A 45,015-nucleotide genomic window follows, 5' to 3' on the forward strand; every position below is an offset into this window, starting at 1 on the left:
CTCCTCGGAGGCCGTCCGTCGGAGGATGGTCAACCGACAGCAGCGCCCCCGCAACGTACCGGGCCGCCCCGCGGAATCGGAGCCCGCTGCCTCGGCACCCGTCATCAGCATCCCGCGCCAGCGCCGGCCCCCGGCCCGGCCGGGCGGCGCCACGCCCTTCCGGGCGAGGGAGCCGAACCAGCACCCCGCGGGGCCGGCCGCGGTCCTCGCCCGCGCCCTGTCCCAGCTTCAGCGCGTCAGCGCCAAGTCCTTCCGCCGGCTCGCCGAGGACACCCACATATCCGCCTCCTACGTCTCCCGGGTCCTCAGCGGCGAGCGGTGCCCTTCCTGGAAGGTCACGCGTGCGCTCACGCTCGCCTGTGGGGGAGACCCGGCGGAGATCCAGCCCCTGTGGGCGGCCGCCCGCGGACAGACGCCGAGCCAGCGCGGCAGCCTGCACGAGGCGCTGCGCGGACTGCACCTGTCCGCCGCGCGACCCGCCACGGCCGACCTCGGCGCGCGCAGCGGCCTGAGTCCTCGAGCCGTAACCGGCATGCTCAGCGGCAGCACGCTGCCCGCCTGGGAGGACGTCGAGGAACTGGCCCATGCCCTGGGCGCCGAGGCCCCGCCCCTACGGCCGTTGTGGAACGCCGCACGCGCCGCGGCGGCCGGGCCCCCCGAACCGCCGCCCGCCGACCTGCTCGCCCTCCGTTCACTCGCCGAGGTCCTCGGATGACTCCACACACCACCCTCAGGCAACCCGTCCGCACCCTCGCGGCCCGTTCCCGACTGTCGTATCCGTCGTCGCGCGCACGTGTCGTCCCGCCCTGCCGGCAGGCTTCGCTCACTCCCGCGCTGCCCCCCGCGTTCGAGGCGTTCTGCGCGCTGCACCGCGTCCGCTACCTCGACTACGCACGCGTCCATCTGCCGGACGACGAGGCGCACAGCTTCGTCCGCGGCGTCCTGGGAGAACTGGCGGTCCGCTGGCCGTATGTCGTCAGTCAGCCCAATCCCTCCGCGCGGGCCTGGACCCTGCTCAGCGCCCGGATCCGGGCCCGGCGACCCCTGCCCGCCCCCCTCGACACCTGTCCGGCGTCGCAGTACGACGCCCTCGTGCTGCACTGCCTGCTGGAGTACAGCAGTACGGCCGCGGCCGAGACCATGGGCGTGGAGCCGAGCAAGATCCGTTACCTGGTCTGCTCCGCGTCCCCCGCCTCCCGCAGGGCCGCCCGCCTGCTGCGCCCCGATCCACCCTCAGGACCTGTGGCGGGATGCCGGGCCTGAACTCGGCTCGCCGGAGCCTGAACTGACGGCCGGGGTCGGTCGGCGTCGAGGGTGTCGTCGTACATCCAGGAACCGTGGATCACGGCCGGAACCCTCGGGACGGAGGTGTTCCGGGGACTACCATGTCCGTTATGCGCGCAATTACCGTCAATCGCTATGGTGGTCCGGAGACCCTGGAACTGACGGAGGCCGACGACCCCAAGGTCGGTCCCGACTCGGTGCTCGTGCGGGTGAAGGCCGCCGGGGTCAACCCGGTCGACTGGAAGATCGTCGCCGGATACCTCGACTCGATCATGTACATCCACTTCCCTCTCGTCCCCGGCTGGGACGTCGCGGGCGTCGTCGAGGCGGTCGGTCAGGACGCCTCCGAGTTCTCGGTCGGCGACGAGGTCTTCGGCTATGTCCGCAAGGACGAGGTGCAGCACGGCACTTACGCGGAACTCGTCGCCGCGCCCGTACGCACCCTCGCACGCAAGCCCGCGTCGCTGACCTGGCAGCAGGCGGCCGGGGTGCCGCTGGCAGGGCTCACCGCCCGGCAGTCGCTGGCCCGGGTGGGGGTGGCCTCGGGCGACACGGTCCTGGTCCATGCGGCGGCCGGCGGCGTCGGGGCCTTCGCCGTGCAGATCGCGGTGGCGAAGGGGGCCCGGGTGATCGGTACGGCGAGCGAACGCAACCACGACTTCCTTCGCTCCCTGGGCGCCGAACCGGTGAGCTACGGTGACGGCCTGGCCGATCGGGTGCGGTGGCTCGCGCCGGAGGGAGTCGACGCGGCAGTGGACTACGTGGGCGGGGACGCGGTGGCCGTGTCCCAGGAACTGCTGAAGGACCGCTCTCGCATCGCATCGATCGTCAACCCCGAGGTCACCGAGCGCGGCGGTCACCATGTGTGGGTCCGTCCGGACTCCGCGGACCTCGCGGAACTGGCCCGCCTCGCCGACGCCGGCAAGCTCGACGTCCATGTCGAGCAGGCCCTGCCGCTGGCCGAGGCCGCCGAGGCGTTCGACCGCAGCAAGAGCGGGCGGACCCGCGGCAAGATCGTGCTCGAGGTCGGACACGTCGACTGACGCCAGGCCGGCCCGTTGCCGAGGGCCGGTGGGGGAGACCCGGCGCCTGTCGATCGGGCGCCGCTCCGCCGGCCGCCGGGCGTCAACCAAGTGGACTACGGGGCCTGCGTGATCGTATGTTGCGCATGCCGCGCGTGAGATTCCGGGGAGGAACGGCGTCCGGCGTTTCGACCACACCTCGGGGGATGCTCCACCATGATCTGTTACCGCTGCCATCATCTCGCCGCTGCAGCGGGCGGCACCCTGTGCGCCCAGTGCGCCGCCACTCCGGCACCGACGGCCCCGCCGGTCGCGGCCGTGCCAGGGGCCTTCCTGCGCTCGCCCGTCGGGCTGGGCCGAGCGACGGCCGTACTGCTCGGACTGGTCGCCGTCGCCGATCTGTTCGCAATCGGGGCGGACGTCGTCATGTACAACGTGTCGGGCGATCTGGTCGACGGCGCCGTCGGAGACGCCGTGAGCCGCCGGGCCGACCGCGCGGACGCGCTCTACTCCGCAGCCGGCATCGCCCAGACCGCCGCGATGCTGGCCTGCATGGTCGTGTACCTGTGCTGGTTCTACCGAGTACGGGTCAACGCCGAGGTGTTCGAGCCGTACGGGCACCAGAAGAAGCGTGGCTGGGCGATCGGCGGCTGGTTCACGCCGGTCGTGAACCTGTGGTTCCCGCGCCGGATCACACTGGACATCTGGGACGCGAGCGGCCCGCCGGGTGCGCGCCGGTCGCACGGCCTCGTCAACGCCTGGTGGGCGCTGTGGATCATTTCGATCCTGGCCGAGCGGTCCGGCTTCTCCGCCTACCGTCGAGCCGACACCGCTCAGGAGCTGTACAGCGCGGTCCCGCAGGTGCTCTTCGCGGACGTCACCGACATGGCCGCCGCGCTGCTCGCGATCCTCGTCGTACTGCGGCTCACGCGGATGCAGCACGAGAAGGCGCTGCGGGGCGCGGTGCCTCCGGCGGTCGCGGTCTGACGCCCCGCGTCGTCAAGTCGCCGAGCCACCGGGTCGTCGAGTCATCCAGTGACCAAGTCGCCAAGTGACCAAGTGACCAAGTCGCCAGGTCCATGGGCGGTCGATGTCGTCCGAACCGTTGTCACCGGCCGCTTCTTCCTGGTTGGGTGTCCCGCCGGCACGTGACGGACGTGGCGGGGCCCGGCGGATGAGCGCGACCGGCGCGGCGCGCCGATGAGGGAGTGGGTGCGATGGCGGCGGAGACACGGTCGGTGGACGACGGGAAGACCCTGCCCGACGGGCTCGGACAGGCGATCCGTGAGACGGCCGCGGACATCGCGAGGCTGTTGCGAGCGGCGGCCGACACGACGGTCCCCGTGCCCGACTCGGAGTGGACCGTGGGCGAGGCGGCGGCCCATCTGGCGGTGGCCAACGAGCTGATGGCCGACCTCGCGGCCGGCCGCGAACGCCCTTACGGGGACGGCACGCCGCAGAGCCTGGCCGCGGCCAACGCGCGGTCCCTGGCCGCTTTCGAGGAGCGCGGGGCAGAGCCGCTGGCGGTGATGATCGAGGCACAGGCGGACGGCTTCCTCGACGCCGTCGCCCGGGCCACGGCGGACGGCACCGCGGACCGGACGCTCCTCACACCGCTGGGCCCCATGGACCGGTCCGTGCTCGCCTCGTATCTGCTGACCCACATGCTGGGCCACGGCTACGACCTCGCCCGCGCGCTCGGCCGACCGCACATGATCGACCGCGCTCGGGTCGGACTGTGCCTGCCGTTCCTGCTGACCGCCATGCCGCACGTCGCCGTCGCCGGTGCCGGGGTCACGGCCCGCTACCGGCTCCGGGTGTGGGGCGGGGCGGAGTTCGGTGTCACCTTCACCGACGGTGCCGTGGACGTGACGTCCGCGGCACCGGACCCGCCGGACTGCACGATCCTCACGGAGCCGGTGACGTTCCTGCTCATCGCCCTGGGCCGCTGCAATCCGTGGCGGGCCATGGCGAGCGGCCGGGTGCTCGCCTGGGGGCGCAGGCCCTGGCTCGCGGCGCGCTTTCCGACGCTGTTCATGGCGCCCTGAACCGTGTCGTGGACCTGCGCGGGGGAGGTCGTCCGCTCGGCGGCCCGACCCGCGTGGCGGTTCCGCGCCGGGGCTGGGCGTCCGTCTCCGTCTCAGCAACCGATGTCGGCCGCGTCGAAGAAGTGATCGAGGGGCGCTCGGTACGCCGCGGGATGGAAGCCCAGCTCCCATTGGGGATGACCGGCCCACTCCATGAAGGCGACCCAGCGCAGCAACCACCCGAGTGCGTTCGTGGTGGCGTCCTGCTCGCAGCCGCCTTCGCCGCCCGCCACCTCACGCAGGGCCAGCCACTCCCGGAACAGGTCCGTGATATCGGCCGCGGTCCGGCGTTCGGCCGCGCTGCCGCACAGTTCGGCATCGGCGAGCCGTCCCCCGAAGAACCGGGCGAACCGCTGGTCACGTGCGTAGGCCCATCGATCGTCCGCTGCCTCGGCCGCGCCACCCGGCTGGGCGCGGTACGGAAAGGCGGGTTCGGGCTGGGGGGCGGTCACGGCAGGCTCGAAACGCGAGACGGTGCCACTGCGGCCAGGGGCTCGGGTCTATGGGCCGCGTGGGTGGCGCGCCGGGGAGGGAGAAACGCAGGGACGGCCGTCACGTAGTCCTCCGACAAGGAGCGAGGTGGGGGCGTAAGAGCTCCGTACACAGGGGGCGCCCGGCTCGCGACGGCGTCTGGTGCCGACCGGGCTCCCACTGTGTTCGGAGCTTCAGGCCCCGGAAGCGTGGCTGGTTGCGCCGTCTCGCCACGCCGTGACCGGCCGGGAAGCGATGAGCGAAGCCCAGGGCTGTCGGCCGGTGTCGCGGGCAGGGAAGGCGGAGCGACGGGTCATCTGTACCGCGGGCGTCTGGAGGCCGCAGCCGGGACGACTGGTGCGGGGAGAGCGGGCGGCACCGTCTGACGTCCACGGTTCTGGCCTCCCAACGTCCGAGTGCCCAGGTGGTCCGCGTCGGCCCGCCGACCGCCCGCCACCCGGCTCGTACCGTCGGCACGTCGTGTCCGTGCCCGTCGAGGCAAGGCCTCCGAGGCACACCTCTGCACCCTTCAACCGTGCGTGGGGGAGGCCCGGACCGGTGCACGCCGACGCGAACGCAGGCGCGACCGCATTCCGCAATCACGGAGCGAACGCGACTGAGTCCGCCGGGTGCTGACTGACAGCCAGTCACCTGGTGATGCTGCAATCCAAGAGTATGTGATGTCAACTGTTGTATCCATCCTTGGCAATTGGAGTATCGCTGACCTGGTTGCTTGGCCGGGGAGCGGTTATCGTCTCGTCATCAATGCGCAGTCCGCGCCGCCACCGGACGTGAGGAGATGCGTCGGTGAGAGATCCGCGCCAATCGCTCGCCGAGACCCTCAGGGACATCGACTCTCTACTGAGCGACGGGAAGAGCCGTGACGACGTCCTCGACGTGCAGCAGTTGTCCGTCAACTGCGGCGTTCCGCAGGACGTCGTGGAGATGCTGCTGCACGGCAGACACGCGCCCGCGGAGAACATCACCGACCGGATCATCCGCCGCATCGCTCATCTGCGGGAGACGCGACGGCGCCCCGACGGCTCGCGCCACTCCTACGACGAGATCGCCTCGTCGTTCGGGGCCACCCGGGCCTCACTGTCCAACCTCGTCAACGGCCGCAGAAGCCCCAGGGAGACCGTGCAGCCGGCCCGGGACGTACGACGGCGCACGTCCCGCTCCGGCGGCCCACTGGCCTCCACCCAGGCAGGCGTCGAGCGCTTCTTCTTCGGGGAGCCGAACGGATGGCTCAGCGCCGAGCCGGAGTCGGCCCTCAACGAGGCGCTCCAGCCCGTACTCGAAGGGCTGCGCGCGGCGGTCGACAGCGACTGCGGCGGCAGCCGCGCCACGGCGCTGCGCACGGCCGCGGCCCTGCCGGACGACGAGTGGGAACTGGTCGAGCGATTCATCAACACCCTGGTGCGCCAGGTCCGGGAGGAACGCGGTCAGCACGGCTGACCCTGGCTCGAACACGCCCCCCACAGGCCGCCGTCAGGATGCGCCGCACCAGGAACACACCTGCGACGCGTCCGCGATAGCCTGCCACAGCGACTGCGCCCAGCAACGCTCCCGGAGGCCGTGCCCATCCCATGAACGGCGACTCACCACCACTGGACGGCGACTTACCCTTCTACGTCTCCAGCGGACTGATGCTCCTGGCCTGTCTGCTGAAGCTGCCGGCACTGGTGCGTGCCCGAGGCCGGGACTGGCTGCTGTCCTCCATCTGCGCCCTGCTCTTCCTCGGCGCGGGAGTCCTGTTCACCACCGCCCAGACCACGATCGCCCTCGTCAACCGCGGCACCGGCGTGCCCAATATCGCCGCCCCGATCGTCTACATGCTGCTGGTCGCCTTCTCCGGGGCCTCGATCGTGCTGGTCCTGAACTGGCGCGGCGAAACCGAGACGGCCCAGCCCCGTCGCCTCTCCCGTGTCACGCTCGCCGCGTACGGCGTGGCGGTCCTCCTCATCGGGGTCCTCTTCTCCCTGGGCGACGCGCCGGTCGAGCAACGGACCCGGTTCGACCTCTACTACGCGACCACGCCCTTCATCAGGGAGATGGTCCTTCTCTGTCTCACCGCGCACGCCGTGGCCTCCCTGACCGTCGGCCATCTCTGCCGACGCTGGTCAGGGGAGGTGCACGGAATGCTGCGCACCGGTCTGCGCGTGCTGGCCACCGCGTATCTGATGCACTTCGTCGGCTACGACCTCATGACGGCCGCGGCGGTGATCGGCCGCTGGACCGGCCACACCTGGGACACGTTCATCGTGATCGCGCGCACGACGATCGCGCCCAGCGCGGTCCTGGGGGCGGCGGGTTTCGTTCTCCCTCTGATCGGCGGGAGCACCACGGTCCGCTACTGGCAGCTGGCACCGCTGGCCCGCACGGTGCGCCCCGTGCGAGGCGCTCTAGGGCCCACACCCCTGCCCCTGCCGTGGTGGAAGCTCAGCGTGCATCTTCGGCTGACGAGACGTCAGACCTATATCTCGGACCGTATCTTGGCCTGCCGTGACCACTCCGACCCGGGGATCCGGGACGAGGCACACCGGCTGGCCCTGGCCCGCAACGCCACCGGGGAGGAGGCCGCCGCCATCGCCGAGGCCGCGCTGATCGTCGCGGCGGTCGAGGTCCACTACGCCCGCGGCAGCCATGGCACGCCCCCGCGGCGTCGGGTGAACGCGGACGAGCGCGCGGTCTCCAGCAGCGACCTGGTCCACATCTCCCGGGCGCTGCGCTCCCGTATCGTCAAGGACGTCCGCACACGGACCCGCAACCACCGAAGGCCCTGACAAGAGCGGCGTGGTGGCTGCGGCGCCGCACCGGGGCCCGGCGGCTCCAGTGCTCGTCGGACCAACCGCCGCCACGGAGCACCCGGCAGATGCCGTACACCTCGGCGTCGTAGACGTCCCAGCACCCTGCCACCACACGCGCTCGACGTTCGTGACGACACCTCAACCGGACGAGTGGATACGGCCGTTCTTGCCCGCCCCCGCCCCTCCCACCGCTCCTCCCGTTCGGTCGAGGCCATGGAGGATCGCTCGCTCGGCCGCCGTCAGGGGCGGTCCGGCCAGCGGAGGCAGCACAGGGCCGTTCAGCGTGGCGAGCAGCAGCGAGGGGCGCAGCAGACGGCTGCCGTCCTCCTGCAACGTGGTGACGTTGCACATGGCGACGGACACCCGGTAGGAGCTGGTCGCCACCTTCGTCATACGCCGCACATAGCGGGTGAGCACACGGTCGGCGAACGTGGGACTGTCGCCGAGCACTCCGGGGAACCACCGGTCCTGGGAGCTGCTCAGCGACCATGCCGCGTCCACCGCCTTGGCGGCGGCACGCTGGATCCGGCGCGCCAGGCCCGGCGCGGCGACATCGGTCGCGGCGAGTTCCCGGCGAAACTCCTGGGCGCCCAGCGCGGCCACCGACATGCCCTGCCCGTAGACCGGGTTGAACGCGGCGGCGGCATCACCCAGCACCACGAGGCCCTCGGGCCAGACCACGGCGCTCTCGAAGTGGCGGCGGACATTGCGGGTGCTGCGGCTGAGCGCCACATCGGACAGGGGCTCGGCACCGGAGAGAAGCCGGCCCACCAGAGGATGCCGTAGCCCGAGGGCGAAGCGGACGAACTCCGCGGGGTCGCTGGTGGGCTCGGCACCTCGGGTACCGCTCAGACTGGCCAGCCATCGTCCGCCCTCGATGGGGATGAGAGCCGCCGCGCGGCCGGGCGTTGTGTCGAGAGGGTCGGGCTGCACCAGGATCAGGGGGAACTCCTCCGCCCCTTCAGGCCTCCGGTAGAGGCGGCTCGCGTACACGACTCCCGAGTCGACGACCTCCTCACGGATCCCCGCGATGCCGAGGGCGTCGAGCCACTGCAGGGCACGTGACCCACGCCCGCTCGCGTCGACGACCAGGTCCGCGCGCAGGTCCTCCTCGGCGCCCTCCGCGTCGGTGATGCGTACGCCCGTGACACGCTCCGCGGATCCCAGCAGGGAGACGGCTTCGGCGCGCCGCAGTCGGATTCGGGGACGGTCCAGGACCGTCTCGCGCAGGACGGCGTCCAGGAGGTCCCTGCTGCATGTGAGCAGGGGGTGGCTGTCGTGGCGCCAGCGCCGGAACCATCCCTCCGGACCCAGCATCACCGCGCCGGAGGTGAGCGAGATCTCGCGGCCTCCTGCGACGAGCACCCGCTGCCGCAGCCGCAGGTCGGGCAGCAGGGCCTCGATCGCGTTCAGCCCACTGGTCAACAGGATGTGGCCATGGCGGGCCTGGGGTAAGCCCCTGCGTGGAGCAGGCCCCTCCGGCAGCACATCGCGCTCGAGTACGGTCACTTCGCCGACCGCGTCGGACACGGCCACGGCGGCCAGCAGCCCGGCCACGCTCGCACCGACGACGATTGCCCTACGCGCCATCCGTCCCCCGATCGCAGCCCCGGAAGCCCTCACCGTACCGTTGGGCATGACGATCACCACAGCAGATCGGGCCAGAACCGGCCAGGCGACACGGCGATGACTCACCTACGAGCCGCGGCACCGGAAACCAGGACTTCTCACCTCTCGCCCAGCACCGCACGGATCACGTGCCGGGCGTTCTTCGCCATCGACGGATTCGTCTTGCGGTAGTACGGCAGTGCGATCAGTGCCTGCGAGAGGGTCCGCCCTCGGCCGCGGATCCAGGTCGCGTCGTCCACGTCGACCGCCTCACGGAAGACCTCCCTCGCCCCGGGCGGCAGCAGATTCCACGCCGGGAACAGATCGCAGGCCGGATCGCCCACCCCCGTACATCCGAAGTCGATCACGGAGGCCAGCCTGTGCCCGTCCACCAGCAGATTGCCCGGCATCAGATCGGCATGCAGCCACACCGGCGGCCCGTCCCAGCCCGGCGCCCGCAGCGCGTCCTCCCACACGGCGATCGCGGCATCGCTGTCGACGTCCTCCTGCGGGATTCGGCGCAGTTCCCCGATCGCCGCCCGGGTCTCCACGTCGAGCGCGGCCACCGGCCCGCCACGGTGGGCCCGAGGCGCTCCCGGCAGGTCGACGCTCCGCATCGCCACCACGAATCCGGCCAGGTCCTTGGCGAGCAGCTCGGGTTCCGCCAGCGAGTCCGGGTCGGGGTTCCGCCCCGCCAGCCACCCGTACACCGACCACGGCCACGGATACCCCTCCGCGGGCTCCCCGGCTCCGAGCACCTCGGGAACGGACGTGGGCAGCAGGGGGGCGAGACGGGGCAGCCACGCCCGCTCCGACGCCACGTCCCCCGCTCCGCCTGCGATCAGCGGCAGCCGTACGACCATGCTGTCGCCCAGCCGGTACATGGCGTTGACCGTGCCGCCCGAGGGAAACCGCGCCACCGCCAGTCCCGCCCACTGCGGTAACTGCCCGGCGATCAGCCGCCGTACGAGGTCGTCGTCGATGGGGTACTGGCCCGGGTGTAACTGTCCTGCGCTCATGGGGAGCCATCCGATCGCGGGGCGACGGCGACCGTCAAACAACTTTCGGACGCATGGGAGGACGTGACGCGAGGTCAATCCCCTCTTCCCGCGTGCCTACGTGAAGTCGAGCGGGCAGATTCCGTTCATGACGGAGGGCGGCAGACACGGCACTGGCCCGTCACCTGGCCGACCTGGCGGATGCCGTCGCACGTCGCCGTCTCGCGGCCCCTGACCTCACCGTCCGCACCAAGAACGACGGGAGCCCGGTCACCGACGTCGACCAGGAGATCGAACACGTCCTGCGCTCCGAGATCCGCCGGCACCGTCCGGGCGACGCCTTCGTCGGCGAGGAGTCCGGTGCCCGCGGCACGGGCCGTCGCCGCTGGATCGTCGACGGCATCGACGGCACCGCGAGTTTCCTCGCGGGGGAGCCGGAGTGGAGCACCCTCATCGCCGTCGGGGAGGACGGCGGCATCGTCCTGGGCATGGTCTCCGCCCCGGCGCTGCGCCGCCGCTGGTGGGCGGCACCGGGCGCCGGCGCATGGGCCGGACCGTGCCCTTCCCGATCGCCGATGTCGGCCCGTCGCCTGTCGATCGCCGAAGGCGGCCGGCCCCCGCACGACGTCACCCTCGGCATCTGGCCACCCCCGGCAAGACTGAGCGCATCGGAACGGTCCGTCGCGGCACGCCTGGCGGCACATGTCGCCCGGACCCGCCCCGCCCTCGACTGGTCCTCGGCCGCCCCCGCCACGCCACCGCCCCGCAAGCCGTCGACCGGATCCGGCACCTGTCACGGCGCCCTCCTCGTCGCGACCGGTCAGGTGGACGCCTTCCTTCTTCTGGGGGCCGGGCCCTGGGACATCGCCGCTCTGATCCCCGTCGTGGAGGAGGCCGGTGGCGTCTTCAGCGACCTTGAGGGTCGGCGCCGCGCCGACACGGGGCCGCGTTGTTCGCCGTACCCGGGCTCCACCGACCACTCCTGGACATCGCCGGGTCCGACGGCTGACCCCTGCACCGAGCGACATGACCTGGGGTTCCCTGGTCGGCAGCAGTCGCCCGGGGCCCGAACAGGCAGCGGAACAAGCGGACTTGCCGCAGTCCAAGAACAGCGGGGGAACGGCCGGACGGGCGCCCCCATCGCCGGGGCCCTGGCCACCCTTCGGTCATCACCTGTTCACGCGCGACGAACAGCATCTACCCATGCCCATGCCAATTTCCGCAAGGCGGGCCGCCCCGGCTCTCGCCCTCGCTCTGTCCACCCTGTTCGCGGTCGCCACACCCGCCCGATCCGCGCCCGCTCATTCCGCGGACGGCGTCGCCGAGCGCATCCGCGACGGGTATGGCACCAAGGCGCCGTACGCGCCCCAGCAGGATCCGTGGACGTACCAGCGCGCTCCCCGGGGCTTCGTCCCCGTCTTCGCCGAGAACGTCTCCCGTCATGGGTCCCGCGCGGCCACCGACAGCGAGGACGGCGACCTGATCCTCAAGCTGTGGGACCAGGCCCGGCAGGACGGACAACTCACCCGCCTCGGCCAGAACTTCGGCCCGGACGTACGTGCCCTGCTCGCCGTCATGGAGAAGACCGGCTACGGCAACCTCAGCGGACGCGGCAAGCGCGAGTTGCAGGGGGCGGCCGTACGGATGGCCCATCGTCTGCCTGAACTGTTCGAGACCATCGCCGAGGACGGCGAGACCGTCGACGTGGTCAGCTCCGGGCAGGGACGAGCCGTCGACAGCGGGACGGTCTTCACCGACGCCCTCACCCAGACCGATCCGGAGCTCAAGCCGCTGATCGGGCCCGCCCGCGTCGACAAGGACCTGCTCTACTTCCACAGGTCCGCCGGCGGCGCCGCCTACCGGGACTGGCTCGCGAACGACCGGCGCCTGGCCCGTACCCTCAAGGACCTCAGCGGTCAGCCCGCCACCCACCGTGCCGCCCGCCGTGTCCTGGTGAGGATCTTCAAGCCGGCGTTCGTGCAGCGTGTGGCCGACGGGGAGTTCTCCTCCCTCGCGGACGACGTCGCCGCCGCCCAGGCCGTCTACAACCTGTACGGCGTCGCACCGGCCATGAGCGACGAGAGCCCGACCGGCCGGGGCTGGCGCATGGACCGGTACATCGCGCCGCGTGACGCCGCCTGGTTCGGATACCTCAGCGACGTCGAGGACTTCTACGAGAAGGGTCCGAGCTTCGCGGACAGCGACATCACCTACAAGATGGCGGACGTTCTCCTCGACGACTTCTTCAAGCAGGTCGAGGCCAAGCGGGACGGAACCAGCAAGCTGGGCGCCGAACTGCGGTTCACCCACGCAGAGGAGATCATCCCGCTCGCCGCCCTGATGCGGCTGCCCGGCAGCACCGAGGGGACCGCGCCCGAGCGGCCGTACACCTATGACGACAACGCCTGGCGCGGCGCGTCGGTGTCCCCCATGGCCGCGAACATCCAATGGGACGTCTTCCGCAAGGGCGACAGCTATCTCGTGCGGATGCTCTACAACGAGAAGGAGATCCCGTTCAGGCAGGGCTGCCGACCGATAGCCAGGGGCAGCCACTTCTACGACCTCGACGAACTGGAGCGCTGCTTCGGCCGAACGACCGGGTGAGCCGACGAAGGCTGAGTGGGTGGGGCATGGGGTGTGAGGTGCCGGTGCCCGTGTCGGGCCGGGCTCCGACCCCATGGCACGGCGGCCGACTCCCTGGGCGCGGCGAGTCGGCCGCCGTATGGGTCCCTGCTCACCTGTGACGGGGCGGGGCGCTCCACCTGGATTCAGCATGCACGGAGTGCCGGCCGACGGCGACTCGGATGCCGCCGTCCCGGTGAGCGTTCCTCGGCCGCGGGTAGGGTCCGCTCCATGAAACGGAAGCAGACCGCGCCCGAGGCCCCGGTGCCGGCGGTGGAGTTCCTGGCCTCTCAGGAGATCACTCAGACGCAGTGCCGCAAGTGCGGCAGCGAGGTCGCCGGGGTGAACGGGCGATACGCCTGCGGGGTGTGCGGATGGGTCAACCACTGGAGCGAGGGGCACAACGCCCTGCCGACCGCCGCGGACGACGACATCGAGCAATAAAACGGGGCAAGAGGCGCGAAGCGTGCCAGTCGTCGAAGTGACCGGAGGCGAATGAGTGTTTCATTTTTCGGGGTCGCCGGGTTATGGTCACGCTCTGCGAGATCTTGTACGGAGGTGCCCGGAATGGAGAACAGCGAGCCGGTACGTCGGGGGCGGCCGCCGGGCATCCGGACGGCCGAGGGCGGACTGACCAGCCGCCAGCAGGACATCGTCCGGTTCATCTCCGACACCGTCCAGCGGCAGGGCTACCCGCCCTCGATGCGGGAGATCGGCCAGGCGGTGAGCCTCGCGAGCACCTCCTCCGTCGCCCATCAGCTGATGGCGCTGGAACGCAAGGGGGTCCTGTACCGCGACCCCAATCGGCCGCGCGCCTATCGCGTACGTTCCTCCTGGGCCCCCGACCTGGACCGCAGCCCGTCCGCCGCGGTGGACGTGCCGCTGATCGGACGCATCGCCGCAGGCGCACCCCTGCTCGCCCAGGAGATGGTCGAGGACGTCTACACGCTGCCGCGCCAGCTCGTCGGCGACGGCGACCTGTTCGCCCTGACCGTGTCCGGCGACAGCATGATCGAGGCGGCGATCTGCGACGGCGACATCGTCACCGTCCGCCGCCAGGACAGCGCCGACCACGGTGACATCGTGGCCGCCCTCCTGGAGGACGAGGCCACCGTCAAACAGCTGCGCCGGCAGGACGGTCAGGTGTGGCTCATGCCCCGCAACCGGGCGTACGAGCCGATCCCCGGCGACCAGGCGAAGATCCTGGGCAAGGTCGTGGGAGTCCTGCGCGCGCTCTGACCGGGTCCGGACCGTTTCGCCTTGCAGCCGCGCCCAGGGCAGGCATCCAGGGCCCTCGGTGAGGGCGCCGAAGGCCTCCAGTGCCAGGCGGAGCCCGAGGATCTCCCCCTGGACTCCTCGGGCTGCGCCTGGCCGGTGCGGGAGATCCGCGGTCGCCCCCGCGGTCCTCCCGATGTCGCCGACGGGCCTATCCTCACCGCCCCGGACTCCGCGGGTCATTGACGGACAGCGCAGATACGGTTGACCTTCCGCGCACCCTCTCCGAGGGGAGTTCCGCACCGAAATCAGCCACCGGGGTCCCGCTGCGGCCGTCGTACGGGCCACCGCTGTCCTTGACGCATAAACCACTTTCCGGGACCGTTCACGGTGCACGACCATGCACAGGTGGCGGAATCGGCACCTCGCCGTCCTGCTGTGGCGGCTGCCGAGAGGGGAGGGCCGAACGGTGATCACGCTCTCCAGCCGGGACCTGCCGGCCGCCGACCGGTTCAGCTGGTTCTGCGACCTGGTGGCCCGCGACATGGCCCCGCACAACATCGTCACCGAGCACGCCTCGGACTTCCCGGCCTCGGCGAGACTGCTGTCGCTGGGCGACCGGGTCGGTGTCTCCAGCGTCGCCTTCCCCACCATGCAGTCCATCCGCACCCCACGCCTCATCCGGCGGTCCGACCCGGAACTGTGGGTGCTGGCCCTGGTCGTCCGGGGCGCCATGCAACGGGAGCAGGGCGGCAATCGCGTCAACCCGCGCCCGGGCGACCTGGCGCTCTACGACACGTCACGGCCGTACTGGGCGTCGGTCGCCACCGACGACGTGGCCCAGTGCATCGTGCTGCATCTGCCCCGGCAGGCGGTGCCCGTTCCGGAGCAGGCGCTGCGCCGGCTGGTGGCGACCGAACTGCCGTCCCGGACGGGCATCGGAGCCCTGCTGAGCGAGCTGCTCGCCGGCATCGTCAAGCAGGGACCGGCTGTCGAGGCCGGTCAGATCCCCCGGCTGGCGTCTGCCGTGGGTGACCTGACCACCGCGTTCCTGGCGAGCCTGTGCGAGGCCGACGGGGCCGCGACCGCCGACGCGCGGAAGGCGGCGCGACTGCGCCAGATCAAGTCCTTCATCCGGGCCCGGCTCGGCGAGCCGGGGCTCACTCCCACGGCCGTCGCCGCCGCCCACCACATCTCGCTGCGCGCCTTGCAGTATCTGTTCCGGGAGGACGGCGGAACGGTCGGGGCGTTCATCCGCGAGCAACGCCTGGAGCGCTGCCGAGCCGACCTCACCGACCCGCTGCTGGCGGATCGGAGCGTCGCCGCGCTCGCGAGTCGCGCCGGCTTCTCCGATGCCGCCGCCTTCAGCCGGGTCTTCAAGGCGCACTACGGAATGCCGCCCGGCGAATACCGCCGCACTCATGGAGTGCCGCAACGACGGAACCGGGCCGGACAACCGGACGGAGAGCTCTGAGTTCCAAGGCCTGCCGAGACCGGTACCAGGCCGTCCGTTTGCCCTCGCTCCCCGAGGAGTTCACCGGCGGCTGGACGGTGGCGATGCATACGGCGCCGGTCGTCATGCCGGGCGTTTCCGAAAGCGGTATCCACTGAGAAACGGAATCCGGTGACGACGCGTTCCGTGACGGCACAATGAGCGGATTCTCGGCTTCCGTACCGGATCAGTGGTCCTGTGATGTGGGACGAGAGCTGTCCGCGCGCCTTGGCAACGATGTCTGCGGTAGGTCGGCGACGGAATCCGTTGTCCATCAACGGATTCCTTCCCTGCCCAGTCGTTGAATCGTTTCTCGGCATCGTTGTCTTCCGTCGGGAGCGTGGCGCACGTGCCCGAATGGCGCGAACACAACCTTGTATTTGGGGGCCGGGGGCAACACTTTTGATTGCCGTCGACCGCTGGTCGGCGAACATCCGATGAGAGGGGATCCGAGATGAAGTCGACTGTCGCCATGGGCAAGAAGGCCGGGGTCAAGAAGATTGCCGTACGTCGCACCGGCGACGTGCGCCTGACGTCGGCCGCCTGTCAGTGCCCGTACAGCGCCGCCGCGTAACACGTTCGACGCTCCATGAGTTGCACCCGGGTGCGCCGGCCCACGGCGCACCCGGGTTGCCTGCGCCGGACGTAGGGGAGGGGTTGTGGCCGATGGCGGCCTGTTGTTGCACGAGTTGAGTTTTGTACCCGAAGGCGACGACGTCGTGGTCGGCCGTCTCGACACCGGCTCCTATGCGGTCTTCCCGGCCGACGGAGCGGAACTGCTGAAACGGCTTGCGCAGGGAATGCCCCTGAGCGCGGCCGCCGACTGGTACGAATCGGCTTTCGACGAGCCGGTCGATCTGGACGACTTCGTGGACACGCTGCGGGAACTCGGCTTCGTCCGTGAGGGAGAGGAACAGCCGGAAGGTGCTCCATCGCGGCCGGTGCGCCTGCGCCGGCTCGGTCGCGCCGCCTTCTCCCCGCCCGCTTGGGCGTGCTACCTGGCCGTGGTCGGAGGCTGGGCCTGGGCTGTGGCCCGCCATACGGACCTGGCCCCCCACCCGTCCCAGATCTTCTTCGTGCACTCCCTGCTCGTGGTCCAGTTGGTGATCACCTTCGGCCAGGTGCCACTTCTGCTGGTCCACGAGGGCTTCCACATCCTCGCCGGACGGCGCCTGGGGCTGCCCACCCGGCTGCGGCTGAGCAATCGACTGACCTACATCGTGGCCGAGACGCAGATCAACGGGCTGCTCAGCGTTCCGCGCGCGAAACGCTATCTTCCGTTTCTCGCGGGCATCGTCTGCGACGGCGTGGTCCTGGGTGCGCTCGGACTCGTCGCCTACGCGACCCGGAACCCGGACGGTTCCTTCTCCCTCACCGCGCGCGTCTGTCTCGCTCTCGCGTTCACGGTGGTGGTCCGTGTTCTCTGGCAGTTTCAGCTCTATTTGCGTACCGACCTCTACTATGTGGCGGCCACCGCATGGAACTGTTATGACCTGCACGACGCCGGAATGATGCTCCTGAAGAACCGTATGCGGCGTCTGCTGGGGCGCTCGCACCGCGTCGTGGACGAGGAACAGTGGACCCCGCGGGACCGGCGCGTCGGGAAATTCTACGGCCCTTTCATCGTGCTCGGATACGCCACGCTGGCCGGCATCACCGTTTTCGTCAGTGTCCCGGTGACGATCCAATATTTCAGCATTGCCCGGCAAGCCATCTCCTCCGGTCACGTCAATGCGGCTTTCTGGGACTCCGTGCTGTCCCTGTGCATGAACGCCGCTCAAGTGGCCGCACTCGTCGTGCTGTCCAGGAGAAAGCGCCGGGACAAGAAGCTCTCCACACCCCAGACATCCCCTTCGGCGGAGGTTGAACTCGCATGATGGGTCATCTCCGGATCGTGGGCGACCGGCGCGCAGACCGCCTCCGCCTCATCCGCACCCGTACCAGCAGGGCACTGGTGGTCCGCTGTCACCAGCGTCTCCGCGGCCCCTGCACCGGCATCGACACCGTGTTGCGGTCCGTACTCCCCGAGGCCGGACGGCGCTGGCCCGAGCTCGTCGAAGCCCACCGGGTGGAACTCCTCTACGGAATGCCGGAGCTGGCGCAGCTCATCGGTCCGCCCCCGCGGACGCTCGCCGACGAGGCCTCGTTCAAGGAGCGCACCCGCTTCTACGGCTCCGGAATGATCCGCTGTATGAGCCAGGGGATCATCACCTTCCTGCTCGGCTACGCGGACCGGATCCACGCCGACACCGGCTCCGCCCTGGAGCTGGCCTTCGAGGAGGTCCACGCCGCGGAGGCGACCACCCAGGAGCTGCTGGCCCTCCTGGTGCGCCGGGCCGATCCACGCCTGCTCCGGGTGGTGATCTCCACGACCGCCGACGCGCTGCCCGACGAACTGGAGGCCACGCTCGCCGCGACGGCCGGCACACTCCACGCTCCCGCGGGTGACCCGACGCCGCAGGCGCCCCGGAGCGCGGTCGAGTGGGCGGCCGTGTACGTCGACAGCGACGGTACCGACGACGACCCGCAAGCGCTCCGCGGCTACCGGGAGGCCGACCCGCAGGAGGTCGCCCGCCTGCACGACCGACGCGCCGACAGCCTTGAGGGCACGGCGAGTTGGGGCGTGCGGATGGGCGCGATCGCGTACCACCGTGAGCGTGGCAGCGACCCCGGGGGAGCGGGCCGGACCGCTCTGCTCGCGGCCCAGCGCCACGCGGTCGCCACCGGTTTCTCCGCCGCCGTGGTGGACCTGGGTCTGCGCGGCCGAGGCGTGAGCGACCCCGGCAACCACGAGCACGACCACTGGGAGTTCACCCGGGAGGCGGCAGCCGCGTGCATCCCGATCGGGCGGCTGGCCCAGTCCATGGAGCTGTACCAGGACCTGCTGCGCCGCTTCACCAACCCCAAGATCCACATGATGACCAGCTACGCGATCGCCATGCTGCACACCCGCTTCCTGCGGCCACGTGACCATGAACTCGCGCTGCAGTGGCAGCACAACGCGGTCGCCATCGCGGGCATCCTGCCGGACCCGGCCGAACGTCTGACCTTCAGTGTCTTCCACGACAACGGCCTGGCCCTCGTCGAGATGCACCGCGGCAACCGGGCCCGCGCCCTCGATCTCGTCGAGTCGTGCATCGCCCGGCTCGACCGGGAGATGGGCGACGACCAGTGGGTCCTGCACCGCTCCCAGCTGCTGTACAACCGCGCCCGTCTGCTGGTCGCGCTGGGACGGCCGGACGAGGCGTACGCCGACTACACCCGGCTCGTCGACCTCGACCCCTATTACACCGACTATCTCTCGGAACGGGCGCGGATCTCCCGCGACCGCGGTGACTTCGACGCGGCCCTGGCCGACTACGACCGGGCCGTGCAACTGGCACCGCCCTTCCCGGAGTTGTACTACAACCGCGGCACGGCCCGGATGCGCACCGGCGACCTGCGAGGCGCACTCGACGACTTCGCCTACGTACTGGAGATGGAGCCCTCGGACCTCGACACCCGGATCGCCCGGGCGGAACTCCTGCTGGAGACGGGCGACCTCGACGGCGCCGAGACCGACGCGGACGCCGGGCTGGCCCTGCACCCCGGCGAGGTGCAACTGCTGTGTCTGAAGGGCACCGTGCTGCTCCAGCGCGAGGACTTCGACCAGGCGCTCACCGCGTTCGACGCCGCCCTGGAGCGGGACCCGCGCTACCCCGCCGCACTGATCAACCGGGCCGTCGTGCACTTCCACCGGTCCCGGCACGGCAGGGCCGTCGCGGACCTGACGACCGCACTCGACATCGTCGGCAGCGACCCGGACGTCCTCCTCAACCGGGGCATCGCCCATCTCGCCGACGGCCGGACGGACCTGGCGCGCGCGGACTTCGACCACGCCCTCACGCTCCCCGACGCCGACATCCCCGAACTCCACCGCCACCGGGAGTTGTGCGACGCGTCGGCAGGGCCCCTCAAGTCGCAGCTCTAGAGGTGCGGGACGGGCGGCGCGCCGAGTCCTGCTCGGCATGGTCGCCCGTCCAGCCCGGCACGGCGGGAGCCGCGGGCGCTGTCGCTTGTCGTGGAGCGACAGCGCCCGCGGCCGTACGGCTGCCGGCGGGGGTGCGCCGGTCAGATTCCCGCGGCGTTGCGGCGGCGGAGCATGAAGGCGCCCGCGCCGAGGCCGCCGAGGAGCAGGATCGATCCTGCGGCCAGGCCGCTGGTGCTGGTGGACTGGGCGAGGAAGCCGCCACCGGCGTGGACGCCGCCGCGGGGCGCCTGGCGGGCGTCGTCGTGGTGGCGGGCGCCGTGGCCCTCGTTGGCGGAGGCGTCGTCCTCGCCGCCGGCCTGGGCCTCCTGGTCGGTCGCGCCGTCCTGGGCGTCGGCCTGGGGGCCGCCCTGGGAGTCCTCCTGGCCCCCGTTGCCCTCGTCGTCGCCGTGCTGCCGGCCCTCGTCCTGGCCTTCCTCGCGGCCTTCGTGGTGGTCGCCGTGGTGGTCCCTGGCCAGGGCGAGGAAGCCGCCGCCGGCGTGGACGCCGCCGCGAGGCGCCTGGTGGGCCTCCTGTCCGGCCTCCGGCCGGGCTTCCTGGTGGTGGCGGCCGCCGTGCTCGGCGTGCTCGGAGTCGCCGTCCTCGAGGCCGCCCATCTCGGCCTCGGGGCCGCCCTGCGACTCGTCCTGGGCGTCCTCGCCGCCCTCTTCGTGGTGCCTGCCGTGCTGGTGGTCCCTGTCGGGGTCGTGCTCGTGGGCGGCGTAGGAGGTACCGCCGTCCGCGACCCGATGCCCGGCCGGCGACACGGCGTGCGCGGCGGGAGCGGAAAACGCGACGGCCGCGGCAACTGCCGCGGAGGCGAACATGGTCCGGGTCACTCGCATGAGGTCGTCCTTTCGCCGCCGCCGCGAAGGCCGGCACCACGCCGGCACAGCGGGACCGCAGCAGCAACGTGATTACCCTCAACCCGACCCCCGCCCCGCAGGCCTGCGCGACACGGCCGGGGAGCGAGACCGTACTCCCTCCGAGTGCCTCCAGACTGAAAAGTAACCCGATCAGCCGCACCCCGATCGCCACGCCGAATCACCATGCCGACGGGCTCTCGGGGTGCACTGCGGTCGCATCGGCATCACCCGTCGACCGCCGTGGCGCGGTGCCGGGCCCGCGCCCCGACGGTTGGTCAGGACCGGTCTCCGCACGTGACCGGCCCGGGCGGGCGGGCACGTCATCGGGCGGGGCCGCTGCCGCGTCCGGTGCCCGGGGCGATGACGACCTTGCCGACGACCTGGCCGGATTCGGCGTACCGGAGTGCCTCGGCGGCCTGCTCCAGCGGATAGACACGGTCGATCCGCGGGGTGATGGCTCCGCTGTGCAGGAGGGCGAAGACCTGGGCCAGGTCGTCGCGCAGCTGGGCGCGGTACCGCTGGGGGCGGCGGCTCTTGCCCGCCCACAGGTTGAAGAAGTGGGCGCCGCGGCGGTTGGGCAGAAGGTTCCACAGCGCGAGCTGGGCGACGAGCTTGAGGACGCTGACGGTGCCGTTGCCGGCCTGGTCGCGGGTCGAGGCGCTGCCGTAGGACACGAGCGTGCCGCCGGGGGCGAGCATGCGCCAGGAGTCCTTGATGCCCTCGCCACCGACATGGTCGAAGACGGCGGCCACGCCGTCGGGGGCCAGTTCGCGGACCCGGGCGGGGACGTCGCCGCGGTAGTCCACGGGGACGGCGCCCAGGGCGCGGACGGCTTCCTGGTTACGGGCTGAGGCGGTGCCGATCACATGGATGCCGCCCGCGCGGGCCAGCTGCACCAGCACGCTGCCCACGCCGCCGTTGGCGCCGTGGACGACGACGGTCTCGCCGGGCTTCACCTTCGCGGTGCGGTGCAGCATGCGCCAGGCGGTGGCGCCGTTGGTCACCAGGGTCTCCGCGTCGGCGGCGGACACGCCGTCGGGGACGGGCACGAGGTCGGCGGCGTCGAGCAGCACATGGTCCGCCCAGCCGCCGGTCTTCGTCAGCGCGGCGACCCGCTGCCCGACCGCCGGCCGGGGCTCGCCCGGAACCGGAGCGCCCAGCGCCTCCACGATGCCGACGAGGTCGTAGCCCGGCACGAAGGGGAAGGCCGGCATGTCGTAGTACTTGCCGCGCCGCATCTGCTGTTCGGCGAAGGTGACACCGCTGGCCTCCACCCGGACCACCGCCTGACCGGGCCCCGGCTCGGGCAGCTGCCGCACGCGGACCTGGAGGGACTCGGGCTCGCCGATGGAGGGAAGGACCATCTCGGTGGTCTGCATGGCTGGCTCCTAGGTGGAGTGGGCTGAATGTCCGAGAGAGTGAGTGGTTGGTTGCTCACTCGTTACGGCGACCTTCTTGGTGCGGTGCTCTGTGTATGAGTAATTAACCACTCACACTCTAGCACTGTCAACCGTCGACGACCCGGGATCGCGGCCCGGCCGGGCCGCCGCTCACAGGGTGGCCCGCAACGTCACCGACTGGCTCGCGAAACGTTCCGCTCGTAGAAGCGGATCGCCTCGGCGTTGCCGGAGTACGCCGTCACCTCGGCCAGCGCGGCCCCCGCCTCCTTCGCCCAGGCCGAGAACTGCGCGACCAGGCGCGCGCCGAGCCCGTCCCGGCGATGGGGTGGCTGTACGTACATGCTCACAAGGGTGGCCACCTTGACCGGTCTCATCGCGGTTCCCTCCGCCAAGGTCCCCATCAGGTGCCCGGCGACCTGTTCGCCACGGGCAGCCACGAGCAGGAGCCTGCCGGGGTCGTCCATGGCGGCGGCGAAGCGTTCAGGCCCGAACTCGCGCGGCCAGCCCACATGGATGCTCGGATCCCTGGTGCCGGCGTCCTCGGCGAACAGTGCGCTGCTGCACGCGACCAGCCCCTCCAGATCGGTCCGGCGGGCGCGGCGGACGACGGTCTCAAGGTGCTGATCGCTCACACGGAGTTGATCACTCATGCCAAGTGACGCTAACTCAACCCACTGACAGCCGAGCCGAGTTCACCTCGCTGAGCCTGTCGCCCGCAACGCGGGTGGTGTCGGCCCGGCCCGGCGGCTCAGCCGGACGCGTTCTCGGTGCGCAGCCGTACCAGGTCCTCCAGGCGCCGGAGACTGCTGTCGAGGGCCTCGGTCACCGGCCGCTCGCCAGGGTCGTGGCGATCGTCGAAGAACGACAGGTGCACGGTCACCTCGCTCGCCCCGCTGCCGATGCCGGCGACCTGGAGCCACCCGGCGTAGGAGCCCTCGTCACGCGTGCCCCACTCGATCCGCATTTGCTCCGGGCGAGGGCTGAGCAGCGCGGACGTGTCCTGCTCGGCGTGATCGTCGTGCACGGTGACGGCGGGCGGGGTCTCGGGGTGCACGTGCAGTGCGCTCGGCAGCCAGCCGTCCAGCTGGTCGACGTTGGCGGCCTGGTCGAAGACGTGCTCGGGCAGCGCCGCCATGGTGCGCGAACGTTCGTACTCGGTCATCGGGTCCCTCCTCGCCTCGGCGGTGTACACGTGGCGTACACAGGGGCGAGTGCCCGTTTTGCGGCCTTCGAAGTTCGGGCGAGGGGTCGTCGAAAGGACCGGGGCCCCGCGGGGCGGCCGCGGGGCTGGTGTCGCCGGTCGAGCCGCGCTCAGTGCACGGGGAAGCCGAAGGAGTACCCCTGCTGCTTCAGCCACGGCAGGACCTCGCGCAGGGCGGCCACGGTCTGGGAGCGGTCCCCTCCCGCGTCATGGAAAAGGACGGTCGGACCGTTGGCGATCTCGTGCTGGACGGTGGCGATGACGGCGTTCGTGCCGGGGCGCTCGAAGTCCTTGGAGTCGACGTTCCAGCCCAGCGGGCGCATTCCGTGGGAGGCGGCGAGCTGACGGCTGTACGGGGTGAACGCCCCGCCCGGGGCCCGGTAGTACATCGGCCGCACGCCCCCGGACGCCTTGGTGATCATGCGTTCGGCGTTGAGAATCTCCTGCGCCTGGTAGGCCTCGGGCTTCTTGTCCATGGTGGTGTCGTGCGACACCGTGTGGTCGCACAGCCGGTGCCCGGCGGCCACGACCGCCTTGACCAGGTCCGGGTGGGCCTGGGCCTGCGTTCCCACCATGCAGAACGTGGCCTTCACGCCGTTGTCCCGCAGCACCTGGAGCACCTGCGGCGTCCAGACGGGGTCCGGTCCGTCGTCGATGGTGATGTTGACGCCTCGGGCGCCCTGGTCCGAGGCGTGGGCTATGACCGCAGAGACCGGCGCACCCGCTCGGCCCTGGGAGTGGGTGCCGGGAGCGGAGGAGGGGGCCGAGGCCCTCGCGTGGGTCTGTGGGCGCTCGACGGGCCCGGCCTGCGCGGTCCACACCGACGTCGCGGCGGCCACCGCCGTCACTCCGACCGCCGCCGCGAGCATCCGGCCGTACCATCCCTGTCCTCCGCGCCTCACCATGTCAGTCCCGTTCCTTGCCGTCTCCGTGGGTTGCGTGCACTCGTCAGGACGGAGCAAGGCGGCCCGGGGATCCGTCCGTTACGTATCACGGACAATTCCGCGGGGATTCAGGGACAGGCAAGGGTTGAAATGGGAACATATCGGGCGCAGCGGCCCGGGCGTCGGGCGCGCGAAGTCGCCGCCGTTCAGAGGCTGATCGCGTACGCCTTGCGGAGCGTCTCGTGCACCGTCCAGGTTGTACGGTCGCCTTCGCGCAGCACCGCCATGTCGCCCGGCCCGACATGGAGCGTGGGGCCGGCCTCGACTTCGATCGTCGCGGAACCGCTGATCACCACGAACAGTTCGTTCGCCTCGGTGTCGGTCACGACGCCGGGAGTGATCTGCCAGATGCCCCGCACCTGTCGGCCGTCCTCCGACTCCCAGATCACCTTGCCGGTCACCTCCGGCGTGCCGGACACGATCTGCGCCGGGTCGAGCGGCTCCGGTTCGAGCTCTGCGTCGGGGATGTGCACTACGAAGCTGTGGGTCATGGCGCGACCCTAGCGGGGCCCCGCACGGCTCATCCGCCGACACTGTGTCGCCTGTTGGCCCCGATCGGCGGACACATCGCCTGCCGTCTGAACCCGTGGTCGGGTTCCGGTTCCAGCCGGGCAACCGGCCTGGTGGGACGGGGAGAAGAGGCCACGCTCCAGGGCGGGAGCGGGGCTCAGCAAATGATCCACAAAGGATCGTTGGTGATCTCTTGTCCGTCCCCGTCCCGGTCTCGGCCCACCCACACCGTACGGTTGCCGAGGCGGGTGTCGGTGCCCGTCGATCGGCCTTCTACCAAGTGGGGGAGCGGATGACACCCAGGCGCCGAGCAGTGCTGGCCGCCCTGGCGGGAAGCGCGCTCGCGGGCTGCTCCGGCCCGAGCAAGAGCACATCGGGGGCCACGAGCCCCGCGTCCGGCTCACCCACCGCCCCCACCGCGTCCGCCCCGGGCACCCCCTCAGCCCGCCCGTCAGTGACGGCACCCGCGGTTACCCGAGCGGAGATCGTCGCCCGATACGGCCACGCCGTACCCCGCACCTGGGGCTTCGAGGCGCCCGGAGTAGTGCACGCGCTGCCCACCGGGAAACGCGCCATCGCGCTGACCTTCGACGCCTGCGGCGGACCCGGCGGCAGCGGCTACGACCGGGCACTGATCGACTTCCTCCGCGAGCGGAAGGTACCGGCCACCCTCTTTCTCAACTCCCGCTGGATCGAAACCAACCCGTCGATCTTCCACCAGCTGGCCGCCGACCCGCTGTTCGAGATCGCCAACCACGGCACCCGGCACCGCCCGCTGTCGGTGACCGGTCGCTCCGCCTATGGCATCCCGGGCACACGCAATGCCGGCGAGGTGTACGACGAGATCGCGGGAAACCAGGCCAAGCTGACCGGTCTGCTGGGTGCTCCGCCGCGCTTCTTCCGGTCCGGCACCGCGTACTGCGACGACGTCGCGGCACGGATCGTGACCGACCTCAAAGAGCGCTTCGTCAGCTTCTCCGTCAACGGTGACGGTGGTGCCACCTTCACCCCGGAACAGGTCCACACCACCGTCGGGGCCGCTCACGAGGGATCCATCGTCCTGTGCCATATGAACCACCCGAAGGGCGGCACCGCCCGGGGGATCGCCACCGCCGTCCCCCATCTGCTGGCCACCGGCCACACCTTCGTCCGCCTCTCGGACGCGCTGGCCTGACCTGACGTCCGCCGTGAGTCGGACGGCGGACTCCGCCACGCGTGCCACGTCGACCGTGACCGGCTGAGGCCGGTCACGGTCGACGCCGCACGTGCTACGTCATCCTTCGAGCGCCAGGTACAGACGCGTGCCCCGAGGCCGGAAGCCGACGCGTTCGTAGACCCGGCGCGATCCCTCGCCCGAGTACTCCAGCCACACGGATCGCGCTTCTCGGGCGAACATGGCCTCGGTCAGCGAGGCCGTGACCGAGGCGGCGATGCCCCGCCCGCGGTAGGCGGGGCGGGTCCCCACGCCCGCCAGCTCCGAGGTGCCGACCGCCGGCGCCGAGCAGGAGGCCGCTCCGGCGCATCCGCCGTCGGGAGCACGGACGAACCGGACCGCCCCGCCGTTGTCCTGGGTGCGCCGCAGCCGGGCCGCGCCCTCCGGCGACGAGGCGAAGACACCCGCGAACGCCCCGGAGAGAGCGGCGTCGATCGCCGCGTAGTCCTCGTCGGTGTGCGGGGTCTCCACGCTGGGTGTGGCAGCCGACCGTTCGCCGAGGTGAGGCGGCGTCAGGGTGGTGGGAGTGCAGACCATGTACTCGTGAACCGCCTCCGTGGCGAACCCCGCGTCGCGCAGCGCCGGTTCCACCGCGGGTGCGGCGTCCGGGGCGAACTCCAGCCGGGGCTTGAGGCCGCGTTCACGGAACGCCGCGATCAGCGCGGTCACATCGCTGCCGGTGGGGCGGGCGCCGGGCAGAGGGGTCGCGTAGTTGAGGTAGGGGCTGGTTGTCGCGGGATCGAATCCGGCGACGAATCCGCCGATCTCGACCGCCAGGGGGCGGCGGCGCAGATTGGCGACGGCAAAGCTCTGGACGTCGGTGTCCACGGTGATGACCTCACGTAGATGGCAGGCGAAACGCGGTCCCGCCGCAGGAGCGGATCGGGATCTCGCGCGGGCTGTCGGCCGGGCCGCAGCCGGGAACCACCTCTGCGGAGAGAGGCGAGGGCGGTGCGAGGGCACCGCTTCGTGGGGCCGCCGTGAGGAGATGCGAGCGGCACCTGAGTTCGCTGCCTCGGGGCAGACGGCTCAGTGCCGACGGCGGCCGCTGGGGGACGCCGGGATCAATGGCTTCAGTCCTTCGTCGACTTCGTGCGTACCTGTTGAGAACCCGTGAACCCTCGCACACGGCACGGGCGGAGGGCAACCTCGAAACCCACGGTGGCGGTCGACGGCGCTCAGACCGGCGTCCTCAGCCTCCTCGGGGTCCTGGCAGCGGAAAAGGAATTGCCCACAGGCGCCGTTGTCGGATAGGTCTGATCCCTGGATCCGCGGTGCCGTGGCCGCTGGACCAGGACGACGAGAGGAGGGGCAAGCCGATGACCGCCCTGATCACCGCGCTTGTCTCCGCCCGGGGCGCGCACCGCGTGTGACCCCGGAACGGACGGGCGCGCCCTTCACCGGAGAGTGCCTCAACCGTGGAACTCCACACCCTGACCATGCGTCCGATCACCGGATGCGAAGAACTCGACCTCTTCTCTCAACTGCCGTACTTCCTCAACGAGGAACTGGCGGACGACCTCGTCCAGGGCCGGCGTCGGCCGGGCTGGATGTGGATGGCCCTGCGGGGCGACCGGCTGCTCGCCCGGGCGGCCTGGTGGTGCCGGCCGGGAGACGACACACCGGTCCTCCTGGACATCCTGGATGTCGACGACGGCCTCCCCGCCGCCGACCGGGTGGAGATCGGTGTGCGGCTCCTGCGCACCGCCATGTCCGCCACGCTCCCGAGCGGATCACCGACGCCCGAGTACGGCCGCGCGACCCCGCCCGACTGGCGCGACAGGGATGACACCAGACGCGTCGTCCAGGACCGTATGACGATCCTGGAGCGCACCGGCGCCAGACTGTTCGTCGAGCGACTCCGCCTCGAATGGCGTCCGGGAACCCCGATTCCCGAGCCGAGCGGACGTCTGGCCTTCCGGAGTCCTCGTGACGGCGCCGAACTCCAGGACCTCATGACCCGGGTCCTGGACGGCACCCTGGACGCACACAGCCGTCACGACCTGACCGAGATGTCTCCCCGCGCAGCGGCCACCCGGCACTACGAGGAAGAACTCGCCCGCTACCCCAGCCCCAGGGACTGGTGGCGCATCGCGGTGCTGCCCGACGGGGAACGGGTGGGCTTCGTCGTCCCGGCGCACAGCGGCTACAACCCGGTCATCGCCTATCTCGCCGTGCTCCCCGAGCACCGTGGCAACGGCCACATCGACGACATCCTCGCCGAGGGCACCCGCATCCTCGCCCGGCAGGGCGTCCCCCGTGTCCGGGCGGCCACGGACCTCGGCAACGTCCCCATGGCCAAGGCGTTCCGGCGGGCCGGATACATCAACTTCGGACGGGAGATCAACATGACCTGGACGTGAGGGATGACGGCCGAGGAGTTCCCCGGCGACTGCGCAGGCGAAGCGGCTATCGTGCTCAACAGGGCCCCGCTGAGGTCCCGTTGGAGTGCTCGGTGCTCGACGCTACGGGGGAGCGAATGTACGTACTGTCCCTGGCGGCTCTGCTCGAAGAGGCCGCGGCGGACGTCCGGAACCAGACCGGGAACATCCGGGCCCTGAACGAGCTGCTTCGCCCCGAGAACGTTCGGCGGTTACGGGAGTTCGCCCGGGCGTACTGCTTCCTGGCGTTCCACAGCCGGGACACCGAGGTCGCCGACTATGTGCGCGCCGGCACGCTGGCCGACGACAGCGGGCCCGACGTGCTGGTGCTGTTCACGCTCGACGAACCCGCCCCCATCGCGGTGCCGGTGGGGGCGGACTCGCTGCGCTCCTGGATGGATCTGGACGTCGGTGTCCATCCCTCGTACCGGATGGTCCGGGCGCTGTTCGACGGACGGCCGACGCCGCCGCTGCCGGGACTGGTCGTCCTGGACGACCTGGCCGAGGAGTGCGAGGCGCTCTATCTGCCCCTCGGTGAGCTGGACAACGAACGCGCGGTACGGCAGCGCCTGCGCCGGGTGCTGGCCCTGATCGGTCATGTCAGTGCCACGGCCAAACCGGGCAAGTACCTGGACGACCTGGGTCTGGAGCTGTACCGGCAGGGGATCGAGCATGTGCGGACCGAACGGATCTCGGCGCGGGAGTGGCTGCTGAGGGCGTTCGACACCACGCGTGCCAACCTCGGTGACATCGTCACCACCATCGGCCTGACAGGACTGACCTCTTGACCGGGCCCACGCTGGTCACCTCCCCGGCGCCGGGCGCAGGGCCGCTGCTGGAGATCATCGACACGCTGCTCGCGGAGGCACTGCTCGCCGGACGGCAGGCCGCGGCCGGGAACTTCCACCGGATGTCCCCGCCCTCGACCGCGTACCAGCGGCGCAGGCACCGCGTTCTGCTCGTGCTGACCATGCAGGCCGAGCAGGGGATCGGGCTGCGTCTCGCGGGGGATCTCCCGTTCGTCGTCTCGGGGCCGTCCGCGCAGGCCGGAGCGCCGTTCGCCGGATACACGACACGATGGCCGGAGCACTTACCGAGCCAGTGGGTCAGTGACCTGTTCCTCCGCTGGCAGATCTCCGGCACCGACAAGGACGAGGAGGACGACCCGGAGCAGGTCGCGGGGCGGCGCGCAGCCCTGATCGACCGGCTGCTTCGTGCGGCACTGTGGCACTGCGTCGCCACCGACGCGGAGGACGCCGTGCCCGCCGCGGTACGACTCATCGCCGAGCTGGCCACCAGCGGGCAGGTCGTGGACGTGTCCGCCGCAGGCCACGCCGTGGCGCTGCTGTTGCGCGCTGCGGGAGAGGACACGTCCTCCGCCGCCGCGCTGGCCCGGTCCTTCACCGGTGGAGCGCTGCCCGATTCGCCCGACCAGTGGGTCAGAAAGCCCCTCGACTGGCCCGAGGAGCCCGTACGGACGCTCAGCCGGCCCGCCCAGCGCGCGGTCAACTGGCTGTTGACGTGCGTGCATGGGCGACTCGACGAGGTCCGCGCCGCCACCGACTTCGACTCCTGGTCGACGGCGCTGGCCGCGGTCACCTGCGCCGAGATCGCCTGTCTGAGCGGATTACGGCATGCGGTGGTACGGCTGCCGCTCGGGTTGAAGTCGGTGTGCGCGCAGTTCGAGGAGCTGCACGCGGACTTCCCGACGCTGTGGGTCTCACTCGAGATCGCCGGTATGGGCGAGGCGGTCAGGTACACGCGCGATCTGGAGGAGGGGTTCCGCCAGCGGGGAGACACCACCGGCAGCCGGTTCGCCCGTGAACGGGCCCTGCTCCCCGACTCGTTGAGGAACGCCCCACAGGTACCGGCGGTGTGGCTGCGGCCGAGCTGGCGCACGGCGACCGCGCTGGTCGACCCCTGGCCCATGCTCCGCCGGGTGGACGACCCGGCCGCCTACAAGACGACGCCCGGCACCGACAAGGAGCTGGGGGCCCACATCGCGCAGGGCCCGCGCACCCCGGACCTGCGGACCGTGGACTCGCTGCTCGGCCGTTACCCCTGGCTGGACTTCGCGCACGGGCTGCGTGCGGAGACGTTCGCCTCTCAGGGAGACATCGAGTCGGCGCTGACCGCGCTGATCCCGGCGCTGGTTCTGGCGCCGGAGCAGGCCGGGGGCTGGAACCTGCTGGGCAGCCTGTTGCACCGGCAGGGACACACCGCCGTCGCGGGCACCGCGTTGCGGATCGGCCAGACGGTGGAGCGGATGCGGGACCGGCTGCACGAGGCGTGAGACCGAAGGGGTCAGCGCCTCCTGGAAAGCGCCGGCGGCCCGCACGCCACAGACACCGGCGGCCCGCACGCCACAGCCAGGCGGCAGCGGCCGGCGCGACAGCGAACCGGGACGAGACTCGCGGCCTTCAGCGGACGGCCGGTGGCGTCGCCTGGGACGTCAGACCGGCGGACCGCATCACCAGGCCGATCGTGTCGGACAAGCTGCTGGTGGCGGGGACCACGGTCTCGACAGCGCCGGGCAGCAGGTCCAACGACCGGTACCAAGAGCACAGTTGGCCCTCGTCGACCTCGCCGGCGATCGGTTTCGTGGCATGCCGGAGCAGGGTCTCCTCGAAGGGGACGTCCAGGTAGAAGCAGTGGGTACGGCCGGGATGGTCGGCCAGCAGCCCGGCGAGCATCACGCCGTAGTGGGCGACGTACAGCATGCCTTCGAGGACGGTGGGGAAGCCGTGCTCCAGGGCGTGCCGGACCGTCAGGTCGATGAGGCCGATGTTCGCTCCTCCGGGGACGTCGCGTTCACGCAGCACGTCGCGGCGCAGGGTGTCCTGGCTGACGAGCGCGATGCTGCGCCCGTATCGAGCCCGCAGTCCGGCGGCCACGGAACTCTTGCCGGACGCGCTGTTGCCCCGCAGGATCACCAGCTGCGTGGGAGGGGGGTCGGTCGTCATCCCGTACACGCTAGGTCCTGCCGTCAAACTCCCGCCGTCCGCCCGGAGGGCGGGCTCTGCGGCGGCGTGGGGGAGCGTGCATGGCGTCGAGGGGCAGGCGGGAGTTTGACGACAGGGCCTAGAAGGCTCATGAAGATCTTGGTGAGGGGCTGTCCGGCCGGAGGCCGGGCAGCCCCTGTTCGCTATGCGGTGGCCGGGGCGAGTTGCCAGCGGCCGCCGGTGTGGGTGAGTCCGAGGTTGATGAGTCGGCGGAGGTTGAGGGCGACGGCTCGGGTGTGGAGCCAGGTGTTGTTCGCGATGGTGCCGCGGTAGCGCAGGCGGCGGTTGCCGAGGTGGACGAGCCGGGCGACGGCGCGTTCGACCGGTGGTCTCCAGCGCCGGTAGTCCGCTTGCCAGTCGGGGTCGGTGGTGGCCTGGCGGCGGGCAACCGCGAGCAGGTCGTGGTGGGGGCGGATGGTCAGGATGCGGCCGGCCTTGGCCTTGGTGCACCGCTCGCGCAGGGGACATCCCGTGCACAGGTTCTTGAAGGCTGCCTTGCGCTGGTTGTGCTGCCCGCCAGGGTCCGACAGCGCAACGGTGTGTCCTTGGGGGCAGGTGACCGTGGCGGCGGCGGTGTCGATGGCGAAGTCGTCCAGGGTGAAGCCGCCGGGGACAGCTGCCCGTAGCGGGGCGGGTTTGAAAAACAGCCGGTGGCCTGCTGCTTCGAGGGCCTGGCGGGCCTCGCCGGCGGAGTAGGCCGTATCACCGAAAGCGTCCACCGGCCCGTCTTCTGCGGCGAGCAGGTCCACGCCGACGGTGGCCTCGTGGTGCTCGGGCCCGGCCCCGGGGGTGAGGGCGACGGCGGTGTATAACCCGGTCTCCGGCTCGATCGCGAGGTGGGCTTTGTATCCGTCCTGCTGGTGGGTGCGGGTCTTGTGGACGTGGCGGGATTCGGGATCGACGGTGGAGATCGTCCGGTCGTAGGCGGTGCCGCGGGTGATGCGCCAGCGTCCGTCACGGCCGTCGGAGTCCTCGGCCGGTTCCACGTCCTGTCCGGCGACCAGGGCCAGCAGGCCCACCGCGTTCGCGGCTTTCTCACCGAGCTGCTGGTCCGGCAGATGCCCCAGCAGCCTGAGCGCGTCACCGACCAGGGCGTCAACGAGATCAGCACGGGCCTGCTCGTCGTTCCAGGCGATGCGGGGTTTGCCGGGGTCGCTGTAGTCATGCGCGGTGCACAGCACGGCTGCCACCTGGTCGGCGCCGGGGACCTCGCGGATGACCGCGCGGACCGCGCCGATGAGCTGGGTGACGGTGTCCTGAGTGGCGACCGCGTCGTCCAAAACGGTGGAGTCCAGCGCTCGCCGGTGCTTGCCCTTGAGGACCCCGGTGGCTTTCACCACCTCGCGCACGGCCTCGAAGACGCGGTTGGGGTGGGCGGAGCGGGCCAGACGGCGGCGGAAGTAGGCCAGCAGCGACGGGTCGAACGCCATGTCGTGCAGACCGAGCCTGCACGCGGCCTTCCACCGCAGGTCACACCGCAATTCCTGAACCGTCTCGAAGTCCGACAGTCCGTGCAGGGCCTGCAGCGTGATCGCCGCGGCCAGGATCTGCGGCGGCATGCTCGGCCGCCCGTTCGCCGACGGGTACATGTCCGCGAACATCTCCACCGGAAACAGCACACCGCGATGCTCGGCCAGAAACGCGAACACACTCCCGGCCGGAATCAACTCCCGGCAGGTCTCCCACACATCCGGCCCGACCGTTTGTCCGGCCCATTCCCCCATCACCACGAAAACGAGTCTGGCCCCACCGCTCACGCGGCGGGGCCAGAACCCCAAGATCTTCATGACTCTTCTAGGGGGTTTCCCGCTGTCGAGCGTCGTACCGGACCCGGGCCGGACCTTGGGACGGCCCGCCCGTTCGTGCTCCGCGTCCGTCGCCCTTACCTGAGAGGTCATCGACCCGGGCATGACCGCGTGCCACGATCGTCGGCGTACGGAGAGGGACCGAACGACCGGGAGGACATCATGTCTGCCTACGCCATCGCACACCTTCGGGAGGCCGCCCCGCACCCGGAGATCGCCGAGTACATCGAGCGCATCACCGCCACCTTCGAGCCGTACGGCGGCCGTTTCCTCGTCCACGGGTCGGAGCACGAGGTGAAGGAGGGCAGTTGGCCCGGGCATGTCGTGGTCATCGGCTTCCCGGGGATGGCAGAGGCGCGCGCCTGGTGGGACTCCCCGGCGTACCAGGAGATCGCCCCCCTGCGCTCACGGCACATCGGGGGCGACATCGTCCTGGTCGGCGGTGTCCCGGAGGGGTACGACCCGGCCGTCACCGCGAAGTCCATACGGGAGGCCGTGCCCGCCGAGCGGTGATCTCGACGGGCGCCCGGGGCACCGGTACCGCGTCACGCGCGAGTGCCGCCCGCGTAGTCGCTGTTGAACGTGGTCTCGACGGTGGTGGCCACGGCCTCGGCCACCCCGGTGCCCGTGAGGATGAGACCCAACTCCCGATTGTTGCTCAGCGAGTTGCTGCTGATGTTCATGGAACCCGCCTCCACCTGCTGGGTGGAGAGACCGTAGTCGGCGACCATGGCCTTGGCGTGGATGTAGAAGCCGTTGGGGTCGGAGTACCCCGCGACGGTGCCGCCCGCCGCCTTGATCGCGGAGACCTCGCTGGAGTAACTGGACGGGGACTCCAGGACCACCCGCACGGCCACGCCCGCTTTGGCCCGCGCCACGATGGCGTTGACGACCGTGCTGTCGCTGAGTTCCAGCTCCTCCACGTCCAGCTTCTTGGTGGCGCCGTTGATCACGGACAGCAGGCGGTTGCGGGAGTCGGTGGGGGACCAGAGCAGATGGTCGCCGTCGGTCGGGGTGACGGAGGTGCCGGCGTAGTCCGCGTTGAAGACCTTCTCGATCGAGGCGACGTCCCGGGTGTCGTCGTCGAACACCCCGTAGTCACGGCTGGTCGTGTAGTACTGGGAGGTGAGGTTGCCGGTCATGATCAGCGACTTGGCGTCGTCCACCGTGATGGTCTTCTGGTGGGTGTAGACGAAGGCGGACGGTGACCAGACCACTCCCACGCCTGCGTTCTTGAGGGAGTTGTACGCCGAGCTGTTGGCGCTCTGGTGCTGGCGGTCCAGGACGACCCGCACGGTGACACCCTTGTTCTTCAGGGCTATGAGGTCGTTGACGGCCGTGGTGTCCTCGAGCTCGTACATCGTCATGTCTAGCGAGCTGGTGGCCGAGTCGATGAAGTCGTAGATGGTGGGCTGGCTCCCGCTCTGCGAGAACGCGAAGGCGGAGTACTCGGCGGCGTTGGCGGGGACGGCGGTGGCGAGTGCGACGGCACCGGCCGCAAGGGCGACACCTGCACGTCCCAGAACCTTCGACAGCATGCGTGACTCCTCGTCATGGGGATGCTCACCGGGGAGGGGGGTGGTGAGCGCGTGCATGACACCACGCGCGTAGACCTGCGAGGAAGGGCGATGCGGTAAACGCGGCATGACCGGTGAACCGGAGGTGGGGACATAGCGGACGTCGCGCAGGCGGGAGGCGGTTCGAGTGATTCCCCAGAATCGGCAAAAGCTTCGTATCCGCCGCCCTGGGAGCTGCCGGCCCCGCCGTGGAGCTCACGACCGTCGAGGTCCTTGTCCTACACGGGCAGCTCGGTGAACCGGCCAGTGCTGGACGGCCGTTGGCGCGGTACGGCGCCGACCGTCAGGCCGAGGTCCGGCTGCGCAGCAAGGCGTCGAGGGAATCCACGATCCAGGACCAGGATTCCTGTGGGTCGACGGCGGTGTGGCTGAAGCCCCCGCTCAGCTCCAGGCTGACGTAGCCGTGAAAGACGCTGCCCAGCATCCGGACCGCGTGCGTCTGGTCCGGCTCCGTCAGGTCGTAGCCCCGGAGGATCGCCCGCGTCATCTGCGCATGCCTGACGCCGGCGCTGGCGGCCGCCGTCTCGGGGTCGAGCCTGAACCGGGCGGCGTCGTAGCGGCCCGGGTGCTCCCGGGCGTAGTCGCGGTAGGCGTCGGCGAAGGCCGCGAGTGCGTCCTTGCCGGCACGCCCGGCCAGGGCGTCGGCGACTCGGTCGGCGAGTTCCTCCAGCGCGAGCAGGGCGATCCTGGTCTTGAGGTCGTGGGAGTTCTTCACGTGGGAGTACAGGCTCGCGACCTTGACGTCGAATCGGCGGGCGAGCGCCGAGACGGTCACCTGGTCGAAGCCGACCTCGTCGGCCAGTTCGGCCCCGGCCCGAGTCAGACGTTCGGTGGTCAGCCCTGCTCGAACCATAGCTCTCCTCCTACCCGCGGCACTCATTATGCATTTGCCTAAAATCTTTAGGCAAATGGGGAGGAAGGGGCGAGGCCGGGCTCAGCCCAGTCCGCCCGTCGCCCGCAGGTTCTGGCCGCTGATCCACCGGCCGCCCGGACCGACGAGGAATGCGACGGCATCGGCCACGTCGGCCGGCTGCCCCAGCCGGCCTAGAGGAGTCATGTCGACGACCGCCTGAAGGGCCCGTGGAGGATTCGTTCCATGCAGCAGCTCGGTGTCGGTCGCCCCGGGCGAGACCGTGTTGACCGTGATGCCCCGTGGCCCGAGTTCCCGTGCGGCGACCGCGGTGAGCTGCTCGATCGCGCCCTTGCTGGCGGCGTAGGGTGCGATGCCCGCGGCGGGGCGCACGGTGTTCACGGAGGAGATGTTCACGATCCGGCCGTTGTCCCGCATCACTCGGGCCGCATGACGCATCGTCAGGAACACCGATCTGGCGTTGACCGTCATCACACTGTCGAACACCTCCGCGTCGGTATGGGCGAGCGGGGCCGGGGTGAACGACAGCGCCGCGTTGTTCACCAGGATGTCCAGGCCGCCGAGATGTGCCTCGGCGGCTTCCATGAGCTGCTCGGGCCCGTCCGGCTCCTTCAGATCCACGCGCAGCGCCCGCACCTTGCCGCCGGTCGTCTCTACGGCGCGGACGACCTCGGCCGCGGCTTCATCGCTGGTGGCGTAGTTGAAGACCACGTCCGCTCCGTCACGGCACAGGCGCTCGACGATCGCCCGGCCGATGCCCCGGGATCCGCCCGTGACCACGGCAGCCGTACCTTTCAGCACAGTCCCTCCCCGCCGACCAGAAGTTGATCCAAGTCATCCGAACGTACTGACGCCCATGCTTTCGCACGGCTGGTTTCGCCGAGCGCGATACGGACGATCAACCGGACGGCCGCGAGGTGTGTTCGGGCGCTGCGGAATCCTTCGGCGTCTGTCGTCCGCCGATACCCTGCACGTCGTGATCAACTCGCTTGAGGGCCTTGATGACATGGGCGTTGCGACAGCCGCCGCACGCGCCGGGGCCGATGTGGTGCGCGACATGTACGGTCGGCGGCTGGCTCGTATCGACAAGGGCGCCGGGGACTTCGCCACCGCCGCCGACCTGGAGGCCGAGCGGCAGATCCTCGATGTGATCCGTGCCGCTCGGCCCGATGACGGGGTGCTCGGGGAGGAGAGCGGACGGCGGGGCGCTGCCGACGCCGTACGTCAGTGGATGGTGGATCCCTTGTGCGGCACGCTGAACTACGCCGTCGGCAACATGCTGGTGGCCGTCAACGTGGCGCTGCGCGACGGGGCGGCGGCGGTGGCCGACCCGTTCAGCGGCGAGGTCTTCTGCACCGACGGTGCGACGGCCTGGGTACGCAAGGACGGGGCCGATGCCCGGCTGGTCCCCACCCCCGCCACCCAGTTGGTGGACGTCAACCTGGATCCGCCCTTCCCGAACGCTCCCGGATTCCGGGCCGTGGGCCTGCTGGCCCACCCCGCGTTCGTGGACCGGTTCCGGCCACGAGTTGTCTCCACCACATTGGCGTTGGCGTGGGTGGCGGCGGGCAAGCGCGCGGCGTACGTCACCGACGGCGGCGACCTCACCGCGAGCGTGCACTTCGCCGCGGGCATCGCGCTGTGCAGGGCCGCCGGCTGCACGGTCACAGGGATCGACGGCGCTCCACTGGGACCGGAGGGCCGCGGACTAGTCGCGGCCGCCGACGCCGAGACCCACGGACAGCTGATGGCGGTGATCCGCAGCCAGGATCAGCGGACCTAGTACCCCTCGTACCAGACGCCGCCGATCGGGCCGCGCTTGGTGACGGTGGGCACCCCGGGCGGTAGTACGGCGGTGCTCAGATCGCCGCGGATGTGCTGATAGAGGGTCGGGGTCGGCAGCCCCACGGTCTGGATCCAGCCTTTGCCGTGGACGTGACCGGCCGCGATCAGCTCCTCGGCCTGCCCCGGCGGGGCGAGCTTCCTGTTGTACACCTGACTGATCGTCTGATTGTCGTCGGCGAAGGCGAACCGAGCCGCGTACGCCCACCGGTCGTCGTTCAGCCAGACGTACAGCACGATGGGCTTGCGCAGCACCGATCGGAACCAGTCCGCCGACTCCTCGGCGAGTTCCTCGATCGTTCCGCTCGCCTCCAGTGCCCAGCGGGAGGGGCGGTCGGTCAGCGTGAGGAGCTGGTTGTGCAGCCGGTCTCCGTGCACCCGGTCGCCGTAGAAATGCGCGCCGACGGAGACGAGGTGGACCGGCGCTCCCGGATCGACGAAGTCCAGATAGGCCAGCAACGAGTCCCACTCCTCCGAACGCCCGACCAGCGCCTGGACGCCGTCGGCGGCCCAGGCTGCGGTTCGTTCCCTCAGCGCGGCCACGAAGGCCAGCTCGTCGGCGGTGAACTCGTAGTCGTCCTCGTCCGATTCGTCGATCGCGAACCATGGCTGCTCCGGCATGGCCTGGAGACTAAGGTCGGCGGCCTCGGCGCGGCCAGCCGATTTGGCGGCCTCCCGTACCGGCGGCCCGAAATTCCTGGCACCCCGCAGAGAGGGGCGCTAGCATCCCCTCGATGATGACTCACTCTGGTGACAGATTGGGGGTCCCGTCCGCGCAAGGTGAGTGCTGATGCTCACTGAGACCGCGTACGGGGATTCCCGCCTTTCCTTCTGGCTGCGCGTGCGCGAGTTCGCCGTGCCGCCGTCCATGATCGAGACCGCGACCGCCCGACGACGCGCCGGCGACTGGGCCGGGGCGTGTGCGGCCGCAGGCATCGATGTCGATCTCGATCTGCGTTCCGTCGTGCGCGTCCACGGCCAGGAGCTGGCTGCCCGGGTGCGGGCCGATCTCCGCCATCTGGTGCCCGACCTGTTGCGCTGGCACATGCCGAGGATCGCCCCCGACGGACTGCTGCGACCAGGCCTGACGTTCACTCTGGCCCGGTACGACGTTGCGGGGCGGGACGGCCCGGACCCGGTTCGCCCGGTGCACCTCGTGGCACGCACCCCGCCCGCTTGGGCGGAGGCGGGGCAGCGAATCAGTCTCGCGCTGTGGGACGCGACCCACAGCGAGGCCGGTGCCCGCGACCATCCGCATCCCCGCCCCCACCGGCGGTTCCGCCTCGATCTGCACCGCCACCTCTGGGACGCCCGCCGGACCCATGAGCTGGGGATCCGTTCCGGAGCCCACCGGTTGCCCGCCGACGGTCCTCCCTCGGCCGACCTGGATCTGAAGGCGCTCATACCGGAGGGGCGCGACTGTGCCGTCGACCGGTGGGCGGCCGAGGCGGGGATTCTGCTGCATGCCGAAGGGCGGTCCTCCGGCACCGTCGGCGTGCGGTTCGGGTCCCGGTGCCGGCTGGCTCTGGACCTCGTCCCGGACAGGGACGGTGCCGGGCCGGCCGCCCTGCGGATCGCGGCGGCGCACGCCGACGGCCGCGCCTCCGCGTCGCCGGTGCTGCCCGACGCCGCGACGTGGGCGCTGCCCGACCTCCGACTGATCCGCACCGGTCTGATCGGGATCGATCGGCTGCATCCGCTGGTCGCCTCGGCACTCGCACCGGATCAGGCGCCGGTCGGCCCGTCCCGGACTCCCCACCAGGCCGGACAACCACGCCTGGTGGAATGTCGGGGAGCCCAGCACCGGATCGCTCTGGTCAACGGCGTCCTGGCGCCCTTGGACCACGACCCGGACGAGATCCGGCGGGAGGAACTGCTGGCAGCGCTCAGCGGTACGCCGCTTCCCTGCCTGAGGGCCATCGACGAGGCGCACCGTCGCCCCGACTGCCTCGCCGGCGTCCGCGAACGCCTGGACCACGGCGACACCGCCGGCGCGCTGGCCGTCGTCGAGGGCCTGCTGGGCCCCGATGTGCTGCTGCGCAGCGGCCCCCTGAGGGACGCACTGGAGGCGGCCGTTCAACGGCGGATCACCCACGGACTGTTCCGGGCAGGCCTGGCCGGGCCGGCCCCGAACCGGATCGCCTCGGGCAGTCGCCGAACCCTCGAGCACCGCTCGCGCCCACGTCACGCGGCCGGGCGCTGATCCGGGAACGTCGTTCCACCTGCCGACTCGGCGTTCCGCATCGGGTTCGCCGATTTCCCCTCCACCCGGCCTACGTCAGTCCGGGACGTCGCTTTCCCTCACTCGTCCCCTCCCGAACACACAGAACAGGTGATTCAACATGTCTCCCTACGCCGCCCCGGCCCACGCGCCCTCCGCCCCCTCCGCAACCTCCCAACTCGATGTCGCCGGTGAGTTGCTGACTCTGCTGCGCGACTCCACCACCGAACCAAGCACCGACCCGCAGCTGGAGGCCCTGACCCTCGCCGTGGCCGCCGACCTGCCCGTGCTGCTGTGGGGTGAACCGGGAATCGGCAAGACCGCGGCCCTGACCCGGCTCGCCGAGGCATTGGATCTTCCTCTGACCACGGTGATCGCGAGCGTGCACGAGCCCTCCGACTTCTCGGGGCTGCCCGTGATCGGAGACGATCCCGCGGAACACGGTGTCCCCATGGCCCCACCGGACTGGGCCGTGCGACTCGTGCGCGCGGGCCGAGGGCTGCTGTTCCTGGACGAACTGTCCACGGCACCCCCGGCCGTCCAGGCCGCCCTGCTCCGCCTCGTGCTCGAACGGCGGATCGGCGCGCTGCAACTGCCGCCCGGAGTACGGATCGTGGCCGCCGCCAATCCGCGGTCCTCGGCGGCCGACGGCTGGGAGCTCAGCCCGCCGCTGGCCAACCGGTTCGTCCATCTCCAATGGACCCACGACCACGATGTCGTCGTACGAGGCCTGGGCGGGACATGGCCCCGGGCCGCACTCCCTCGGCTCGATCCGGAGACGTTGCCGGCTGCCGTGGCCTTCGCCCGACGTGCGGTGTGCGAGTTTCTCTCCGCCCGCCCCACGCTCGTACACCGGCTGCCCAGTGGCGAAACCCGCCGGGGCGGTCCCTGGCCGTCGCCACGGAGTTGGGAGATGACGCTGTGTCTGATCGCCTTCGCGACCGCGGCCGGCTCCTCCCGCGACGTACTCTCCTCACTGGTGAGGGGCACCGTGGGAGACGGCCCGGGGCTGGAGCTGCTGGCAAGCCTGGACCGCATGGACCTCCCGGACCCGGAGGTGCTTCTCGCCGACCCGGCGAGTGCCGTCCTGCCCGAGCGGGGCGATCTGCGCCAGGCCGTCCTGGACGCTGTGGTGGACGCGGTCCGCAATCGCCCGGAGCGGACCCGCTGGGACGCGGCATGGGCCCTGCTGGTCCGCGCGGTGGAGACCGGCGCCCCGGACCTGGTGGTCGTCCCCGCGACCACACTCGCCACGCTCCGTCGGGAGAACTGGAACGTTCCGGCGTCGATTGAGCGGCTCGCCGGCACGGTGTCCCTGTCCCGGCGAGCCGACGCCGCCGCTGCCCGGGCCGCGCTGGTCGCCAAGGCCGGCCGATGAGCACGAACGCACACGGGGCGCTGGACCTCGACAAGCTCTTCGCGGCCAGGCTGCATGGCGCGCGGGCCCGCCCGTACTTGGCGACGGCGCTGTTCGCCCTGCACACGGTGGAGTCGGGGGTGGTACCGACGATGGCAGTCGACCGGCACTGGCGGTGCTATGTCTCCCCGGCGTTCGCGAATCGCACGTCGGTGGAGGAACTGGCCGCGGTATGGGTGCACGAGGTGTCGCATCTGCTGCGGGACCATCACGGGCGCAGCGACCGGGTGGCGCGGGAGCGCGGGCTGACCGGTCCCGGGGAACGGCTGCGGATGAACATCGCCGCGGACTGCGAGATCAACGACGACGCGTTCGGCGACGGCCTGGTCCGGCCCGAAGGCGCCGTGCAGCCCCTCGACCTGGGGCTGCACGAGGGGGAACTCATGGAGGACTATCTGCGCTGCTTCAGGCTCGGACCGCGCACCCAGCATCTGGCCTGGCTGGACTGCGGCAGCGGAGCCGACGGGCGGGAACGGGAATGGGACTTGGGGCCGGACGGCGCGCACGGCCTCAGCGCGCAGGAGCGGGACGCGGTCCGTTTCCGGGTGGCACAGGGCATCAACGGCCGTCCCGGGAACGCTCCGAGGGGGTGGCGGCGGTGGGCGGAGGAGGCGCTCCATCCACCGCAGCCGTGGCGGGAGCTGCTGGGGGCGGCGGTTCGCTCGGCGGCCTCCGGTCCCGGTGCGGGCGAGGACTACAGCTACGGGCGGCCGTCGCGGCGCTCGGCCGGGATGCCCGGCACGGTTCTGCCGAGCCTGCGGCGCAGGCCGCCCCGTGTGTCCGTCATCATCGACACCTCCGCGTCGGTCAGTGACACCGAACTGGGCAGCGCGCTCCTCGAAGTCGCCGCGATATCCCGTGCCGTGGGCGGCCGTCGCGACCTGATCACCGTACTGCCGTGCGACGCGGCGGCCGACACCGTGCACCCGCTGTGCCGCGCCGAGGGAATTCCGCTGGTGGGCGGCGGGGGCACGGATCTGCGCACGGGCTTCGCCAAGGCGCTCAGAGGGCGGCCCCGACCGGATGTCGTCGTGGTGCTGACCGACGGGCAGACGCCCTGGCCGGATACGCGGCCATCGTGCCGGACGGTGGTGGGCCTGTTCCCTCGGCAGCGGACAGGCGGTTCGTGGAACGAGGACGATCCCGGCTATGTGCCGGACTCGCCGCCCGAGTGGGCACGCGTGGTCCTCATCGGGTAGCCCCTCCCCGTCGCTCGACGAGCTCTCAAGCCCGCTGAGAGTGGGCGGTGACCGCGCTCAGCAGGGCCTCGCGGCACGCGAGGAGGGCGGGCTGTCGGCTGCTGCCTCGGCGTACCACGGTGAAGATACGGCGGGTGCGCTGGCCGCGCGGGAGTGGGCGCAGGGTCACGCTCGGGGTGCGGCCGCTCCAGACGAGGGCGGGCAGAAAGGCGGCGGCATGGCGCTGCTCGACGAGTCGGAGATGGAGGAGCAGATCGGTGCTCTCGAACCGTACGTCGGGCTCGAAACCGGCGTTGCGGCACAGGGACATGGCCCAGTGACGCGCGGTCGTTCCTTCGGGCTCCATCACCCACGGGCGGTCGGCGAGTGATCGTAGCGCTGCCATCGGGCCGTCCGTGGCCGGGCTGTCGGCCGGTTCGGGCAGTGCGAGGTGGAGGGGGTCGTCGAACAGGTCTTCCTGTTCCAGTTCGGCGGGCCGTGGCCTGGGGTTGCCGGGATACTCCTCGGCCAGGACCAGGTCGAAGTCGCGGGCTTGCAGGGCGGGAAGGGCCCTTTCCGGTTCCATGTGGGTGACGTGGACGCGCAGGTGTGGATGGGCGTCTCGCAGCAGGTCGAGGGCGGTCGGGATCAGGGCCAGTGCGGCCGTCTGGAACGAGGCGATGCGCAGGGTGCCGGTCAGGTCGGTCAGGGAGGCGGCGATGTCCGCCTCCGCGCGCTCCAGGCGTTCCAGCACGGCTTCGGTGTGGGCGACGAGGATCTCGGCCTGCTCGGTCAGTCGCACGCGTCGTCCGACCGGTTCCAGCAGCGGGACGCCGACCTCGCCCTCCAACTGGGAGAGCTGCTGGGAGACGGAGGAGGGGGCGTAGGCCAGAGCGGCGGCCACGGCCGCCAGGGTGCCGCGGTGCTTGAGCTCGCGCAGGAGACGCAGTCGGTGCAGGTCGAACATGAGGGGGTCGCTCTTCTCACGCTGGCGGAGCGATGGCTGAATGGTCGGTTTTTTCGATGAGTATAGGTGGGAAACATTCGCTGGACCGATCGTAGGAGGGCATCGGATCCTGGTCGGGTGCCTGACAACATGTCCTCCTCCCGTACGCTGCCGTGGTTCGTGCGGCCCGGCGCGCGTGCCTGGCGGTGTCGCCCCGCACCCGACGAGGTGCGGGCCTTCCATGCCGCGCTGCCCGGTCACTCACCCACCCCGCTGACCGAACTTCCCTCCCTGGGGGAGGAGTTGGGAGTCGGCCGGATCTTTGTCAAGGACGAGTCGTGCCGACTGGGGCTGCCCGCGTTCAAGGCGCTGGGTGCGTCCTGGGCGGTCCACCGCACCCTCGCCGAGCGGGCCGCGAGCGGCCGAGAGCCGGGTCCGGTCACCCTGGTGACCGCCACCGACGGCAACCACGGCCGCGCGGTGGCGCGCATGGCACGCCTGCTGGGGCAGTACGCCCACGTTTTCGTGCCGCAGGGTGTGCATCCGCAGGCCGTGGCGGCCATCGTCGCCGAGCAGGCGAAGGTCACCGAGGTCGCGGGCCCGTACGACGAGGCCGTACGCCTGGCGGCCGAGGAGGCTGCCGGGCCGGGCGCGGTCCTGGTCCAGGACACCGCCTGGCCGGGCTATGAGCGGATCCCGGGATGGATCGTCGAGGGATACTCCACTCTCTGCGCCGAGATCGACGAGCAGTTGGCCGCCCAGGGGGCCGTAGCGGGACCTGACCTCGTGTCCATCCCGGTGGGCGTGGGCTCACTGGCCCAGGCCGTCGTCACCCACTACCGCAGCCGCCTCTCCGGGCGTGCTCCGGCGCTGCTGTCGGTGGAGCCGGAGGCCGCGGCCTGCGTCCTGGAGAGCCTCACCCTCGGTGAACCCGTCAGCGTCGCCACCGGCCGCACCACCATGGCAGGACTGAACTGCGGCACCCCCTCCAGCATCGCCTGGCCCTTCCTGCGCGACGGACTGGACGCCGCCGTCGCCATTCCGGATGCCGACAGCGCCCGTGCGGCCGCTCACCTCGCGGCCCTCGGTGTCTCCTCGGGCTACTGCGGAGCCGCGGCGCTCGCCGGCCTGCGCGCGGTGCTCACCGGCGCGGGCGGCGACGAGCGCCGTACGGCACTCGGGCTCGATGCGACGTCGGTGGTCGTGCTGCTGAGCACCGAGGGCACGGCCGCCAACCCGCACCGCACCCTTGTGCCCCCGCAGCAGACCGGCTCGGAGAGCGGGCGAACGGCGGCATGCTGACGCATTTCATCGCCGCGTTCGGTGTCCTGGCACTGCTGACCGTCGTGCCCGGCCCGGACATGGCCGTGGTCACCCGGCGTGCCCTCGCGGCCGGCCCCGCCGACGCGCTGCGGACCGTGGGCGGTACGGCGACCGGACTGCTGTTCTGGGGAGCGCTGACCGTGGCCGGACTCTCGGCCGTGCTGGCCGCCTCCCCCGCGGCCTACCTGGTCGTCAAGCTCCTGGGCGCCGCCTACCTGGTGTTCCTGGGCGTACAGACCCTGCGGCAGAGCCGTCACTCCCCATCCGCCAGGACAGAAACCGGCGACGCCTCCCGTGCCGGAAGCCCCTGGCGGACCGGCTTCGTCAGCAACCTCCTCAACCCGAAGATCGCCGTCTTCTACACCGGACTGCTCCCCACGCTGGCCCCGCCCCACCTCCCCGCCGCGTGGGCCATGACGCTCCTCGTCCTCCTGCACACCACCCTCACCGTCGTCTGGCTGGGCGGCTATGCGCTTCTGCTGTCCAAGGCCCGGCGCGTCCTCGAAGCCCCGCGCACCCGCCGTGCGTTCGAGCGCACCACGGGCGTCGTACTGATCGGCTTCGGCCTCGCGCTCGTGACCGCCGGTGGCAGCCCCTGACGACAGGGCCTAGAAGAGTCATGAAGATCTTGGGGTTCTGGCCCCGCCGCGTGAGCGGTGGGGCCAGACTCTTTGTTGTGGTGATGGGGGAATGGGCCGGGGAG

The 45,015-nt window shown here is 71.0% G+C and carries 41 protein-coding genes and 1 pseudogene (1 of these 42 only partly in view); 25 read left to right on the top strand and 17 right to left on the bottom strand.

Annotation, left to right across the window (positions count from 1 at the left end; translation table 11 throughout):
* The 5 genes from ACFYX0_RS16160 to ACFYX0_RS16180 form a co-directional block, all read left to right on the top strand.
* On the top strand, positions 1-715 hold the 3' portion of the coding sequence (locus ACFYX0_RS16160; RefSeq protein ID WP_388970719.1) for a helix-turn-helix domain-containing protein. It extends 398 nt beyond the left edge of the window; 715 of the gene's 1,113 nt are visible here — the last part of the coding sequence; its start codon lies off the left edge, out of view; it ends in the stop codon at positions 713-715.
* Entirely contained in the window at positions 712-1,263 is a 552-nt protein-coding gene (locus ACFYX0_RS16165; RefSeq protein WP_388970721.1) for a hypothetical protein, read from the top strand. Before ACFYX0_RS16160 ends, ACFYX0_RS16165 begins: the two co-directional genes overlap by 4 nt.
* Positions 1,264-1,394: 131 nt before the next feature.
* Entirely contained in the window at positions 1,395-2,327 is a 933-nt protein-coding gene (locus tag ACFYX0_RS16170) for an NADP-dependent oxidoreductase (protein WP_388970723.1), read from the top strand.
* A gap of 195 nt (positions 2,328-2,522) precedes the next feature.
* The gene (locus ACFYX0_RS16175) at positions 2,523-3,293 is read left to right on the top strand and encodes a DUF4328 domain-containing protein (RefSeq protein WP_388970725.1); all 771 of its coding nucleotides are present in this window, start codon (positions 2,523-2,525) and stop codon (positions 3,291-3,293) included.
* Between the two features lie 230 nt (positions 3,294-3,523).
* Positions 3,524-4,354 carry a maleylpyruvate isomerase family mycothiol-dependent enzyme gene (locus ACFYX0_RS16180; RefSeq protein ID WP_388970727.1) on the top strand — a complete coding sequence of 277 codons (831 nt, stop codon included), beginning with the start codon at positions 3,524-3,526 and terminating at the stop codon, positions 4,352-4,354.
* A 92-nt stretch (positions 4,355-4,446) separates the two neighbouring features.
* Here the strand turns inward: ACFYX0_RS16180 and ACFYX0_RS16185 are convergent, their stop codons facing one another.
* On the bottom strand, positions 4,447-4,845 hold the full coding sequence (locus ACFYX0_RS16185; protein WP_355917617.1) for a hypothetical protein: 399 nt from the start codon (positions 4,843-4,845) through the stop codon (positions 4,447-4,449).
* An 826-nt stretch (positions 4,846-5,671) separates the two neighbouring features.
* On the opposite strand from ACFYX0_RS16185, the gene ACFYX0_RS16190 reads away from it, so the two are divergent.
* Both ACFYX0_RS16190 and ACFYX0_RS16195 read left to right on the top strand, forming a co-directional pair.
* Positions 5,672-6,322, top strand: a complete 651-nt coding sequence (locus tag ACFYX0_RS16190; protein ID WP_355917614.1) for a hypothetical protein — start codon at positions 5,672-5,674, stop codon at positions 6,320-6,322.
* Positions 6,323-6,453: 131 nt separating this feature from the next.
* Complete coding sequence (locus ACFYX0_RS16195; RefSeq protein WP_388970729.1) at positions 6,454-7,650, top strand: DUF6545 domain-containing protein; 1,197 nt, start codon at positions 6,454-6,456, stop codon at positions 7,648-7,650.
* A 162-nt stretch (positions 7,651-7,812) separates the two neighbouring features.
* Here ACFYX0_RS16195 and ACFYX0_RS16200 read toward each other — a convergent pair whose 3' ends face one another.
* Together ACFYX0_RS16200 and ACFYX0_RS16205 are read right to left on the bottom strand one after the other, a co-directional pair.
* Positions 7,813-9,264 (bottom strand): NAD(P)/FAD-dependent oxidoreductase, encoded by a 1,452-nt coding sequence (locus ACFYX0_RS16200; RefSeq protein ID WP_388970731.1) that lies wholly within the window; start codon positions 9,262-9,264, stop codon positions 7,813-7,815.
* A 137-nt stretch (positions 9,265-9,401) separates the two neighbouring features.
* Positions 9,402-10,301, bottom strand: a complete 900-nt coding sequence (locus tag ACFYX0_RS16205; RefSeq protein ID WP_388970733.1) for an aminoglycoside phosphotransferase family protein — start codon at positions 10,299-10,301, stop codon at positions 9,402-9,404.
* Between the two features lie 173 nt (positions 10,302-10,474).
* On the opposite strand from ACFYX0_RS16205, the pseudogene ACFYX0_RS16210 reads away from it, so the two are divergent.
* The 7 genes and pseudogenes from ACFYX0_RS16210 to ACFYX0_RS16240 all read left to right on the top strand — a co-directional run.
* A pseudogene (locus tag ACFYX0_RS16210) lies at positions 10,475-11,152 on the top strand (inositol monophosphatase family protein); the annotation flags it as partial.
* Positions 11,153-11,483: 331 nt separating this feature from the next.
* Positions 11,484-12,884, top strand: a complete 1,401-nt coding sequence (locus tag ACFYX0_RS16215) for a histidine-type phosphatase (RefSeq protein ID WP_388970735.1) — start codon at positions 11,484-11,486, stop codon at positions 12,882-12,884.
* 249 nt (positions 12,885-13,133) lie between these two features.
* Complete coding sequence (locus ACFYX0_RS16220) at positions 13,134-13,346, top strand: hypothetical protein (RefSeq protein WP_355917596.1); 213 nt, start codon at positions 13,134-13,136, stop codon at positions 13,344-13,346.
* A gap of 123 nt (positions 13,347-13,469) precedes the next feature.
* A complete protein-coding gene (gene lexA / locus ACFYX0_RS16225) occupies positions 13,470-14,141 on the top strand; it encodes a transcriptional repressor LexA (protein ID WP_388970737.1) in 672 nt (223 codons plus the stop codon).
* 376 nt (positions 14,142-14,517) lie between these two features.
* Entirely contained in the window at positions 14,518-15,591 is a 1,074-nt protein-coding gene (locus tag ACFYX0_RS16230; RefSeq protein WP_388970739.1) for a helix-turn-helix domain-containing protein, read from the top strand.
* Positions 15,592-16,268: 677 nt separating this feature from the next.
* A complete protein-coding gene (locus ACFYX0_RS16235) occupies positions 16,269-17,486 on the top strand; it encodes a hypothetical protein (RefSeq protein ID WP_388970740.1) in 1,218 nt (405 codons plus the stop codon).
* On the top strand, positions 17,483-19,579 hold the full coding sequence (locus ACFYX0_RS16240) for a tetratricopeptide repeat protein (RefSeq protein WP_388970742.1): 2,097 nt from the start codon (positions 17,483-17,485) through the stop codon (positions 19,577-19,579). Before ACFYX0_RS16235 ends, ACFYX0_RS16240 begins: the two co-directional genes overlap by 4 nt.
* Positions 19,580-19,719: 140 nt before the next feature.
* On the opposite strand, the gene ACFYX0_RS16245 is transcribed toward ACFYX0_RS16240, so the two are convergent.
* The 6 genes from ACFYX0_RS16245 to ACFYX0_RS16270 form a co-directional block, all read right to left on the bottom strand.
* Positions 19,720-20,460, bottom strand: coding sequence for a hypothetical protein (locus ACFYX0_RS16245; protein WP_388970744.1), 741 nt, complete (start codon positions 20,458-20,460; stop codon positions 19,720-19,722).
* 341 nt (positions 20,461-20,801) lie between these two features.
* Complete coding sequence (locus ACFYX0_RS16250; protein WP_388970746.1) at positions 20,802-21,860, bottom strand: medium chain dehydrogenase/reductase family protein; 1,059 nt, start codon at positions 21,858-21,860, stop codon at positions 20,802-20,804.
* Positions 21,861-22,051: 191 nt separating this feature from the next.
* Positions 22,052-22,531: a GNAT family N-acetyltransferase gene (locus ACFYX0_RS16255; RefSeq protein ID WP_388970748.1), complete on the bottom strand. Its 480-nt coding sequence runs from the start codon at positions 22,529-22,531 to the stop codon at positions 22,052-22,054.
* 98 nt (positions 22,532-22,629) lie between these two features.
* The gene (locus tag ACFYX0_RS16260) at positions 22,630-23,043 is read right to left on the bottom strand and encodes an SRPBCC family protein (protein ID WP_355924474.1); all 414 of its coding nucleotides are present in this window, start codon (positions 23,041-23,043) and stop codon (positions 22,630-22,632) included.
* A gap of 149 nt (positions 23,044-23,192) precedes the next feature.
* Complete coding sequence (locus ACFYX0_RS16265) at positions 23,193-23,987, bottom strand: polysaccharide deacetylase family protein (RefSeq protein ID WP_388970750.1); 795 nt, start codon at positions 23,985-23,987, stop codon at positions 23,193-23,195.
* A 185-nt stretch (positions 23,988-24,172) separates the two neighbouring features.
* The gene (locus ACFYX0_RS16270) at positions 24,173-24,517 is read right to left on the bottom strand and encodes a cupin domain-containing protein (protein WP_388970752.1); all 345 of its coding nucleotides are present in this window, start codon (positions 24,515-24,517) and stop codon (positions 24,173-24,175) included.
* Between the two features lie 311 nt (positions 24,518-24,828).
* Here ACFYX0_RS16270 and ACFYX0_RS16275 point away from each other — a divergent pair, with 311 nt between their 5' ends.
* Positions 24,829-25,710 (top strand): polysaccharide deacetylase family protein, encoded by an 882-nt coding sequence (locus tag ACFYX0_RS16275; RefSeq protein ID WP_388970754.1) that lies wholly within the window; start codon positions 24,829-24,831, stop codon positions 25,708-25,710.
* A gap of 99 nt (positions 25,711-25,809) precedes the next feature.
* Here the strand turns inward: ACFYX0_RS16275 and ACFYX0_RS16280 are convergent, their stop codons facing one another.
* A complete protein-coding gene (locus ACFYX0_RS16280) occupies positions 25,810-26,577 on the bottom strand; it encodes a GNAT family N-acetyltransferase (RefSeq protein WP_388970756.1) in 768 nt (255 codons plus the stop codon).
* Between the two features lie 611 nt (positions 26,578-27,188).
* Here ACFYX0_RS16280 and ACFYX0_RS16285 point away from each other — a divergent pair.
* The 3 genes from ACFYX0_RS16285 to ACFYX0_RS16295 all read left to right on the top strand — a co-directional run bounded on the left by ACFYX0_RS16285 (position 27,189) and on the right by ACFYX0_RS16295 (position 30,423).
* Positions 27,189-28,112 (top strand): GNAT family N-acetyltransferase, encoded by a 924-nt coding sequence (locus tag ACFYX0_RS16285; RefSeq protein WP_388970787.1) that lies wholly within the window; start codon positions 27,189-27,191, stop codon positions 28,110-28,112.
* Between the two features lie 116 nt (positions 28,113-28,228).
* Positions 28,229-28,918: a hypothetical protein gene (locus tag ACFYX0_RS16290; RefSeq protein WP_311697127.1), complete on the top strand. Its 690-nt coding sequence runs from the start codon at positions 28,229-28,231 to the stop codon at positions 28,916-28,918.
* Entirely contained in the window at positions 28,915-30,423 is a 1,509-nt protein-coding gene (locus tag ACFYX0_RS16295; protein WP_388970758.1) for a hypothetical protein, read from the top strand. Before ACFYX0_RS16290 ends, ACFYX0_RS16295 begins: the two co-directional genes overlap by 4 nt.
* A gap of 127 nt (positions 30,424-30,550) precedes the next feature.
* Here ACFYX0_RS16295 and ACFYX0_RS16300 read toward each other — a convergent pair whose 3' ends face one another.
* The gene (locus tag ACFYX0_RS16300; protein WP_388970760.1) at positions 30,551-31,093 is read right to left on the bottom strand and encodes an AAA family ATPase; all 543 of its coding nucleotides are present in this window, start codon (positions 31,091-31,093) and stop codon (positions 30,551-30,553) included.
* Positions 31,094-31,275: 182 nt separating this feature from the next.
* Positions 31,276-32,859: an IS1182 family transposase gene (locus ACFYX0_RS16305; protein WP_388970789.1), complete on the bottom strand. Its 1,584-nt coding sequence runs from the start codon at positions 32,857-32,859 to the stop codon at positions 31,276-31,278.
* 240 nt (positions 32,860-33,099) lie between these two features.
* On the opposite strand from ACFYX0_RS16305, the gene ACFYX0_RS16310 reads away from it, so the two are divergent.
* Entirely contained in the window at positions 33,100-33,450 is a 351-nt protein-coding gene (locus ACFYX0_RS16310; RefSeq protein ID WP_388970762.1) for a DUF1330 domain-containing protein, read from the top strand.
* A 32-nt stretch (positions 33,451-33,482) separates the two neighbouring features.
* Here ACFYX0_RS16310 and ACFYX0_RS16315 read toward each other — a convergent pair whose 3' ends face one another.
* The 3 genes from ACFYX0_RS16315 to ACFYX0_RS16325 form a co-directional block, all read right to left on the bottom strand.
* Positions 33,483-34,475, bottom strand: a complete 993-nt coding sequence (locus tag ACFYX0_RS16315; protein WP_355920707.1) for a phospholipase D-like domain-containing protein — start codon at positions 34,473-34,475, stop codon at positions 33,483-33,485.
* Positions 34,476-34,797: 322 nt separating this feature from the next.
* Positions 34,798-35,367, bottom strand: a complete 570-nt coding sequence (locus tag ACFYX0_RS16320) for a TetR/AcrR family transcriptional regulator (protein ID WP_388970764.1) — start codon at positions 35,365-35,367, stop codon at positions 34,798-34,800.
* An 81-nt stretch (positions 35,368-35,448) separates the two neighbouring features.
* On the bottom strand, positions 35,449-36,186 hold the full coding sequence (locus ACFYX0_RS16325; RefSeq protein WP_388970765.1) for an SDR family oxidoreductase: 738 nt from the start codon (positions 36,184-36,186) through the stop codon (positions 35,449-35,451).
* A 175-nt stretch (positions 36,187-36,361) separates the two neighbouring features.
* On the opposite strand from ACFYX0_RS16325, the gene ACFYX0_RS16330 reads away from it, so the two are divergent.
* On the top strand, positions 36,362-37,168 hold the full coding sequence (locus ACFYX0_RS16330; RefSeq protein ID WP_388970767.1) for an inositol monophosphatase family protein: 807 nt from the start codon (positions 36,362-36,364) through the stop codon (positions 37,166-37,168).
* Here ACFYX0_RS16330 and ACFYX0_RS16335 read toward each other — a convergent pair.
* Entirely contained in the window at positions 37,165-37,848 is a 684-nt protein-coding gene (locus tag ACFYX0_RS16335; RefSeq protein WP_388970768.1) for a hypothetical protein, read from the bottom strand. The two genes, ACFYX0_RS16330 and ACFYX0_RS16335, sit on opposite strands and share 4 nt — an antisense overlap.
* Before the next feature lie 169 nt (positions 37,849-38,017).
* On the opposite strand from ACFYX0_RS16335, the gene ACFYX0_RS16340 reads away from it, so the two are divergent.
* The 3 genes from ACFYX0_RS16340 to ACFYX0_RS16350 all read left to right on the top strand — a co-directional run bounded on the left by ACFYX0_RS16340 (position 38,018) and on the right by ACFYX0_RS16350 (position 42,064).
* Complete coding sequence (locus tag ACFYX0_RS16340) at positions 38,018-39,430, top strand: hypothetical protein (protein WP_388970770.1); 1,413 nt, start codon at positions 38,018-38,020, stop codon at positions 39,428-39,430.
* Positions 39,431-39,569: 139 nt separating this feature from the next.
* On the top strand, positions 39,570-40,826 hold the full coding sequence (locus ACFYX0_RS16345) for an AAA family ATPase (RefSeq protein WP_388970772.1): 1,257 nt from the start codon (positions 39,570-39,572) through the stop codon (positions 40,824-40,826).
* Positions 40,823-42,064 (top strand): VWA-like domain-containing protein, encoded by a 1,242-nt coding sequence (locus tag ACFYX0_RS16350; protein WP_388970774.1) that lies wholly within the window; start codon positions 40,823-40,825, stop codon positions 42,062-42,064. Before ACFYX0_RS16345 ends, ACFYX0_RS16350 begins: the two co-directional genes overlap by 4 nt.
* Before the next feature lie 25 nt (positions 42,065-42,089).
* On the opposite strand, the gene ACFYX0_RS16355 is transcribed toward ACFYX0_RS16350, so the two are convergent.
* Positions 42,090-43,010 carry a LysR family transcriptional regulator gene (locus ACFYX0_RS16355; RefSeq protein WP_388970776.1) on the bottom strand — a complete coding sequence of 307 codons (921 nt, stop codon included), beginning with the start codon at positions 43,008-43,010 and terminating at the stop codon, positions 42,090-42,092.
* 117 nt (positions 43,011-43,127) lie between these two features.
* Between ACFYX0_RS16355 and ACFYX0_RS16360 the strand changes: the two genes are divergently transcribed.
* Together ACFYX0_RS16360 and ACFYX0_RS16365 are read left to right on the top strand one after the other, a co-directional pair.
* A complete protein-coding gene (locus tag ACFYX0_RS16360; RefSeq protein WP_388970778.1) occupies positions 43,128-44,291 on the top strand; it encodes a diaminopropionate ammonia-lyase in 1,164 nt (387 codons plus the stop codon).
* Positions 44,285-44,911 carry a LysE family translocator gene (locus ACFYX0_RS16365; RefSeq protein WP_388970780.1) on the top strand — a complete coding sequence of 209 codons (627 nt, stop codon included), beginning with the start codon at positions 44,285-44,287 and terminating at the stop codon, positions 44,909-44,911. The genes ACFYX0_RS16360 and ACFYX0_RS16365 overlap by 7 nt, the downstream gene beginning before the upstream one ends.
* Positions 44,912-45,015 lie beyond the last annotated feature (104 nt).

Source organism: Streptomyces sp. NPDC002573 (assembly GCF_042889625.1).
Lineage (GTDB): Bacteria > Actinomycetota > Actinomycetes > Streptomycetales > Streptomycetaceae > Streptomyces > Streptomyces gibsoniae.

Bases quoted from the DNA above. Each gene is read 5' to 3' on its own strand.
- ACFYX0_RS16215 (WP_388970735.1), top strand. From the start codon at position 11,484: ATGCCCATGCCAATTTCCGCAAGGCGGGCCGCCCCGGCTCTCGCCCTC.
- ACFYX0_RS16310 (WP_388970762.1), top strand. From the start codon at position 33,100: ATGTCTGCCTACGCCATCGCACACCTTCGGGAGGCCGCCCCGCACCCG.
- ACFYX0_RS16245 (WP_388970744.1), bottom strand. From the start codon at position 20,460: ATGCGAGTGACCCGGACCATGTTCGCCTCCGCGGCAGTTGCCGCGGCC.
- ACFYX0_RS16255 (WP_388970748.1), bottom strand. From the start codon at position 22,531: ATGAGTGATCAACTCCGTGTGAGCGATCAGCACCTTGAGACCGTCGTC.
- ACFYX0_RS16290 (WP_311697127.1), top strand. From the start codon at position 28,229: ATGTACGTACTGTCCCTGGCGGCTCTGCTCGAAGAGGCCGCGGCGGAC.
- ACFYX0_RS16230 (WP_388970739.1), top strand. From the start codon at position 14,518: ATGCACAGGTGGCGGAATCGGCACCTCGCCGTCCTGCTGTGGCGGCTG.
- ACFYX0_RS16270 (WP_388970752.1), bottom strand. From the start codon at position 24,517: ATGACCCACAGCTTCGTAGTGCACATCCCCGACGCAGAGCTCGAACCG.
- ACFYX0_RS16200 (WP_388970731.1), bottom strand. From the start codon at position 9,264: ATGGCGCGTAGGGCAATCGTCGTCGGTGCGAGCGTGGCCGGGCTGCTG.
- ACFYX0_RS16320 (WP_388970764.1), bottom strand. From the start codon at position 35,367: ATGGTTCGAGCAGGGCTGACCACCGAACGTCTGACTCGGGCCGGGGCC.
- ACFYX0_RS16355 (WP_388970776.1), bottom strand. From the start codon at position 43,010: ATGTTCGACCTGCACCGACTGCGTCTCCTGCGCGAGCTCAAGCACCGC.
- ACFYX0_RS16350 (WP_388970774.1), top strand. From the start codon at position 40,823: ATGAGCACGAACGCACACGGGGCGCTGGACCTCGACAAGCTCTTCGCG.
- ACFYX0_RS16180 (WP_388970727.1), top strand. From the start codon at position 3,524: ATGGCGGCGGAGACACGGTCGGTGGACGACGGGAAGACCCTGCCCGAC.
- ACFYX0_RS16195 (WP_388970729.1), top strand. From the start codon at position 6,454: ATGAACGGCGACTCACCACCACTGGACGGCGACTTACCCTTCTACGTC.
- ACFYX0_RS16300 (WP_388970760.1), bottom strand. From the start codon at position 31,093: ATGACGACCGACCCCCCTCCCACGCAGCTGGTGATCCTGCGGGGCAAC.
- ACFYX0_RS16220 (WP_355917596.1), top strand. From the start codon at position 13,134: ATGAAACGGAAGCAGACCGCGCCCGAGGCCCCGGTGCCGGCGGTGGAG.
- ACFYX0_RS16165 (WP_388970721.1), top strand. From the start codon at position 712: ATGACTCCACACACCACCCTCAGGCAACCCGTCCGCACCCTCGCGGCC.
- ACFYX0_RS16240 (WP_388970742.1), top strand. From the start codon at position 17,483: ATGATGGGTCATCTCCGGATCGTGGGCGACCGGCGCGCAGACCGCCTC.
- ACFYX0_RS16275 (WP_388970754.1), top strand. From the start codon at position 24,829: ATGACACCCAGGCGCCGAGCAGTGCTGGCCGCCCTGGCGGGAAGCGCG.
- ACFYX0_RS16285 (WP_388970787.1), top strand. From the start codon at position 27,189: ATGCGTCCGATCACCGGATGCGAAGAACTCGACCTCTTCTCTCAACTG.
- lexA (WP_388970737.1), top strand. From the start codon at position 13,470: ATGGAGAACAGCGAGCCGGTACGTCGGGGGCGGCCGCCGGGCATCCGG.
- ACFYX0_RS16170 (WP_388970723.1), top strand. From the start codon at position 1,395: ATGCGCGCAATTACCGTCAATCGCTATGGTGGTCCGGAGACCCTGGAA.
- ACFYX0_RS16340 (WP_388970770.1), top strand. From the start codon at position 38,018: ATGCTCACTGAGACCGCGTACGGGGATTCCCGCCTTTCCTTCTGGCTG.
- ACFYX0_RS16365 (WP_388970780.1), top strand. From the start codon at position 44,285: ATGCTGACGCATTTCATCGCCGCGTTCGGTGTCCTGGCACTGCTGACC.
- ACFYX0_RS16175 (WP_388970725.1), top strand. From the start codon at position 2,523: ATGATCTGTTACCGCTGCCATCATCTCGCCGCTGCAGCGGGCGGCACC.
- ACFYX0_RS16345 (WP_388970772.1), top strand. From the start codon at position 39,570: ATGTCTCCCTACGCCGCCCCGGCCCACGCGCCCTCCGCCCCCTCCGCA.
- ACFYX0_RS16205 (WP_388970733.1), bottom strand. From the start codon at position 10,301: ATGAGCGCAGGACAGTTACACCCGGGCCAGTACCCCATCGACGACGAC.
- ACFYX0_RS16260 (WP_355924474.1), bottom strand. From the start codon at position 23,043: ATGACCGAGTACGAACGTTCGCGCACCATGGCGGCGCTGCCCGAGCAC.
- ACFYX0_RS16265 (WP_388970750.1), bottom strand. From the start codon at position 23,987: ATGGTGAGGCGCGGAGGACAGGGATGGTACGGCCGGATGCTCGCGGCG.
- ACFYX0_RS16315 (WP_355920707.1), bottom strand. From the start codon at position 34,475: ATGCTGTCGAAGGTTCTGGGACGTGCAGGTGTCGCCCTTGCGGCCGGT.
- ACFYX0_RS16335 (WP_388970768.1), bottom strand. From the start codon at position 37,848: ATGCCGGAGCAGCCATGGTTCGCGATCGACGAATCGGACGAGGACGAC.
- ACFYX0_RS16250 (WP_388970746.1), bottom strand. From the start codon at position 21,860: ATGCAGACCACCGAGATGGTCCTTCCCTCCATCGGCGAGCCCGAGTCC.